Source organism: Sedimentibacter sp., assembly GCF_038562225.1.
Lineage (GTDB): Bacteria > Bacillota > Clostridia > Tissierellales > Sedimentibacteraceae > Sedimentibacter.
The window spans coordinates 172,223-229,893 of record NZ_JBCFAS010000005.1; the positions used below are offsets into that span (position 1 = coordinate 172,223).

General features: G+C 40.4%; 51 protein-coding genes, 1 pseudogene and 1 riboswitch (2 of these 53 running past the window's edge). Of the genes and pseudogenes, 5 read left to right on the plus strand and 47 right to left on the minus strand.

The genetic code is table 11. From position 1 onward, the window contains the following. On the plus strand, window positions 1-999 hold the final stretch of the coding sequence (locus AAGU76_RS17325) for a transglycosylase domain-containing protein (RefSeq protein ID WP_342486784.1). The gene continues 2,007 nt to the left of window position 1, outside the view; 999 of the gene's 3,006 nt are visible here — the last part of the coding sequence; its start codon lies beyond the left edge, outside the window; its stop codon occupies window positions 997-999. A gap of 115 nt (window positions 1,000-1,114) precedes the next feature. Here the strand turns inward: AAGU76_RS17325 and prxU are convergent. The 8 genes and pseudogenes from prxU to AAGU76_RS17365 all read right to left on the minus strand — a co-directional run. Then, window positions 1,115-1,714 (minus strand): annotated as a pseudogene (gene prxU / locus AAGU76_RS17330) (thioredoxin-dependent peroxiredoxin); the annotation flags it as partial. A gap of 221 nt (window positions 1,715-1,935) precedes the next feature. Continuing rightward, on the minus strand, window positions 1,936-3,000 hold the full coding sequence (locus tag AAGU76_RS17335) for a TRAP transporter substrate-binding protein (RefSeq protein ID WP_342486785.1): 1,065 nt from the start codon (window positions 2,998-3,000) through the stop codon (window positions 1,936-1,938). A gap of 89 nt (window positions 3,001-3,089) precedes the next feature. After that, a complete protein-coding gene (locus AAGU76_RS17340; protein ID WP_342486786.1) occupies window positions 3,090-4,379 on the minus strand; it encodes a TRAP transporter large permease in 1,290 nt (429 codons plus the stop codon). A gap of 21 nt (window positions 4,380-4,400) precedes the next feature. Next, complete coding sequence (locus AAGU76_RS17345; protein ID WP_342486787.1) at window positions 4,401-4,877, minus strand: TRAP transporter small permease; 477 nt, start codon at window positions 4,875-4,877, stop codon at window positions 4,401-4,403. Window positions 4,878-4,962: 85 nt separating this feature from the next. Continuing rightward, window positions 4,963-5,823 (minus strand): shikimate dehydrogenase, encoded by an 861-nt coding sequence (locus AAGU76_RS17350; protein WP_342486788.1) that lies wholly within the window; start codon window positions 5,821-5,823, stop codon window positions 4,963-4,965. A gap of 51 nt (window positions 5,824-5,874) precedes the next feature. Beyond that, window positions 5,875-7,677, minus strand: a complete 1,803-nt coding sequence (locus tag AAGU76_RS17355) for a thiamine pyrophosphate-binding protein (RefSeq protein WP_342486789.1) — start codon at window positions 7,675-7,677, stop codon at window positions 5,875-5,877. A 16-nt stretch (window positions 7,678-7,693) separates the two neighbouring features. Further along, entirely contained in the window at window positions 7,694-8,524 is an 831-nt protein-coding gene (locus AAGU76_RS17360) for a sugar phosphate isomerase/epimerase (RefSeq protein WP_342486790.1), read from the minus strand. A gap of 121 nt (window positions 8,525-8,645) precedes the next feature. Further along, complete coding sequence (locus AAGU76_RS17365; protein WP_342486791.1) at window positions 8,646-10,058, minus strand: aldehyde dehydrogenase family protein; 1,413 nt, start codon at window positions 10,056-10,058, stop codon at window positions 8,646-8,648. Window positions 10,059-10,246: 188 nt separating this feature from the next. Here AAGU76_RS17365 and AAGU76_RS17370 point away from each other — a divergent pair, with 188 nt between their 5' ends. Continuing rightward, the gene (locus AAGU76_RS17370) at window positions 10,247-11,140 is read left to right on the plus strand and encodes a LysR family transcriptional regulator (protein WP_342486792.1); all 894 of its coding nucleotides are present in this window, start codon (window positions 10,247-10,249) and stop codon (window positions 11,138-11,140) included. 132 nt (window positions 11,141-11,272) lie between these two features. After that, window positions 11,273-12,208, plus strand: coding sequence for a hydroxymethylglutaryl-CoA lyase (locus AAGU76_RS17375; protein WP_342486793.1), 936 nt, complete (start codon window positions 11,273-11,275; stop codon window positions 12,206-12,208). 166 nt (window positions 12,209-12,374) lie between these two features. Here AAGU76_RS17375 and AAGU76_RS17380 read toward each other — a convergent pair whose 3' ends face one another. From AAGU76_RS17380 to AAGU76_RS17400, 5 genes are all read right to left on the minus strand, one after another. Beyond that, window positions 12,375-13,418, minus strand: a complete 1,044-nt coding sequence (locus AAGU76_RS17380) for a Tad domain-containing protein (protein WP_342486794.1) — start codon at window positions 13,416-13,418, stop codon at window positions 12,375-12,377. Between the two features lie 128 nt (window positions 13,419-13,546). Next, window positions 13,547-14,161: a hypothetical protein gene (locus AAGU76_RS17385; RefSeq protein ID WP_342486795.1), complete on the minus strand. Its 615-nt coding sequence runs from the start codon at window positions 14,159-14,161 to the stop codon at window positions 13,547-13,549. A 334-nt stretch (window positions 14,162-14,495) separates the two neighbouring features. Beyond that, complete coding sequence (locus AAGU76_RS17390) at window positions 14,496-15,158, minus strand: CpsD/CapB family tyrosine-protein kinase (protein ID WP_342486796.1); 663 nt, start codon at window positions 15,156-15,158, stop codon at window positions 14,496-14,498. Next, window positions 15,112-15,840 carry a Wzz/FepE/Etk N-terminal domain-containing protein gene (locus AAGU76_RS17395; RefSeq protein WP_342486797.1) on the minus strand — a complete coding sequence of 243 codons (729 nt, stop codon included), beginning with the start codon at window positions 15,838-15,840 and terminating at the stop codon, window positions 15,112-15,114. Before AAGU76_RS17395 ends, AAGU76_RS17390 begins: the two co-directional genes overlap by 47 nt. A gap of 92 nt (window positions 15,841-15,932) precedes the next feature. Further along, a complete protein-coding gene (locus tag AAGU76_RS17400) occupies window positions 15,933-17,453 on the minus strand; it encodes an LCP family protein (protein WP_342486798.1) in 1,521 nt (506 codons plus the stop codon). A gap of 284 nt (window positions 17,454-17,737) precedes the next feature. Beyond that, a riboswitch (cyclic di-GMP riboswitch) is annotated at window positions 17,738-17,822 on the plus strand. A gap of 106 nt (window positions 17,823-17,928) precedes the next feature. On the opposite strand from AAGU76_RS17400, the gene AAGU76_RS17405 reads away from it, so the two are divergent. Beyond that, window positions 17,929-19,983, plus strand: coding sequence for an Ig-like domain-containing protein (locus tag AAGU76_RS17405; RefSeq protein WP_342486799.1), 2,055 nt, complete (start codon window positions 17,929-17,931; stop codon window positions 19,981-19,983). A gap of 102 nt (window positions 19,984-20,085) precedes the next feature. Here the strand turns inward: AAGU76_RS17405 and AAGU76_RS17410 are convergent, their stop codons facing one another. The 29 genes from AAGU76_RS17410 to AAGU76_RS17550 all read right to left on the minus strand — a co-directional run bounded on the left by AAGU76_RS17410 (window position 20,086) and on the right by AAGU76_RS17550 (window position 52,312). Further along, window positions 20,086-21,216: a DegT/DnrJ/EryC1/StrS family aminotransferase gene (locus AAGU76_RS17410; protein ID WP_342486800.1), complete on the minus strand. Its 1,131-nt coding sequence runs from the start codon at window positions 21,214-21,216 to the stop codon at window positions 20,086-20,088. A 5-nt stretch (window positions 21,217-21,221) separates the two neighbouring features. Further along, the gene (locus AAGU76_RS17415; protein ID WP_342486801.1) at window positions 21,222-21,803 is read right to left on the minus strand and encodes a DapH/DapD/GlmU-related protein; all 582 of its coding nucleotides are present in this window, start codon (window positions 21,801-21,803) and stop codon (window positions 21,222-21,224) included. Window positions 21,804-21,814: 11 nt separating this feature from the next. Further along, window positions 21,815-22,777, minus strand: coding sequence for a Gfo/Idh/MocA family oxidoreductase (locus tag AAGU76_RS17420; protein ID WP_342486802.1), 963 nt, complete (start codon window positions 22,775-22,777; stop codon window positions 21,815-21,817). A gap of 21 nt (window positions 22,778-22,798) precedes the next feature. Next, window positions 22,799-24,109: a nucleotide sugar dehydrogenase gene (locus tag AAGU76_RS17425; protein WP_342486803.1), complete on the minus strand. Its 1,311-nt coding sequence runs from the start codon at window positions 24,107-24,109 to the stop codon at window positions 22,799-22,801. 20 nt (window positions 24,110-24,129) lie between these two features. Continuing rightward, window positions 24,130-25,587, minus strand: coding sequence for a polysaccharide deacetylase family protein (locus tag AAGU76_RS17430; RefSeq protein WP_342486804.1), 1,458 nt, complete (start codon window positions 25,585-25,587; stop codon window positions 24,130-24,132). Between the two features lie 33 nt (window positions 25,588-25,620). Continuing rightward, complete coding sequence (locus tag AAGU76_RS17435) at window positions 25,621-27,072, minus strand: oligosaccharide flippase family protein (RefSeq protein WP_342486805.1); 1,452 nt, start codon at window positions 27,070-27,072, stop codon at window positions 25,621-25,623. Beyond that, window positions 27,062-28,255 (minus strand): glycosyltransferase family 4 protein, encoded by a 1,194-nt coding sequence (locus AAGU76_RS17440; RefSeq protein ID WP_342486806.1) that lies wholly within the window; start codon window positions 28,253-28,255, stop codon window positions 27,062-27,064. Before AAGU76_RS17440 ends, AAGU76_RS17435 begins: the two co-directional genes overlap by 11 nt. Window position 28,256: 1 nt before the next feature. Continuing rightward, window positions 28,257-29,522, minus strand: a complete 1,266-nt coding sequence (locus AAGU76_RS17445; protein ID WP_342486807.1) for a glycosyltransferase — start codon at window positions 29,520-29,522, stop codon at window positions 28,257-28,259. Further along, window positions 29,452-30,726, minus strand: a complete 1,275-nt coding sequence (locus AAGU76_RS17450) for an O-antigen ligase family protein (RefSeq protein WP_342486808.1) — start codon at window positions 30,724-30,726, stop codon at window positions 29,452-29,454. Before AAGU76_RS17450 ends, AAGU76_RS17445 begins: the two co-directional genes overlap by 71 nt. 15 nt (window positions 30,727-30,741) lie before the next feature. Next, on the minus strand, window positions 30,742-32,001 hold the full coding sequence (locus tag AAGU76_RS17455; RefSeq protein ID WP_342486809.1) for a hypothetical protein: 1,260 nt from the start codon (window positions 31,999-32,001) through the stop codon (window positions 30,742-30,744). Window position 32,002: 1 nt separating this feature from the next. Next, the gene (locus AAGU76_RS17460; protein ID WP_342486810.1) at window positions 32,003-33,121 is read right to left on the minus strand and encodes a hypothetical protein; all 1,119 of its coding nucleotides are present in this window, start codon (window positions 33,119-33,121) and stop codon (window positions 32,003-32,005) included. Continuing rightward, window positions 33,114-34,286 (minus strand): hypothetical protein, encoded by a 1,173-nt coding sequence (locus tag AAGU76_RS17465; RefSeq protein ID WP_342486811.1) that lies wholly within the window; start codon window positions 34,284-34,286, stop codon window positions 33,114-33,116. Before AAGU76_RS17465 ends, AAGU76_RS17460 begins: the two co-directional genes overlap by 8 nt. Next, window positions 34,276-34,917: a hypothetical protein gene (locus AAGU76_RS17470; protein ID WP_342486812.1), complete on the minus strand. Its 642-nt coding sequence runs from the start codon at window positions 34,915-34,917 to the stop codon at window positions 34,276-34,278. The genes AAGU76_RS17465 and AAGU76_RS17470 overlap by 11 nt, the downstream gene beginning before the upstream one ends. A 12-nt stretch (window positions 34,918-34,929) precedes the next feature. Next, window positions 34,930-35,889 carry a glycosyltransferase gene (locus AAGU76_RS17475; RefSeq protein ID WP_342486813.1) on the minus strand — a complete coding sequence of 320 codons (960 nt, stop codon included), beginning with the start codon at window positions 35,887-35,889 and terminating at the stop codon, window positions 34,930-34,932. Then, window positions 35,855-36,988, minus strand: coding sequence for a hypothetical protein (locus AAGU76_RS17480; RefSeq protein ID WP_342486814.1), 1,134 nt, complete (start codon window positions 36,986-36,988; stop codon window positions 35,855-35,857). The genes AAGU76_RS17475 and AAGU76_RS17480 overlap by 35 nt, the downstream gene beginning before the upstream one ends. Before the next feature lie 27 nt (window positions 36,989-37,015). After that, on the minus strand, window positions 37,016-38,227 hold the full coding sequence (locus AAGU76_RS17485) for a glycosyltransferase family 4 protein (RefSeq protein WP_342486815.1): 1,212 nt from the start codon (window positions 38,225-38,227) through the stop codon (window positions 37,016-37,018). Window positions 38,228-38,229: 2 nt separating this feature from the next. Next, window positions 38,230-39,273, minus strand: coding sequence for a GNAT family N-acetyltransferase (locus tag AAGU76_RS17490; RefSeq protein ID WP_342486816.1), 1,044 nt, complete (start codon window positions 39,271-39,273; stop codon window positions 38,230-38,232). 19 nt (window positions 39,274-39,292) lie between these two features. After that, window positions 39,293-40,276: a GNAT family N-acetyltransferase gene (locus tag AAGU76_RS17495; protein ID WP_342486817.1), complete on the minus strand. Its 984-nt coding sequence runs from the start codon at window positions 40,274-40,276 to the stop codon at window positions 39,293-39,295. Beyond that, entirely contained in the window at window positions 40,260-41,366 is a 1,107-nt protein-coding gene (locus tag AAGU76_RS17500; protein ID WP_342486845.1) for a DegT/DnrJ/EryC1/StrS family aminotransferase, read from the minus strand. Before AAGU76_RS17500 ends, AAGU76_RS17495 begins: the two co-directional genes overlap by 17 nt. Continuing rightward, window positions 41,359-42,069 (minus strand): sugar transferase, encoded by a 711-nt coding sequence (locus tag AAGU76_RS17505; protein WP_342486818.1) that lies wholly within the window; start codon window positions 42,067-42,069, stop codon window positions 41,359-41,361. Before AAGU76_RS17505 ends, AAGU76_RS17500 begins: the two co-directional genes overlap by 8 nt. A 38-nt stretch (window positions 42,070-42,107) precedes the next feature. Further along, on the minus strand, window positions 42,108-43,208 hold the full coding sequence (locus tag AAGU76_RS17510; RefSeq protein WP_342486819.1) for an aminotransferase class I/II-fold pyridoxal phosphate-dependent enzyme: 1,101 nt from the start codon (window positions 43,206-43,208) through the stop codon (window positions 42,108-42,110). A 32-nt stretch (window positions 43,209-43,240) separates the two neighbouring features. After that, window positions 43,241-45,202, minus strand: a complete 1,962-nt coding sequence (locus tag AAGU76_RS17515; RefSeq protein WP_342486820.1) for a nucleoside-diphosphate sugar epimerase/dehydratase — start codon at window positions 45,200-45,202, stop codon at window positions 43,241-43,243. Window positions 45,203-45,449: 247 nt separating this feature from the next. Further along, complete coding sequence (wecB, locus tag AAGU76_RS17520) at window positions 45,450-46,580, minus strand: UDP-N-acetylglucosamine 2-epimerase (non-hydrolyzing) (protein WP_342486821.1); 1,131 nt, start codon at window positions 46,578-46,580, stop codon at window positions 45,450-45,452. A gap of 1 nt (window position 46,581) precedes the next feature. Then, the gene (locus AAGU76_RS17525; RefSeq protein ID WP_342486822.1) at window positions 46,582-47,691 is read right to left on the minus strand and encodes a capsular polysaccharide biosynthesis protein CapF; all 1,110 of its coding nucleotides are present in this window, start codon (window positions 47,689-47,691) and stop codon (window positions 46,582-46,584) included. After that, window positions 47,688-48,713, minus strand: a complete 1,026-nt coding sequence (locus AAGU76_RS17530) for a polysaccharide biosynthesis protein (RefSeq protein ID WP_342486823.1) — start codon at window positions 48,711-48,713, stop codon at window positions 47,688-47,690. The genes AAGU76_RS17525 and AAGU76_RS17530 overlap by 4 nt, the downstream gene beginning before the upstream one ends. A 26-nt stretch (window positions 48,714-48,739) precedes the next feature. After that, a complete protein-coding gene (locus AAGU76_RS17535; RefSeq protein WP_342486824.1) occupies window positions 48,740-49,477 on the minus strand; it encodes a phosphocholine cytidylyltransferase family protein in 738 nt (245 codons plus the stop codon). Window positions 49,478-49,509: 32 nt separating this feature from the next. Beyond that, on the minus strand, window positions 49,510-50,043 hold the full coding sequence (locus tag AAGU76_RS17540) for a DUF2284 domain-containing protein (protein ID WP_342486825.1): 534 nt from the start codon (window positions 50,041-50,043) through the stop codon (window positions 49,510-49,512). Between the two features lie 28 nt (window positions 50,044-50,071). Further along, window positions 50,072-50,863: a LicD family protein gene (locus AAGU76_RS17545; RefSeq protein WP_342486826.1), complete on the minus strand. Its 792-nt coding sequence runs from the start codon at window positions 50,861-50,863 to the stop codon at window positions 50,072-50,074. A 399-nt stretch (window positions 50,864-51,262) separates the two neighbouring features. Next, window positions 51,263-52,312 carry an S-layer homology domain-containing protein gene (locus AAGU76_RS17550; RefSeq protein ID WP_342486827.1) on the minus strand — a complete coding sequence of 350 codons (1,050 nt, stop codon included), beginning with the start codon at window positions 52,310-52,312 and terminating at the stop codon, window positions 51,263-51,265. Between the two features lie 269 nt (window positions 52,313-52,581). On the opposite strand from AAGU76_RS17550, the gene AAGU76_RS17555 reads away from it, so the two are divergent. Further along, window positions 52,582-53,793 carry a M20 family metallo-hydrolase gene (locus AAGU76_RS17555; RefSeq protein ID WP_342486828.1) on the plus strand — a complete coding sequence of 404 codons (1,212 nt, stop codon included), beginning with the start codon at window positions 52,582-52,584 and terminating at the stop codon, window positions 53,791-53,793. 52 nt (window positions 53,794-53,845) lie between these two features. On the opposite strand, the gene AAGU76_RS17560 is transcribed toward AAGU76_RS17555, so the two are convergent. The 5 genes from AAGU76_RS17560 to AAGU76_RS17580 form a co-directional block, all read right to left on the minus strand. Then, window positions 53,846-55,345, minus strand: a complete 1,500-nt coding sequence (locus AAGU76_RS17560; RefSeq protein WP_342486829.1) for a 4Fe-4S dicluster domain-containing protein — start codon at window positions 55,343-55,345, stop codon at window positions 53,846-53,848. Window positions 55,346-55,375: 30 nt separating this feature from the next. Next, window positions 55,376-55,645 carry an NAD(P)H-dependent oxidoreductase subunit E gene (locus tag AAGU76_RS17565; RefSeq protein WP_342486830.1) on the minus strand — a complete coding sequence of 90 codons (270 nt, stop codon included), beginning with the start codon at window positions 55,643-55,645 and terminating at the stop codon, window positions 55,376-55,378. A gap of 126 nt (window positions 55,646-55,771) precedes the next feature. Next, on the minus strand, window positions 55,772-56,236 hold the full coding sequence (locus AAGU76_RS17570; protein ID WP_342486831.1) for a PPC domain-containing DNA-binding protein: 465 nt from the start codon (window positions 56,234-56,236) through the stop codon (window positions 55,772-55,774). 32 nt (window positions 56,237-56,268) lie between these two features. Beyond that, complete coding sequence (locus AAGU76_RS17575) at window positions 56,269-57,531, minus strand: dihydrolipoamide acetyltransferase family protein (protein ID WP_342486832.1); 1,263 nt, start codon at window positions 57,529-57,531, stop codon at window positions 56,269-56,271. 59 nt (window positions 57,532-57,590) lie between these two features. Then, window positions 57,591-57,671 carry the final stretch of an alpha-ketoacid dehydrogenase subunit beta gene (locus tag AAGU76_RS17580; RefSeq protein WP_342486833.1) on the minus strand. 888 nt of this gene lie beyond the right edge of the window, so only the last 81 of its 969 coding nucleotides appear in the window; its start codon lies beyond the right edge, outside the window; it ends in the stop codon at window positions 57,591-57,593.

The following is a 57,671-nucleotide window of genomic DNA, read 5'->3' on the forward strand; positions in this document are numbered from 1 at the left end:
ATTAACACCGAAAATCCGGCAGAAGACACATTCGTAACACCGCAGGAAAATCCGGTCTACAACGACGTTAACCTGGCATCCCTTGGACTTGGGGGGCTTACAAATGGCTTCTCACCTCTTGCCATGACTGCAGCCTACGGGGCTATAGCCAATGACGGCGTGTACGTGGAGCCCATCGTCTACACAAAAATTACAGACAGCAGGGGCGAAATCCTGATTGACAACATTCCGAAAACACAGTCTGTGTCCACTCCGGAGGCAGCCTCTCTCATGAAGGATATACTCAGAAGCACCGTGTACAACGGTCTGTCCTACAAGGCAAAGCTTCCGGATGAAATGGGAATAGAAGCTGCCGGCAAAACCGGAACGACCCAGGACTGCGGAGACTTCTGGTATGTTGGCTTCACACCGTACTACATAGGAGGCATCTGGGTAGGAAACGACAATGTACAGATGAAACTTTCCGGTGACAGCGGAAACAACGCGAGGCTGTGGAAAAACATAATGACTCACATCCATGAAGGGCTTGCTCCGGCAAAGTTTGAGCGAAGCAATAACCTTGTGCCCGTCCAGGTCTGCAAACAATCGGGGAAACTTCCCACTGACCTTTGTTCTCACGACCAACGGGGAAGCCAGGTAATAACAGAATACTTCATTCCGGGCACTGAGCCCAGGGAAAAATGCGACACCCATGTTTCTGTTGAAATATGCACAAACTCAGGACTTCTTAAATCTCAGTACTGCCCCGGAAACCTTCTGGAGCAGCGGGTGTTCGTAACCAGGAACAAAGACTACGATAAGAGTTACAGTATTCTGGACCAGGCGTACCAGGTTCCTTCCGCAGTATGCTCTAACCACACCCAGTGGCATTACGACCAGTGGATAAACGGCCAGAACGACAGCACGGAAGAAGGGGGAGACGAAGAACCTGCGGAGTCTGAAAACACAGAAGAGACTCAAGACAACAATGAAGGCGAAATTCTTGACTTGACAGACTAAGAAAATTCTAAACGATACTGTCATCCTGAGCGCCAGCGAAGGATCTCATAATTAAGAAACAGCAGCCCCAAATTATAGGGTACTGCTGTTTTTCGGCATCATGAAGATGCACCTTCTACAAATCATTTATGTTCCATTCCTGCCACACGTTTCCCACCAGTTCCGGACGAGGCTTTATTGTTTTTTTGCCAGGTTCCCAAACAGCAGGAGCAACTTCTTTCCCTTTTGAATTCCTCACCATCTGAATAGCTTTTATCTGTCTTAATCCTTCAAACACATTTCTGCCTATTGGCATGGACAGCACTTCCATGCTTTGAAGAATTCCATCCGTATCAATGATAAATGTTCCTCTTAAACTTACTCCGCTTTGTTCGTCATAAACTCCATACATCTTTCCTATTTCACCATTCTGGTCTGACATCATGGGAAATGGTGTGTTGCCGGACATCTTGGAAAGTTCCTGTTCGTTCCACATTTTATGAGTATATACAGAATCTACGCTGCAGGATAAAACCTGCACTCCGAGCTCTTCAAATTCCTTGACCTTAGCAGCAACTGCTGCCACTTCAGAAGCTCAGACAAATGTGAAATCTCCGCCATAAAAAAACAGGTAAACCCATTTACCCTTGTAATCCTCTAAACTCACCTTTGTAAATGATCCGTCATAAAATGCCTGCGCATTGAAGGACGGGGCCTTTTCACCAACCTTAATCACTATGACCTCCGAAAATTATAATTTAAAATCTGGCAGATATGCCTGTTATTATTATTGCCAATAACGCAGTTAATATTTAAAATCTCCTCTGCCACAGCAATAATGCTCATGAATACAAAGAATACGGCCTTATTTTTCTTTCATACAGCAAAAAAACAACCGCACTTGAACAGTGCGGTTGTTTTTTATACAATGTGAGGGATCGAAATTACAAAATAATCTTATTTTCCAAGATAAGCATTATACAGATCTTCTCCAACCTGTTGTTTTATGCTTTCATAAACAGGTTTAGCAGCTTCTTGCATTGCTTTGAAAGTTTCTTCGTTGATTTCTACTATTTGAGCTCCGTTTGACTCTATTATGCTTACTCTGTCTGCAACACGTGAATCTGCCTGCTCACGTGCATATACTTTTGCATTTGCTGCAGCCTGATCAAGGATAGCCTTTTCTGCGTCATTCAATCCATTGTAAACATCGTTGCTTGTGATTAAAGAAAGAAGATGCGGAATGTGGTTTGTCTTGATTACATATTTCTGCTGCTCATAGAATTTTGCAGATACTATAACTTCATATGGATTTTCCTGAGCGTCTATGGTTCCCTGCTGCAATCCTATATAAACTTCTGCAAATGCCATAGGTGTCGGATTTGCTCCCAGAGCTTTCCAGTATGCTATGTGGTTGGCATTTTCCATAGTTCTTATTTTTTGTCCCTTGAAGTCATTGATTGATTCAATTTTCTTGTTTGTTGACATAACTCTGAATCCCTGGTCTGCATAAGCCATCAGGTGATATCCAGCTTCTTCGTAAACACCGTTGATTGTTTTTAAGAAGCCTTCGTTGTCAACGGCTTTTCTTACTTCATCTATTGTTGCGTAAGCATTAGGAAGGTCAAATACTGCAAGTCTTGGCATGAAGTTAACCTGAGGTGCTGTTGTCTGAACAACAAACTGAATGTTTCCTCCCTTGATGCTTTCAAGCATTTCTCTGTCTCCGCCAAGAGTACCGTTTGAGTAAACTTGGATTTTCATTTTGCCTCCGCTCAAGGCACCAACTTCTTCGGCAAACTTAACTGCGTATTTGTGAGTTACAGTGTCTTCAGGGCTGTCAGTTCCAAGAGACCATGAATATTCTCCGATGTCGGATGATTGTTGTGCTGCAGGAGTTTCAGCGGCCGGTTTTTGCTCTGCAGGTTGCTGAGTTGCTGCTTGCTGCTGTCCGCAGGCTGCCAATGCGAATGTCATTACAAATACCATTAAAATACTGATAAATCTCTTAAAGTTTTTCATTTTCTTCTTCCCTTCGCCTTTCATTTTTTAATTTTATTTTTATGATTACAAATCATAAATTGCTACCAAATTACTTTGTGATGTATTGTTTAAACCAGAACCAGGCTTATGGCCGGTATAAAAGTTATAAACAGCAATGCAATCAAAAACATTACGATTAAAGGAATTGCTTTTCTGGCAATATTCATAACCGGTACACCTGTCAGAGAACTTGCAACAAACAGGTTGACTCCTACAGGAGGTGTTACGAATCCGATTGCCAGGTTAACCACCATTATCACACCAAAGTGGATCGGGTTTACGCCGATTGCCTGAATAATTGGCATGAATATAGGTGACAAGATAAGTATTGCAGGTGTTGTATCCATAACCATTCCCACAAACAGAAGGAATGCATTTATTATAAGCAATATTGCAACCTTGCCCGAGAATGTGGATGTAATAGCTGCCGCAACAGTCTGAGGAACCTGAAGCAGTGTAAGCACTCTTGAAAAAGCTATGGCTGCTGAAATTATAAACAACAGCGGTGTGTATGTCCTTACGGCTTCAACGAATATTTTCCACAAATCCTTCACTTCCAGAGATTTGTAAACAAACAAGCTGATTATCAAGGCATATATTACTGAAAACACGGCTGCCTCGGTTGGTGAAGCGATACCGCTGTAAATGCTCCCAAGTATGATTACCGGTGTAAGAAGTGCCCATGAACTGTCCTTCATTACTGCCCAAAATCCCTTATCTCTCAGCTCTTTTACGCTGGCGTTGATTTTTTCCTTGTCTTCGCCGTTCTTCTTGCAGTAATAGTAGGCATACAGCATCAACAGCGAGCCTATGAGCAAGCCTGGTACAACTCCGGCAATGAACAGTTCTCCAACAGATGTTCCGGTGCTCATGCCGTAGATGATAAACGGTATGCTCGGAGGTATAATAACTCCAAGACCTCCCGCAACGGCTACAAGTGCAGTAGTAAACACCTTGTCATAACCAAGGTTAATAAGAATGGGTATGGTCATACTTCCTACTGCGGCAACAGTTGCAGGTGCAGAACCTGAAATGGCTCCGTAGAACAGACAGGTGATAACTACCGCGCACGGCATTCCTGCAGTCTTGTCTCCAATGAAGTACGAAAATACATTAAATAACTTTTTTGAAACTCCTCCCCTTGCCATCAGTATTCCGGATAATATAAACATCGGAACAGCCAGCAACGGGAAACTGTCCATTCCTGCAAACATGGCCCTTATAACGTACTGACCGTTTGCCGGAAATGAGCTGTTTAACAGCGACGGAACTATTGACACAATTCCAAGAGTACTGGAAATTGGAATTGCAAAAGCCAATAGCACGAAAAATAAAACGAATAAAATTCCTGCCGACATAATTTCTCCTTTCCAGCAACATTAATTTGTTTTTTCAGTAAATTCTTTAACGATACCTTCCGCAATTCTTACGGTAGTCAGTGCAAATCCAACAAGCGGTGCAACCTGTATGAAGTACATGGGAAGCCTTACCGCAGGACTGAGCTGACCGCTTTGAACTGAAGCAATCAAGAACTTGTATGCGAACGGTATCATATATGCGAAAAATGCAAATGCTGCAAGCTTTTCAAGTATGCTGACAGCCTTCTTCAGCGAGCTCGGCAAGACGTTGACAAATTGTTCTATTTTTATAACGATACCTTTTTTGTAACTGTAGCTGATGCTCAAAAACCCGGACCATATAAACATGTAGCGCGTTATTTCTTCAGACCAAGTCAATGAATAGCTGAAAGCATATCTGGCAATTACCTGTATGCTCATCACTATGGTCATAAGTATAAGCAGAACTCCAAGAGCACACTCTTCAATATGATCATCCAACCATTTTACAAATGACATGAAATCACCTCTTTAATTTTTATTTACTTTGAACTGACCGATAATGCTTTATAATACAAGCATTACCGGTATAATGCAAGAAGTTTTAATGTCCGAAGATTTCTTTTTTAATCAAATCCACAGGCATGTCTTTCCCGGTCCATATTTTAAATGCGATGGCTCCCTGCCATATCATCATCATAAGTCCGTTCATGTATCTGCAGCCTGCCTGCTCAGCCATTTTTAACAGCTTTGTCTGAGCCGGGTCATAAACTATGTCGGCTACGAACAAATCCTTGGGCAATGCAGCTGGATCGGAAATTATTGCCTGGTCTATGGTGGCTTTCATTCCAAGAGATGTGCAGTTTACAAGAATAGCAGCATCCTGAATTTCCTTTTTCAACACTTCTTCATCCATTTCAAGAGCTCTTCCGTTGCATGTAGGAATGTTCCTGTTGATGTTGTCTATGATTTCTTCTGCAGAACTTAAAGTTCTGTTGAAAAGAACCAGTTCCCCGGCACCGTCGTAGGCCAGCTGAGTTGCAACAGCCCTTGCAGCTCCTCCCGCTCCGGCCAGAACGATTTTCTTACCCTTGAATTCAACCTGGTTTTCTTCCAGCGCCTTTACAAAACCTCTTCCGTCCGTATTGTAACCGGTCAGTTTGCCGTTGTCATTTTTAACCGTATTGCAAGAACCGATTATTCTGGCGTCTTCTGAAACTTCATCAAGAAATTCCAATACTTTTTTCTTGTGCGGCATAGTTACGTTGCATCCTTCGGCATTGAGGATTCTCATGGCATCAAGCCCTTCCTTGATGTGTCCTTCCTGAACCTCGAATGCCATGTATACATGATCCAGTCCCAATGCTTCAAAAGCTGTGTTATGCATGTGAGGAGATCTGCTGTGCTTCAGCGGATATCCCAGTAATCCCACCAGTGTGGTTGTCCCCTGTATTCTATTGGCCATTATTTGAACTCCTTTTATTCAATAAATTTGTTCCCAAACCCGCATATTATTTTAAATCAAAGACTTGTGGTATGATCTGATGGCTTCGCCTGACACAAGCCTTCCTTCAACAACATTTTCCTTTGGATTGTAAATATCGTTTATGTTCCACAGACCGTCTGTTGGAACAGGAATGTTCTCCATGGGCACATCCAGAAGATAAGGCTCATTCGACTCAATGGCTTCCCTGAATGCTTCCTTGAATTCATCGGCAGATGCTATCTTCCTTGATTTTACGCCGTATGCCTTTGCCACTTCTGCCCACTCGGGGTTGTATCTGTTGCCGTCCGGAGTGTAGAACACGGTTCCGAAGGAGTGATTGTATGCTCCTCCTTCAAGGCCTGCGATTGTACCAAACGCAAAGTTGTTCATAACAACCCATACCACAGGAATGTTTTGCTCCACAGCTGTTGCCATTACCGAAGGATTTGTTCCGAACCCTCCGTCACCTATTAGTGTGATCACCTTTTTGTCCGGAGCTGCCAATTTTGCTCCAAGTATTGCTGCCGAACCGAATCCCATTGTTGCAAGTCCGCCGGGATGGAATATGGTGTCAGGCTTTGTTATGTCAAACTGCTGACCAACGCCGTTTTTATTCCAGCCAACATCTGTAAAGATGAGACCGTCTTCAGGAAACACTTCTCTTACATCCTTCAGTATTCTCTGCGGCGTCATTGGGAATCTGCCGTCTTCGGCAATTGGTTTGTTGGATTGTTTAAACTCTTTCTTGTACTTGGCAATCTCTGCTCTTAATTCAGGTCTGTCTATACCTTCAGGCTTAAGTTCCGAAGCTGCTTCCAGAATTGCTTTCAAAGCCTGTTTCGGGTCAGCAACTGCTCCTATTTCAACAGGATAGTTTCTTCCTACTTCAACCGGGTCCATATCTATCTGTATGAACTTGGATTTATTGCTGAATGTTACTCCTTCATACCATGAGCTGCTGTCTGCTTCGGTCAATCTGGTGCCTACTGCAAGAATCAAATCTGCTCCTGAAGATTTACCGTTTACAAAGTATGTTCCCCAAAATCCCGTCATCCCAACCAGAAGAGGATGAGTGTCAGAAATTCCGCCCTGTCCCATGAGTGTCCTTGTAACAGGGATGTCTAAAAAATCAACCAGCTTTGTGAGTTCTTCTGATGCATTATGGTAAACAACCTGACCGCCTATGTGAATCACCGGATTCTTTGCCTCTATGAGCATACGAGCTATTTCAAATGCAGTTTCCTTCGGAAGAGCCGGTTTTACAGTAAAGCTGGAATCCTTGTATGTCCTTTCGAAACATCTTTCATCCACTTCTCTGGAGAACATGTCCATGGGCACCGATATGAGAACCGGGCCGGGTCTTCCGGATTCAGCCAGTCTGAATGCCTTGTCAAGAATTTCAGGCAGAAGCTCCGGTGTATCAAGCCTCCATGCTCTTTTAACAAACGGCTTGTAGATGTCGTACTGTGACCCGTCACAATGCATGTTGACTTCCTGATGAGGATGCTTTCCATAGTAGTAGCTTGGAACATCTCCTGCTATGACAACCATTGGAATTGAATCCAATGCTGCATTGGCAACGCCGGTTACAGCGTTGGTCAGACCTGGTCCTAAGTGTGTCATCACGACTGCTGCTTTTTTTGTGACTCTTGCATATCCGTCTGCGGCAGTTGAAGCTATCTGTTCATGCCTTACAGAAATGTACTTTAACTTTTTGCTTTGTTTTAATGCGTCCAGCATTGCAATGACCGTGTGGCCGCAAAGACCGAACACATATTTCACGTCTCTTCTTTCAAGATAATCCACCAATTGGTATGATAATAATTTTTTCAATGCTTGCCTCCTGTTTTTATATACAACTGTTTGCCAATGAATGCAGCTCCAGATAATTTTTCGCAGTCTGCAGGCAGCGCCTTGCATGTTCAGCATATCCGAATTCCTTCACTCTTTCTATGTTTGGCAATTCGATTGAGTAAACCATTTCCGGACATCTGTTTAAAATGGATGCAATGTCTATGGCACCTTCACCCACATAAAGACGTGCATCACGACCTGTGTGAATGAGACCTTCCTTGTCTGTAGGGATTTCGGCAGGTCCGTCACATATGTGTGCAAAATGGAACCATTCTCTCGGCAGTTCATCCAGTTCCTCCAACCTTACGCGTGAGCGGTGAAAATGGAGAGTATCAATCATTATTCCTGTGTTATCGCGGCTAACTGTCTTTAAAACGTCTACAGCCGACTTCAAATCGCTAACGTTTGCCCATGTAACGAATTCCAGATCAACCTTCAGACCGTAATTTTTTGCCAGGTCTGCTAATTTTGCAAATTGTTCCAAGTAAAATTCCCTGTTTGGTGTCCATATGCTGCTCAGAACACTTTTTGCTCCAAGTTCTGCAGAAACTTCAAATGCCGGTTCATATTGAGACACATCCACTCCGTCAACAACTCTTGCCAGTTCTATGTCATGGACTTTTATTCCGGTTATTTTCATAGCAGCCTTCGTTTGCTTAAGCATTTCTTTGTTGTGGGCCAAGTCATAATTAGGTTCATTCTTGAGTCCCATGTATATAGGTCTTATACTGATGTAATCATATCCTGCCATTGAAGCGATATAAGTCATTTCCGGCGGGGCGCAGCCTAGTACTGTCAAGTGAGCCAAAGAAAATTCTCTTTTCATTAAATTCACCATTCCTCTAATTAATTTCTTAGTATTAACAAAATCTATTTACAATTTTCGCACCGGGAAGAATCATATATAATTCTTCTCCGGCACAGATGTTATCGCAATCAGTTTGATGTTATTTTTCCATTTCAGGATCGTAGAAATCTCCAAACAGTTCTTCATCTGAAGGTCTGTCTTCCGGAATCGGTCTCGACACCCAGGTTGTGTTCATGTAATGTTTCAACGCAATGTTTTCAGAAACTATGTTTCCTCCCCACGTTCCGCATCCCATGGATGAAGTCATTGGCATTCCGTTGTTAAATGCTCCGGCGTTTGCCTTTGATTGAGGCTGTCTTACCATAATTCTGCTTACAGGTGCTGCCAGTCCCAATCTCATTATGTGATCGTCATTGAAGGAATATATTCCGCAGGAGTGTCCTTTTCCGCCTATATCGTAGATTCCTCTCATAGCGTCAAGAGCATTTTCAAATTCGCCTTCATATTTGAAAACAGCCAGTAATGTAGTAAGTTTTTCTCTGCAGAAGAAATATTCAGATCCGATTCCATCTCCTATTACCATGATGAATTTTCTGTCGGCCGGAATAGAGAATCCTGCAGCCTGAGCAAGCTGCTGAGGAGCAATTGCAACGGTATCAGCAAGTCTGTGGAACTCGTCATCCCACATTACCTTTTTGAGCGCTTCTCTTTCTTCATTGTTAGCCAGATATGCGCCTTCCTTCTGAAGCTGCTCAAGCATCTTTTCATAAATGCTTTCATGGATTACAAGGTTTCCGTCTGCCGAGCATCCTGAACCGTAGTCGGAAGTCTTGCTCAGCATTGTGTTGTGTGCTGCCTCTTCAACATTGGCAGTTTCATCAAATATCATTGTTGCATTTCCTGCACCTGATCCGTATGCCGGAGTTCCTGAACTGTATGCTGCCTTTACCATGGGGCGTCCGCCGGTTGCTATAACAAGGTCGGATCTTGACATCAGCTCCTGTGTCATGGCTACGCTTGGATTTGTTATACTCTGTAATATATCAGCAGGAGCGCCTTCCTTTTCAAGAGCTTCTCTCATGAGTCTCACGGTTTCAAATGTTGTATCCTTTGAACGCGGATGTGGAGAGAATATTACAACATCTCTTGCCTTTATTGCATATATTGCTTGTCCTGCAGGTGTTAAATCCGGATTTGTCGTAGGAACAAGCGATCCTATGATGCCCACCGGTTTTGCTATTTTCACTATGCCTTTTTCCGGTAATTCTTCAATAATTCCAACGCTTTTGGCTCTTAGGGCATCCCTGAGAACTCCTCTGATTTTAAAGCGTTTACCCTGTCTTGATATAGGGTCTCCAAGTCCGCTTTCTTCAATACCCATGTCTACAAGTCTCAAAAAAGTTTTTTTGTTGGCAACGGCCCATGCAACAGCCTGACACAGTCTGTCAACCTTTTCCTGATCATAAGTAGCAATTATATCTGCAGCCTTTCGTGCCTTTGCAAACAAATCATCCAATTCTTGAATTTGTTCTTGTGAAATTTCCTTTGCCATTACGAACATCTCCTTATTCTAATACATCTTTGTTTATTTAATGATCATTATAGCTAAATTATATAAACTAAATAAGAACAAGTCCAATACCAAAATTATATTAAAACCATAGAGACTTTTTATAGTTTTTATGTTATAATAAATTTAATTCATATATAAAAGCAGCAATACTTGTAAAGGAGGCTAATATGACATTACAGCAGTTGCAATATTTCCGTGTACTGGCAAAAGTACAGCATTTTACAAAAGCATCAGAAATGCTGTTAATATCGCAGCCTAGTTTAAGCTACTCTATTTCCCAACTTGAGAAAGAGCTGAATGTTCAGCTGTTTGAAAAAAACGGTAAAAAAATAACTCTGAACCATTACGGCGAGCATTTTCTATCTTACGTTGAAAAATCATTAGACTTGTTGGAAGAAGGCAAAAAATCTCTAGAGACTATTATAGACCCATCGGCAGTAAAAATCAACTTGGGATTTATTTACAGCATAAGCTCGAGCTTTATTCCGCAGATGATAAATGAATTTTATAAGGATCCTGCCAACAAACACATTAAGTTTAACTTCGTTCAGAACTTAAGCGACCACCTTATTAAGGACCTGAAAAGCGGCAAGCTTGATTTGTCACTGAGCGCCAAGCCTGACAAGGACATTGCATGCCTGCCCATATTCGATCAGAACCTGGTCCTCATCGCATCAAAGAATCACCCTTTTGCAAACAGAAGCAACATTGACATATCTGAATTAAACGGGGAACCCTTTGTTCTTCTAAACAAAAACAGCTCCCTGAGACAAATGTGTGATGAATTTTTTGAAGATCTGGATATAAAGCCCAATGTTGTATTTGAAGCAGAAGAATGCAATGCGGTAATATCATTTGTGTCCTTGAACTTCGGTATAGCCATAATACCTGAAAAGCTTGCCTACAGCAGTGACATAGCCGTGGTAAACATCAACAACTCCATATTTAAAAGGCCCATTTACCTGTGCTGGAACAAAGACAAGAAAATGGATTCCCGGTTGGAAAAGGTATATAATTTCATTAAAGACCATTATTCCATCAATGATGCTTCAATTTCTTAATTTCTGTCAACAAAACAAGTATATAGAATTCTTCTATGAGTCCGATACAATTATTGTATTGGACTTTATATTATTTAAAATATAATATATATTTAACGTCAAATGCTTAGATTTGATTAAGGAGGTTGACAAATGAATTTGCCAAAAAAAGTGGTTCTTTGCGAAGTCGGTCCCAGGGACGGCTTGCAAAACGAATCAAGGATACTCGGTGTCGAAGAAAAAGTTAAACTAATCAATTTAATAACAGAATCAGGCTTCAAGGTTATTGAAGTAGGTTCATTCATGCATCCAAAAGCTGTTCCTCAGATGGCCAGCACCGACGAAGTTTTCAAAAGGATTAACAAGAAGGACGGAGTTGAATACAGAGCACTCATTGCAAACATGAAAGGTCTGGAAAGAGCTGTTGACTGCGGCTGCAGAAAGGTAAAGCTCAACGTATCTGCCAGCAAGTCTCACAATCTGGCAAACCTTAACAGAACTCCCGAAGAATCCGTAGCCGGATTTAAAGATACGGTCCAGGCTGCAGTTTCCTCCAACATCGAAATATCAGGCTCAATTTCAATGCCCTTTGGTTCTCCATGGGAACATGAAATCCCCGTTGACGATGTTAAAAAGATTGTACAATCCTACATCGATGCGGGAATAACAGAAATATCACTTTCTGATGCTTCAGGAATGGCTGTTCCTAATCAGGTTTACAGCATGTGCACAGAAATGCAGCGAATATTCCCACAGGTTAAGTGGATATTGCACTTCCATAACACAAGAGGGCTGGGAGTGGCCAATATCGTAGCCGGCATGCAGGCAGGAATAACGTGGTTTGACACATCCTTTGCAGGTGTGGGCGGATGCCCCTTCGTGCCTGGAGCTGCAGGAAACGTGTCCACGGAGGATGTCATTCACATGCTCGATGAAATGAACATTGAAACCGGCATAGAACTGGACAAGACCATTGAAATATCCAAAATGCTTGTAAGCATGCTTGATCATTCCACAGATTCCTATATTTTAAGAGCTGGAAAATCCAAGGATCTGATTCTGGAGCTGCCCACAGGCCAGAAGAAATAAATATATAAAAAAGGGACCGTTGCATAGCATTTTCATGTCATCCTGAGCGTCAGCGAAGGATCTCATCCGTTGAAATTATGAGATTCTTCGGCTAAGACCCTCAAAATGAACAATAATCAATAATGCAGCAGTTCCTTTATATTAATATATTATTATATTATGAATTCTATTTAACCAGGGTTGCCAGGGCAGTACCTCCTGCATTGGCAAAGGGCCTGTTATAACTTGCATCAAAGAAATCAGCCTTAGATGAATCGTAGTAATACACCTTTTCCACCTTCAGTTCCAGCACCCTCTTTGAAGCTTTAAATTCCTTATTTTCAATGTTGACGTTCAAAATAACCAAATGTCTTAACGGAATTTCCATTGTGTTTTTTATTTCATTCAAATACTGATATTCCTTGCAGTCATCCGGTATTTCCAATTTGTCCTTTACAGCCTTAGCTGCTTCATCGGCTTTTTTTATTGCCTGATTTGACAAACTGAAAACGTAAGATTGCTGTTCGTCACTTCCTACAACAATATGACTCATGTACTCCTTCAATTTGAAATTGATGTCAGTACCCTTTTCTACAGTAATTCCTCCATCCTTGTAGTTTACATAGCAGGAGGTGTAATCCGGCGAATAAGGCGCATCACTTTCCAACAGTCTTTCATAGTCACCTCTTCCGGCAGAATTCCATGCATAGACGGTTTTATCTCCATCAAAATCAGGGTCATCCTCACCTGCCATATCAAACCTTGGATCCATAGGATCCGGATAATGGTCATCCAAATTGACGAAAGGCAGTGCACCTCCGCTCCAGATGCCTGCTTCTGCTTCTGCCTTCAAAGTAACGGAATCAGGAGTTATTATGCGTGATAAAAATTTTGGAGCCTTCTGCTCTATGTTTACATAAACAGTTCCGTTCTTCCAATTGGGTGTTACCTCATTTATAACAATGCTGGCTGATTTGTTGTAATTCGGATTTGCTTCTATGTAACTCTTTACTGCCTTTTCTATGTCTGTCACGCTGTTGGTTTTTGAAAGCGACAGCGCACCTGAAAGCGCAGCTGCATCTGCAGCCTTCTGAAGTGCACCCTTTTGAACCGTCATGTATCCCACATCAACTGCCAGAGCCGAAAATCCAATCAGGACTGCAAAGGCAAAGGCTAACAATACAAGTGCCTGCCCTGATTCATTCTTTAAATGCTCTAAAATTTTTTTCATAATGACCTCCCTTCTCCTAATGGCAATAAACCTAGTATACGGAAATGAAATATGATGTTTTTAATTACGGGAAGACCAGTCATGGCTCTTCCCGTAAAATTTACAAAAATAACATCGGTTTGGTTAAATTATTTAAGAGTGTCTAAATACTCTTCAATGCTCATTAACGGTCTCCACATAATCTCAGACCAGTTTGCACCATCATAAGGATCGCTGTTCCAGCAGTCTGACCATGCCGTTTCATTAAGTTCTCCATTGACTACCACCAAATGAACCGCAAAGCCTATTACATCGCGGCCATTGGCACATGAACTATAATATAGGAAACTATAGCCTCTGACCGGCTCCTCAAATTCCTTTTTAACCGAGAATTTTCCCGGAATCAGACCGCCGTTGCTGCTGATGAAGTCCAAATCACCGGGATATCCGTCGGCGTCATCGTTTATGGCTTCAACATTAAGCTCCTGAATTGACCAGTCCGGGAATTCCGGACGCAACAGTACAGTAATTCTGAAAATACTGCCTTCTTCATTCTCTTGCACAGTCTCTATGTAAATCTTTCCAATATCCTCATAATCATTCTGGCCGGCTCTGAGATATCCGACACATGTTGTTGCAGGAGCAACATCCTCCTCAAGCAGTTCATCGGGAACCCTAACGCTTTCGCCTTTAGCTCCAAAAGCGGGAACAGTTATCATCAGTAACGTCAAAAAAATAATCAAAACCTTCTTTGATTTTTTCATTTTACTACCTCCATTCAATGTTGGATCAAATGCAAACAATCTTTACGCACATGGCGATGCTTTCACCTCCTTTTCACCATGTTTGGTTCAGGCAAAAACTGAAATGATGCAAAACAAAAACCGACCAAATGGTCGGTTACGCTACCAGCTCCTACAAGGAATAAGCGTCCAAGTTTACCCTGTATTCACAGCTCCCAAGTATATTATTCTCATTGTTCGTAAAATATACCCAACTTTACATAATCTAAACAAAATAAATGCGATAAATATTCTAAGTACTTCGCCATCCGCGCATTCTGCCGCAGCTGTATCAGCTGCAATCCATTCTGTACTGCTAGTAGTAATGTCTTTTGAATTTCGCAACAGGCGTCTTTGTTAAAATTGTTCCAATTATATTTCCGTTTACCTGTCTCAGGCTTGCTACAGACTTTTTTGCCACTTCTATTTCAGTTTCGCCATATGCAATTGCTAAAATAATTGCGTCCGCGTATGTTGCAACTGTTATGGGATCGCTTACCATTGCTATTGGCGGAGTATCCAGAAAAATATAATCATAGTGCGATGTAAGATCATTCATCAAATCCTTTATTGCTTTCGAATTGATAATTTCTGCGGCATTGGAGGGTATCTTGCCGGCTGTTATCACGTCCAGTCTGGGATACACATTGTTGATGTATTTTTTGTAATCATCCTTGTTTATGAGCAAATCCGTCAGTCCAATTTTGTTTGACAGGTTATAAAACTTGTGTATTGAAGGTTTTCGCAAGTCTAGATCCAGCAGCAGTACATTTTTGTTAAATTCAGTCATGACAGCAGCAATATTGCATATTGTTGTGGTTTTTCCCTCTCCTGCTATGGAGCTTGTGAGCATAACAACCTTTATATTGTCATCAATATTTGCAAATTCAATATTTGTTGCTGCTTTTCTGTAAGATTCGGTTATGGATGAGTCAGGATGATCTTTCACCATATACTTTACCATATTCTGCATACTCATACTCTTGCCTACCCCCTTGGATAAAATTTGATATTGTACCTATTGATGATATCTTCAGGTGTTTTTCAATATCCTTTTCTGATTTTATGGTATTGTCGAAATACTCCATTAGAAATACTGTAAGTAAAGCCAGCATTCCGCCAAGCATACCTGAAATAACAGTATTCATAACCACATTGGGACTGATAGGATTTGACGGAAAAGAGGCATAATCCACAACAGCCACATTGTCTGCCTTTGTTATTCTTATCACTTCGAGCATAAATTCTACGACAATGGCATTAGCTATGTTCATAGCTGATTCGGGATCCTTGTTATGCACTTTCACCTCAAGTATCTGAGTGTCTTTTACAGGCAGCACCGAAATCGACTCGCGGCTTATGCTTTCCAGATTCAATGATTTTTTCGTATTGTTTAGCACTGTGTTTGATTTTGCCATCTCAGCATATGTATATATGAGGCTCTTGCTTAAATCTACATCAGTCTTGCTCATTTCTTCGCCATCAAGTATATTCTGCCTTACAATAATCGTTGTTGAAGATTCGTATACAGGGTCCAGCACATAAATGCTCACCAGTGCACCGATTAAGGAAAACACAATCGGCACTGCAAATAAAATTTTAATGTGCTTCTTTAAAATAACTATGATCTCTCTGAGATTAAGTTCATCACTATCTATCATCTTGTCTCTCCTTTTGTAAACATCGAACCTGACCTTGCATTTTACAACTACGCCTATACCATTGCATGAATCATATGCCAGCATTTAACTTTTCATTTATTGTCCATTACTTCCATAATCTTTTCCCTGGCTTCTATGACTGTCTCTTCATCCGGAATCATTACATAGAGCCTTTGATTTCCAGCTGAATAAGTAGTCCGGCTGTCTCCTGTCCCCTTCACATTGTACATCATGATATCCCACGAAGCACCATCGTTCATCTGCATTTTAATCATGTTATATATTTCGCCTGATGACATGTTAGTCTCAAAGTTCTTTGAAACAGTGTCAATTATTGCTCCTATTCCGGAAACAACCGAAGGCGAACTGGCCTTGTTCAATATAGCCTTTATCACAAGCATTTGATTTCTTCCTCGCTGGTTATCCCCGCCGGCAAATGCATATCTTTCTCTTGCGAAAGCCATTGCCGCTTTTCCGTTTAAGTGGTTAATGCCCTTTGTAAAGCTGTATTTTTCCACTGCATTGTATCCATATTCAGGAGTGATTATTATACCTGTTGATGCATCTATTGCATCAACAACCGTTTCAAAATCATACTCAGATTCAACATCAATGCCTCCCAGCGCATCCACCACATCGTTTAATGATGTGAGATTGATCCGCACATAGTAATCTATTTGAATATCATAAAATTGTTCCAATATTTCCATAGAAATATCAACACCGTAAATACCAGCATGCGTCAGCTTATCCATCTGTCCCCCGTCCACAGGAACGCTGACGTAATAATCCCTTGGTGTGTTAATGAGCAGTATCTTCTTTGCAGCAGTATTGACTGCCGCTATAATATTCAGGTCACTTCTGCCGGTTCGCGATACAGTTCCATATGTGTCGATACCGCTGATATATGCTATAAAGGAATCAACATTTATGATTGAACGGGCGGCATTATCAGTTTTATCGCTTGGCTTAATCTCAATTTTCGTTTCAATTTCCTGGTAACCGAGGACCTTTGTCCTATAATTGAAATCCGGCATCAGCTCATTTATTATATCCCTAAAGGCTTCATTCAGGAGTATTGCTTTTGCTTCTTTTTTGTACAAGGCTTCTATTTGTGAGTTAAAATCAATAAATGTCACTGTTTTCAACTCACAGCCAATCTTGTCACTTATGAGCTTCAATGTTTTATCCGTATTGTTTCTGTCTATATATTTCTGAATCCCAAATTCATATGTGGATGTATCCTCAATAACTTCGGCCGGATCTTCTACAAGGACAACCACCGACACCAGATCAATTTTTGCTCCCGGACCGGAGATTGCAAGAAACATATTGTGAATTTTAAATAATGATGCAGTAATAAATATAAATGCAAGAATCATAAATATTGAGATGAGTTTTCCAACATTTGTACCTTTCCCCGACACTTGGGTAAAAAAAACAAGCCCTGTCAGCAACAGTAAAATCATTATTACAGGCACAAGATATTTGCATGGCAAAATATCTATTGATATGAAAGATATCATTAAAATGACTGAAGTTACAATGTTTATTGAAAACAGTATTATCCCTGCAAAATAACCTGTATTTTTCTTTTTTTCATTTAACTTCATATAATGATCACCTGTCTCACCTTTTTTCAGACATGATTGGCAAACAATCTTTTGTATAAATATACCCAGCTAAATAAAGCAGTAAACATATATACTAAAATATAATACTATAAATCGGTTGCCGGGTTATTTATTGGATGCCTAAACATATCTATGCATCATTTTCAATCAATATGTCTCAAAAGTTTATTGACAATAAAATATTTATTAAGTATAATAAGTATAAGTAAATATTTTTTGGGCATAATGTAATAATTTGCATAATTTTGTGAAATGACGGAGCAACTGAAAAAGGGCAAACCTAATGAAAGTTAGGGACGCAAAGCCACGGGCCTTAAGGTTGAATGCCAAGGCAGCCGGGTTGCCAGATTGAGCAAATACATATGTAAGTATTGTGCACTGTTTGGCTTCCAAACAGTGTTTTTTATTTGTAACGAAATAATAATTGCATTATACCGAGAAACAGGAGGTAAAAATGAAAAAAACAAACAAATTGACAGCCATTGTTTTACTGATTGCAATAGCAACACTAAGCTTCCAATTTCAAACTTTTGCAGCACCCGCATCCAAGTATTTTGCAGTTAAGTCAATCACCTTGGACAAAACAGCAATGACACTTACAGTAAATGGACAAGCCGGCATTTTGACAGCTTCTGTAAGCCCTGCTAAAGCCACAGACCAGACTGTAACATGGGAATCAAGCGATTCAGGTGTAGCAACAGTATCAGACGGAACAGTGTACCCTGTTGCAGAAGGTACTGTACAGATAACTGCCATAGCCTCAAACGGTTTAAAATCTTCTCCCTGCACAGTTACCGTAAGTCCAGAAGCAGCGTCATCACAGGCACCTGAGACATCAGCAGATTCAGAAACTGCACCGACTCCGCCGACAGAAACTTCCCCATCCGCACCAATGCCGGCAAATTCAGCTTACATTTCGGAATTTGGAGCAAAAAGCGATGGAATGACGGACGACACTTTAGCATTGACCAATGCACTCAAATCAGGTTATGACGCAATCATAATCCCTCAGGGAATCACATACATCAAGGCCGGCAACATACTGATAGACAGCGGAAAAGCTAAGCTGCTCATAGGTGAAGACGGAGCAGTAATCAAATGCGATTTTGACACTCCAAAGTACCTTTTTAATTTCAAGATCAATGTTGAATGCAGGAATTTGACTATAGATTTTAACAATAAGTACATGACCACAGGCATATCCTACACTCAGGATGTAGGTACCGTTAAAATTTCCGACATTGTTATTCAGAATGTGCGCGATATGGATTCCACAAAAGGAAGCACAGGCATAAACGTGCTGTATTCAGCATTGAACGCCGAAAGGCTTACCTTCCGGAATCTCTATAAGAAGGGAAACGGTGTAATCGGTGAGGATGCAGGAAACCTGACGGGTTTATACTATAAGTCCAGTACAGGAATAAATGGATACATCAATGATGTCAAGTGTATTGAAATGCACAACATTGATTCAAGCGGCAATATTATCTTCGAAGATGTCAGCGGCGTTTATGTTTTGTGCCCTGTGAGATTAAAGGAACCGTTTAAAATAAACAACATAAGCGGGATAAATTTCGGAAAGAGACTAATTAAAACACAGGCATCGGACCTGGTCATAAACGGAGTGACCGGCTATGCAGATAAAGATGACACAATGGTTTGTGTTGGAATACAGGATTTGGCAAATCCCGGTGACACTGAAATCAGCATAAAGAACGTTTCCGTTTCCAACGTGCAGGTGACAGGAAAATTCCTGCTTGCATTTGCTTCAAGTATAGATGGTTTGACCCTGGACGGTTTAACTGCTGATATAACAAAGCCCAACATGGCCGGAAATCAGGGAGACAGCGCGGCCATTCAGTTCTCAGGCAAGAATGCTGTTTTTTCAAATATCACTTCAAAGAGCCGCAAGGGAATCATATTGGTTCAGCATGGCATTGCATCCTTGGGAGCTTTGCCTGTTGACAATGTTACGATTCAAAATTCTTACTTTGAAACTCTGAATGATTCCGGTGTAGCATTTCAGTTATCCGGTGACGCAACTGACTTATCAAACATAAATATTTTAAACTGTGAATTTTATTTAAACAACACTGGCAACCCATGTTTTGTACTTAGAAATACTGATAACAACATCATTGAAAACTTCACGATCAAAAATGTTAAGATAACTTCTCCCACCGGCATGAGAATAATGACGGCAAAAAATGCAAAAGGGATAACAATAGAGGGGCTAACAGCAATTTACAAAAGCACCTCTCCATACAATCCCATTATATGCTCTTACAGTTCAAAGCTGACTTTCAAGGATATATCAGTGCAGAACAGCAGCGGTTCAGTTCCGGTTGTATGTTCTACAGAAAACTGCACTGAAGTTGCATTCAATAATATTGCTGCAACTTACTGCACATCATTGGCAAGTGCATTAAATAACAACATTGTTTTATTCAGCAATATTGATTACAGCAAAGTTACATATAGCGGATCAACAAACGTGACATTTCAATAAGCACTTAATTTAATAGTCGGTTTAGTTAAAGGGACTTTTGCATTAGAGCAACAGTCCCTTTACAATTTAATGAATCATAAAAACATTGTCTGCATTGTTTTTTCAGATTCCGACATAATCCTTTAAAACACTGCATACTGAATCAACATCTGCTTCACTCATGTACGGATGGATCGGCAGCGATAAAACAACATCACACAGCTGGTCGGCAACTGCAAAATCCTTATTGCTGTTATTCAGATATGAGAATGCTGCCTGCTTATGCATGGGCTTTATGTAATAAATCATGCTTGGTATGTTGAAATCCGCAAGTCTTTTGTGAAGCCCATCCCTTTCTTCCCTGTTTCTAAGTTTTATTGTGTACTGTGCAAAACTTGACAAAAAACCCTTTGGAACAAACGGGATTTCGACGATTCCATTCAGCCTTTCATTGTACAAGACGTAAATTCTGTTTGCATCATCAAGCTCATGACTGATAAACGCAGTAAGCTTAACATTCAATACTGCTGCTTGTATTGTATCAAGCCTGGAGTTTATTCCAATTCTTATGTTGTCATATTTATTGTCTCCTTTTCCGTGGACCTTCAAGGATTTTAATAATTCTGCAAGCCTGTCATCATCTGTAAAAACAGCACCCCCATCTCCGTAGCAGCCTAAGGGCTTTGCAGGGAAGAACGATGTTGTGGCGGCATTTCCAAAGCTGCACGCTTTTTTCCCATTTATGCTTCCTCCGAATCCCTGAGCTGCATCTTCCAACACCAGGAGGCTGTACTTTCTTGCAATTTTTTCTATTTCCGGATAATTTGCAGGAAGCCCGAACAAATCAACAGGTATTATGGCTCTTGGTACCAGATTTCCGTCACTCAGTGTATTTTCAATTGCATGCTCCAGCTTCACAGGATCAATATTGAATGTTTCTCTTTCAACATCCACAAAGATCGGGGTTGCGCCTCTGGACGCTACTACTTCTGCAGTGGAGAAAAAAGTGAAGTCAGGCACAAACACCGCATCTCCATATTTTATATTCCAGGCCATCATTACTAAGGTCATGGCATCAGTTCCGTTGGCACATGTTATGCAGTGCTTTACCCCTGTGTAATCAGCAATTCTATCTTCCAGAGCCTTAACCTGGCTTCCTCCTATGAAGTCGGCTTTGAGCAGCACTTCCTGCACTGCACGATCAATTTCCTGTTTATATTTTGTGTATTGCGCCTTTAAATCCCTGAATTCCAATTCAATCACCCCCTAATATCATTTTCTGTTTCTGCTTTTATTTTTCCTTCAGTCATTTTGTATTTTCTTCCGCACTGACAGCTCAGTGACCCGTTCAGTTTCATACCGCATTCGCATACGCTCCCGACTCTCCTTGCCGGCACTCCGGCCATCAGGGCATAATCCGGCACATCTTTAGTTACCACAGCACCGGCGGCAATCATAGCCCATCTTCCAATGGTGTTTCCGCAAATAATAGTTGAATTTGCTCCCAGCGATGCCCCTTCCTTCACAAGTGTCTTCCTGTATCCGGCACTGCCCTTGGGATACTTGCTTCTGGGTGTCAGATCGTTCGTAAATACCATTGACGGTCCGCAGAAGACATAATCCTCAAGCTCCACTCCCTCATAAACAGAAACGTTGTTTTGTATTTTTACCCCGTTTCCTATCTTTACATTATTGGATATGTTCACGTTCTGTCCTATGGAACAGTTTTCACCTATTTTAGAATTTTTCTGAACATGGCAAAAGTGCCACACTTTTGTTCCTTCACCAATTTCTACATTATCGTCTATGTAGCTGCTTTCATGAACGAAATAACCTGCCATTATCTTCTCCTTTAAACTTTCTTGTTCATTAATATTTCCTGAACCCTTTCAAGGACCTTGACCACCTCATGCCCTGATTTACCATCCGATATTTCAATTTTACCGTTTAGATTTTCAATAAAATATTTCAATTCTTCCTCCAGAGGCATTGCTTTCTCATAAAATATTTTTTCGGCAGGCTTTTCAGTAATCACCGGCTGGTTGAATACCACATCAATGTGCTTATCATAGAAATAAATAATCTTTTCTTCAGATGAATCGTCAAATGACACCATGCCCCTGCTGCCTATTACCACCAGTCTCTGTTCCTTGAATGGATGAATCCAGGATACGAATATGTGGGCGTGGACATTTTCCGGGTATGTAATATGTGTCATCGTAAAATCACAAATTCCGGATTGAAGAAACTCAGATCCAACTGCTTCGATACTGACAGCCTGTTTTCCGATTAAATAATCAAGCACGGATATATCGTGAGGAGCAAATGACCAAAACACATTTTCTTCAGTTCTCACTGTTCCAAAATTCAATCTGTTTGAATAAATGTAGTGCAGTCTGCCTAATTTACCACTTTCAATCATCTCCTTGATTTTTTTTATGGCAGGATGAAACAGCAAAAGGTGGCCTGTCATAAGTTTTGCTCCGGTTTTCTCTGCAATGCTCATAAGTTCCCCCGAGTTAAGTGAGGAAAGAGCCATTGGTTTTTCTATAAGAACATTCAATCCCCTTTCAAGAAGGTTTTTCCCGATCGGATAATGGGTTTCAGCCGGAGTTGCAAGAATATATCCGTCAAATTGCCTGTCTATGGCTTCTTCAATGTTTAAAAAACCTTCCGTATGATATTGCGTCACAATGTCCTGCAGAGTTTTCCCGTCAGTTTCAACAACTCCGCACAGATTTCCCAGCTTATGAAGAGTTTTAATATGGTTTTTCCCCCATCGCCCCCCTCCGATCACACATATTCTTTTCCTCATATTTTTTCCCCCTTCCGCGGATTACAGAAGCTCAATATTTTCTCTGCTGCTGCAGTTTTTCATTGCATTTTTTGTGTCAAATACAAATGAGGCGTGCCGTTGCACCATATCGTAATCCACATCTGTGTGAGCAGTGGTGATCATAACGAGATCAGCGCCTTCAACCAATTTCATCGTCAGTTCTTTTTCTCCTTTGAATACATGTTTGTTATGCTGATATTCCTTAATGAATGGATCATAAAACATAACCTGTGCCCCGTCTTTGTTAAGTTCTTCAATGACTCTTAGTGCCGGGCTCTCCCTGCAGTCGTCGATATCCTGTTTGTAAGCTACGCCCAGCACCAGGATTTTTGAGCCGCCTATTGTTTTTCTGAATCGGTTTAATATTCTGCTTGCTCTTTCAACGCAGTACTCAGGCATACGGTCATTTACCATCATTGATGATTCAATCATGGATGTATGAAATCCGTACTCCCTGGCCTTCCATGACAAGTAGCACGGATCCAGAGGTATGCAGTGACCGCCAAGCCCTGGGCCGGGATAAAACGCCTGAAATCCGTATGGCTTGGACTTCGCTGCATCTATTACCTCCCAGATATTAATGCCCATCTTGTTGCACAGTATTGCCAGCTCGTTTATAAGGCCAATATTAACGTTCCTGTATGTGTTTTCCAGTATTTTTTCCATTTCAGCCACTGCAGGCGATGAAACGCGATGGATGGGAGCTTCCAGAATTTTTTCATACAATACTGCCGCTATTTCTGTGCACTCAGGAGTAATTCCGCCCACAACCTTAGGTGTATTCTTAGTCTTGTACAATATATTGCCTGGATCAACACGTTCCGGAGAAAAAGCAAGGTAGAAGTCCTGTCCGCATTTCAATCCCGAAGACTCAAAAATAGGCTTGAGCAATTCCTCGGTAGTACCGGGATAAGTGGTGGATTCCAACACTATGAGCATATCTTCATGCATGTATGGAACTATGCTTTCTGCAGAAGTCTTAACATAGCTTATATCAGGCTGCTGATGTGAATCCAGTGGCGTTGGTACACATATGCATATGCAGTCAGCTTCCGCAACCTTTGCAAAATCAGTTGTGGCTGAAAGGAACCCTGACGATACTATGGCTTCCAGATCCTCATTAACAACATCGCCTATATAATTCTTGCCTTCGTTAACCATGTCAACCTTTTTCTTTTGCATATCAAAACCGATAGTCCTGTATCCTGCTTTTGCTTTTTCAACGGCAAGAGGAAGCCCTACATATCCGAGACCAACTACACCCAGTGTTGCTGTTTTATCTTTTAGCTTTTGCATGAGACTATGTTTCAATTATTATACACCTCCCTTACTTATTCTGTTATCAGTTTTATTATTTCTCTGCCGCTTGTAGCGAGACAATCATTTTCATATAAACACCTCATCGTTTCTTCATAAGCCTCAGTCCATCCATCAAGAAGTTCATCCGTACAGTCAAAGGATGTGTTGTGGTAAAGAAGCACAAAGACACCATTGTGCTTTTTAACTGTACTTATTAATTTTTTAGAAACGTCCATTCCCTGCTCCGGCGTGTATGCTCTGTAGTCTTTGCCTTTAAGCGTTTGCTCCATAACGATGAGAGGTATTTCCCATATTTCCAGAAGTCTGTTTTCAACTATGTCATAGGGCTTGAATGGAAAGCATGTTCCGCATCTGAAGCCCTCAGCATCTGCAAAGCCTAAAGTGGTGTCATACAGAAATCCGGCCTTGCTTTGTATTCGCCATGTTGACGGAGCTGAAAATCTCAGGAAATGCTGTCTGCATCCGTATGGCATTTCTTTTATTATTGAGTCCAGCTCTTTCTTTTCCGTTACAAGGGCTTCTTCATGGCTGTAACTGTTGAAGCTGCCGTGATATCCGGCCTCGAACCCTTCATTTTCAATTTTTTGTATTAGTTTTACCACCTTTGCATCGTGTACATTGTAAAAGTTATCAAACTCTGAGCTTCCTCCGGTCATGAAATAAAAGGATGATTTAAAGTTATAAGACTTCTCCAGATCAATTATATAGTCGAAGGTGTAGTATGGATCCCGTCTGTATCCTCCTGAACGTCCTGCCAATATCTTTATTGCAGCAATCGGTTTTTTATGTTTTATAAATAACCCTGCAGATGACCTGAGCAAAACTCCAATAGTATTGTATTTCAAAACGTCATCCACGTCATGAGTCAAACATGCAGCAAATTTCTTGTCCCCCCACCATTTCTTTTTTTTATACCCCAGGTTAAACCTTTCGATAAAGCTCCACAAGAGGTCCGCATGCTCATTTACAACAGGCCTGTGCAGAAATCCGTTCTTAAAAGCAAATGATTCCGCTGCCGGAAATCGATTGAATCTTTCCTTCCGGCTCGCTTCAAAATTTATGACTTCCTCGTACCTGGTTAGCATAAAGAATATGTCCGAAACAATATCCATATTTGTTTCTATAATTCCGGCGGTATAATCTTCATTTATGTACAGTTCGCAGTCTTCGCTGAATATAGAGAGATGACCGTTATAATGTCTGACATTTTCAGGAATAGACAGGATATCCATATAGTTTTTTCCGAAAAGTCTGCCGCACTGCTTGATGAAAATCACATTACGGCAGCCTGACTGCTGAAAATCAGATACCCTATACCCGTAATCAATTATAATATCATCATGTTTCAACCTTTCATCTTCTATGTGGCTCAGCACCTTGAATTCCAGTCCAGCCATGAAAAAGATGTTCATAAATGCATATTCAATCTGATTTTTAAAGTCTGAATTCTGTATGTGCAGCCATAACATAATCCACCTCATATTTTTGACTTCCGACAATGATTAACTTAGAGAATCTTCTTTTACATTCATATCCTTTCTGAATTTATGGTACATAAATGCATAAAACGCCGCCATGTACACACTGCCCTCAATTATGGCAATACGAACCGTATAATCTTCAAAAATGTACTTCATGATATAATGAAATATAACCTGTGCCGACAACATCCCTGCCATCCATGCAATCAGTCTGTACCTGCTTTTTAGCAATCGTGCAACCATTATGATATCAGGTGTATCAGCTTTCACGTCCAGCACATACAGCAATAAGTATGCTATCAAGGTGGATACTGCAGCAACCTCATATCCCATAACAGGTACAAAAATAAAATTCAGAACAATATTTGTCATGCATGCAGCAGTTAAGTTAATTACTATTTTCTTCAGCCTATGCTTAAATCTCAGGCGGTCTTCATGCATATTTGATATGCCGTATATAAACGTCGTGATCATAATGTACGGCATCATCTTATATCCTACTCTGAACTTCTCACCTAGCAAAAGCTCTGCTACTTCCTTTGAAAACAGGCTGAAATAAACCGTGCACGGCAATATGCAGATCAGGTACAGCATCACGTACCTGTAAAACATGTTTTCATTCGTTATATCTTCTTCATAAAGCCTGAATAAGTGCGGGTTGACTATATTGAAAAATATATTTACAAATGCAAAGACGCTGATTTGAGACAATCCGTAAATCTGATTGTAAATACCTACCTTATCAGTTGAGTAGAATATTTTTATTACATACCTGTCGCCGGATACGAGCAGCAGCAGACTGATGTTGAATAAAATGGTTGCAAAGCTGTACGCCGTCAATTCCCTTATAAGTTTCCTGGATATGTTCTTCAGGTCAAACACATAATTTTTCCCGAATTCATGGATAATGTATATTGCAAAAACAGAATTTACAATGTTGCTGCAGTTAAGCATTGCATCGATTGAATTCTTAAATACAAATGTCAGAACAAGCAATATGACAAAGCTGATCACTGCCGTAATTGATACCAACAAATTGTATGCTGATGATTTCCCGTCAAGCCGTAGGGTTATGAGGTATATTGAAGTAATGGCATGTGTAACAAGGCTTAAATAATTTGCAGCTATTAATTTCTTTACCACTGCATCCTGTGCAAAAAAAATCCAGACTGCTGCCGCCAGTGTTGTAAACAGAAACCCTATGAAAAGCAGTGCGGCAATTGTAGTATAAAACGTGTCCAGATCTTTGTTGTTCTTTTCGTGAATGTAATATCTCCATATGCAGCTGAGCAGCCATGAAAAGGCAAATAAATTTATGTAGCTGAACGTTGTATTTACCAATGCAAGATTGCCATAGTCCGTGGGGCTGTAATACCTGGTGAATATGGGCGTTTTTATGAAGCCAAGAATCATCGGAACAGCTGCACCAATGGAATACCACAAAAAATCCTTTTTCAGTCTGCTAATGTTCATTATTCGCTTCTCCATTTGCATATTTTAATACACTCAATGATATACGCTCATAGGAAAAATAACCGGCTCCCTTTTCCTTTGCTGCCCTTTTCATCTCTTCATATTTTGAGCTGTCTGTTATTTGCTTCAGCTTCTCATATATTTCCTCTGATGAGCCGTCTTCCAGAAAATCAATATTGCCGCCAAGGTCAAGGTATTCAGCACCAAAATGCCTCTTTACCACCACTGCCAGCCCACAGGCTATAGCCTGCTGCCACAGTGCCGACTGCCCCCCGGGGAATACAGCTATATCGGAAGCCTTGTAAATTTTGTAGTATTCATCGGGTGTTAACATTCCGGCGTACTTGATAAAACCACCACAGTCACTGATTTCATTTTTCATGGGCTGCTGGATTTCATCGGAGAGAGAGCCGAAAATAATCAGTTTAATACTGCTGTTTTCCTTGTTCAGCGCTTTTATGGCACGGATCAGCTCCAAGCTCTTTTTCTTGACGTCAAGCTTACCTCCATGGCATACCACAATGTCATCATCCTTTAATCCGAATTTTTTCCTTGTTTCAGCCCTCACTGACTCTGTCTGCTGTCTTCCCACCTCTTGCACGCAGCCTAAAGGCAGCAGCTCAAGCTTATCATGGGGAACCATGTAGTACTCCTCAGCAAATTTTTTGCAGGACGGCGCTATGAAGAAAATCTTTTTATAGTACGGATACATTGTTCTGTTCAATTGTCTAAGGATGCTCATCAGCACCCTATCCTTTACTTTGCTGTTCACGGGAGAGTTGTAGTAATCCTGATGGATATCAGCCACTGCGGCACAGCTGCTGTTTTTTTTGATATATTTTTTCACCTGAAGAGCCGAAATGCTTCCCATGAGACCGTGAACCATAATAAAGTCAGGTCTTAAGGCGCAGAGCAAACCATATATGTCATAGGGTGAAAAAACATCCATAAGCTTGCTGCATAACATCTTTTGCTTTGCGACTCTTATGACCCTTACTCCATCATTGAGAAAATAGTCATCACATGCAGCTTCTTCAACTTCACCTGAATCTATATGCCTTTTATTCTGGGCGATGACGGTGACTGTGTGACCGAATTTTCTGTGGCAGCCCGGCATGATATTTTCCTGGTACCCCCAGCCATCTGTATAGGGACTGTTGAGGCAAACGTGAACGATATTCATATTATTTACCTGCTTCATGGTATATTTCCATAATTCTCATGATGTTCATGTCCCTGTTGTGAGTTAGTGAGGCATGTATCCTGGCATTTTGAGAAAATACAGCTGCCTTTTCCTTGTTTTTAAATATTTCGCACACATAATATGCCAGCATGTACGGAGCATCTGCCTGATAAACAAATCCTTCCTGGTTGTGCTTCAGCATGTCAGCAACCCCTCCCACATCCGCAGCAACGCACGGCACACCAAGAATCATTGCTTCACCAAGGGAGTTCGGACTGTTTTCAATGGACGACGGCAATACAAATACGTTGGATCTTAAATATCTGCGGCACATCTGTTTTTCGTCCAGTATTCCGGTGAATATCACATGATCTTTTAAACTGAATTTTTGAATCAGCTCCCTTAAGTATCCGGCGTAAGCAGTCAGTCTGGCTTTTTCAATCATGGTGTTGGATTTTGTTATATCGTATCCTGCAACATACAGCCTTGTTTCAGGAAAAACCTTCAATATGCGGGGCAATGCCTCAAGCATATGATGAGCACCCTTTATAGGATGTGATGCCTGGCTGATTGTAATAGAATATGGCTCGCATTGATCCAATGACCATTCATGCTTGTAAAACTCATCCCTGAGCGTTTCATTGCAAAAGTGATATGCTGCCTCCGGATTGATCTGTGACGTACATGCCCTGTCCCAGGAAGTTCGGCCTGTAATGTGCTTTACTTTCTTAAGTGCTTCAATCTCCAGATAACCTTTTTCGAGCATTTTTTTGCATGCCCTTTCCATGTTCTGTCTTCTGATGAAGTCCCTGAAAGAATATCCCCTGATGATTCTCATGGGCAGAGAGGCATAATAGTGAATGGGATATACGGACACGAGCCCTTGTATGCTTATTAACACCTTATGGACGACATCAAGTCTCTCACAAGTGTTCACCATAGCCAGCGTGTGCGGAAATTCTGTTCCGAAAATATGAATCACATCAGGATTGACCTTCTGAATTATGTATGCAAAGTACTCCTCGGTTTTTGCATAATGCTTATCAAGTTTTTTTTGTGGGAATCCGAAGTACTTCATGTTTTCAACTTCACCGCTAAGAAGCCCATCCTCAGACGAAACAGGGAAACATACCGATAGCTGAACATCACTTATTTTCAGCAGGTCGTTTGACAGTCCTGTCAGCCACCCTCCAAAACTATCTGCCTGTCTGTTTAAACTGTTTGAAACAATCGGTAGCATTATGTTGCACAACCACAATATTCTCACTTTCATCCTCCTTTGAATGATGAATCGAATTGACTCCCAAGCCCAGCAATATGTAAAACGCAGGCTCCATGTTCAGATAACTGCCTGATAAAAAAAGCTTTATGAACCCTGTGGACAAAAATATAGTAACCAGGTTGCGGATTTTTTTATTCCTGCTTTTAATACCGCTGAAAATGACTAAAAGCACTGTGCATATGATTATTGGTCCAAACACATAGCCGAATTGTGCCATAACCTCTATGAAAAGGTTATGGGCATAATGTCCGTCAGATATGAGTTTATCGCCGTACAGTCCGGCGCCGAACAATGAAAAAGACTTGATGATTGCAGTCCATATCATGCCTCTGCCGGAGTCATTAAAAATGCTGTTGTTCATTAAAAGCTGCAGTGTTCTGCTGTTCATTCCAAACTTATCTGAAATGAATATCAGCCATGATAATATGCTGTCGAAAAACAATGCTATAAATAGCAGTGAAGTTGCCAGCAGCATGAACACCCGCATTTTGTTAAGAAGTGGTGCTTTTCTCAAGAATAGGTACAAAAGCAGAGAAAATGCTATGCATACGAGCGGTCCTCTGGCTCCGGTCAGTATGATTGCAGTAAAGCACAGCAATCCTATCACAAGAAAAAGCGGCTTTTTTCTTTCAAAATACATGGCCAGAAGAAATGAGGTATGCAGTGTCATGTTGTATGAAAATGTCATGTATTCCAGATTCATTCCGCGAAAGAGCTGTATGAAGTATGTTGATATTGAGCATATTCCGACTGTAACCGAAGATACCGTCAAATAGTCATACAGAAGGTTATAGTCTGTAATGTACCGGATTAAAACATATCCTGATATTGAAAAAAAGAACAACACATATAAAGGGTTTCCAAGCAAATCACTTACCGAAGTAAACATGAGCTCCCTGTTGGCCGGGAAAAACAAGTATGTTGCCATATAGACAAAGGAAAAAAACAGAATCATGAAAATGACATCAAGCTTTAAGCTCCTGCCTACAATCAGAAAAGATTTTGCAAACATTGACAGCATGATCAGGTACATCATAAATGTATCCAGATTGAACCATTCACCGACGAAAAAACCAGAAATGCTTTTTATGAAAATCAGAATCGGCGTGAATGATATCAGGAAGCAAATTGTTGCAGCAAGTGTTTTTTGTTTACTTTGTACTTCATATGTCTTCAGAGACTTTTCCATGCTATCACCTGTGCCTTACTGTTCCATGGCTGAGTTCAGTATTTTTTTAATATATGTTGGGAAATGTTTGCTGTATATATGTTCGATTTCCTCAGCATCCGCATTTTTTCCCTTGCTCCTGAGACTGAAGTTTTCCATGAGCATAGAACCTTCTTCAACGCTTGAGGAATCTTCATCTATCTGGACTGCCAACGGATACAAATTAAGCGTTGTGTCCTGCAACTTGTTTTTGTATATGCCGATAATCGGCTTTCCGGAAGAAACATATTCAAACGTCTTGCTCGGTTTGAATTCAGGTGCTGAGTTTCCAACACTTACCAGCACATCAGCACTGTTAATTACCCTCATGATTTCATCCTGTGCAACCAGTTCGTGCCTTACGATTCTGCCAGAGGACATTCTGACACATTTGTCGATTAGTTCTTCGCAGTCGCTGGCAGCATACAGATGCAAAATCAGATCCTTATTTTTTGTACCCAAAAAGGCTTTAAGAAGGTATTCAGGATTTCGGATATCCTTGTAAAACCGTCCTGCATATACCAGATTTATCTTATTATGATTAAACAGCAGGCTGTCAGTCTGCATATCATTAGATGGCATCAGGTATGGCAGCGGAAAAGTCTTGGCCTTAAAGGATGCATAAAGTCCTTTTCCGTTTTCAAATATTTCCTCAGACAGCAAATTGATGTCTGCATGTGATAGAACTTCCTGCTCTGCGTGTAAAGATTTTCCCGCATTTTTACCAAAAAACTTCTTGCCGATTCGGCTGCTTAAATAATAAGGATCAACGGTATAGGTTACCCACCGCACTTCCGGAAAAGCATTTTTAAAGGCTTTGCCTGCCAGGTGTGCAGAAAACGGCGAGTTTACAGTTAGAACAACGTCAATTTTGTTTTCTGCATGGATTTTTAGAAGCTGAGCGTATGATTTCTTATAGTACCATCGAAGGTTGTCAGGGAAAAAAACCACACTCTGAATCCTGCCTGCAGCCTTCATGGCAACAACACCTGCATGATAAACACTTTTTAATATACTGTGGGATGTTTTCATCCTTCGCTTTGCAAACCAATTTTCTGTGAGAAGGCGCCAGTTGCATAAGCCGTACAATGTCTCACCGCGCACCTGCTTTCCGTACATTTTTTCTGATCCTGACTGAATGAATATCACATCCACACGATATTTGTCCTTCACCAACGACACATACCGGGAAGCACATCTGCCTGTAGGTGAGGGCTGAGGGTAATACATTCCTGCAATTAACACTAAGTGCTTCATATTATCCACCTTCCAGCAAGTTTCTTATATGTTTTATATAACCCCATAAAATGTTGCTGTCATTTTTGCAGTAAACTTCTCTCAGCCAGTTTCTGTTCGGCAGCAATATGTCCAAGATGCCGTAAAAAAAGCCTGTGTCGTTGGAATTTGCTTCAATGAGAAGCACCTTAAGGCCCCGGGGCTCATATAACAGAGAATTGCTTTCACTGTCATAAACAATTTTTAAAATCCTTGATATCTGTTTTTCATAATGTTTTCTATAATCAAGAATAGCATCTGGAATGTCAGCCTCTATAAGCTTTTTCGACAGAATGCATGCTGTCAAAAGCCTAACCATTGTTCCGTCCCGCTTTGCAAATCCACATATTTTTTCCCAGTTCACAGATAAGCTTGAAATATTCTTTATATCTATGTACAGCCTGATGTCAGGTGCCCGGCTGAAGCTGTGCAGGGAAATGTGCATTAGGCAGATGTACATGGCAGATTCTATGTCTGCCAGCTTTATTGCAGTGCTTCTGTAACTTAAAAGTTTGCCCCATTCAATGAATTCATCTGCAGTTACAAAACACGGCAGCTTGATTCTTGACAACGGATACCAGCATACTGAAAAATAAAATTCCTTCGGTAAACAAGCTTCATTGTGAAAACTTGAATTAATCAGTTTATTTTGGGTATACCTCTCCTTAATTTTGTATCCCAGTTCCCGGAATGATTCATAAATTTCTGATTTTTGAGATATGTCAGCATAAATGTCCACATCCCCTGAAGCAAAAAGCGATTTGTCGCTGTCTGAAAGCAAAAGTGCTCCGAAATTTTCAGAAACAAATATTTTGTTTACAAAGCGCTCTTCCATTTTTTTAAATACAGCATCCAGACATCTGATTATCTCTTCGTTGCGTTTTTTATATTCCAGTGTTATGTCATCCCAAAACCTGCTGTCAGTATCAAACTGTGACATGAGCGCTGCTGCAAAAGGAAGTATCTTTTTGTTCTTCGAAAATTCATATATGTTTTTCTGTCCTTCCTGCTCATATAACCGGATGATAGTTTTTTTTTCATACTCAGTCAGTTCCGTGTTTTTAAAAGCTGCCTTCACAAATTCCTCATACAGATCATTCATGGTATCTCCATCCCATCTTATCTATTTCTTCTGCCATGCTGTCGAAAATCTTTCCGCCGTAATCAAGAGGCAGCTCAAGCATATCTTCAAGGTAAAACATTATATCTTCCAGCGTTATGACGGCTATAACTGCCAGCATGTTGTAATCCTTCCTTGTGTCATTAAACAGGATTGACTCTCTCACATAGTCTTTTTCCCTGTCGTCCATCATCTTTTTAAGCATGTCTGCCCTCCTTGTTGACAGGAAAATTGTGGCGCAGTCGTACCATATGCTTCTCTTCTGATGTGTTTCCCAATCGATTATGTACGTCCTTTCACTTTCATTTTCCACCCACACATTTCCCGACTGAAGGTCCCCGTGGGTTTCCACGGCCGGGATCATGGCATTTAAGAGAATGCATTTCATTACTGCCTTTTCTGCAATCTCAAGAACTGTTTCGCAGCTGCTGATATTCTTAATGGACTTTGCAGCTTTTATTTTAGCTTTTATGTCATCATAGAGTTTTTTGGCATATTCTGAAGCATCTATGTATTCCAAAGAGCCGACTGCTATTATTTTCATGTATCCTGCCGCTTCTCTTACACACTTTTGATACAGTCTTTCATCTGTTATCCTGGCAAGAGACTGTCCCGATAATATTTTCTCGCGATACCAGTCTTCGCCGTAATCCAGTATTTTCGGTATAAAAGCATAACTGTTTTTTAAACGGTATGACAGTTCATTGTCAAAATACTTGCGGGTAAAACCATTTTTTATTACAGCATCCACATATCCTTCATCAAAATAATAAATTCTGATTTTCCTGTTTGCCGGAATAATAGCAGCGGAATCACCGATTATGCTCTTGGGGCACACCTCTAGACCTTTTTCGGATAAGAGCCCTGCGGAAAAACAGCAGCACAGCACATACAGTTTTGCCAGTGTCCTCTTGATCATCTTATTCCTTATATTGTACTGCTTCAGAAGAAAGCGCAGTATTTTAATGCTCGGTGTTCTTGTCATAATAATACCAACGCGCGGATAAATCACAAGGTGACTTTTAAAATTGTACCCGCTGGTTTTAATGTCTGCGGCTTCTCCGTACACAGTTTTAAAATATCTATTCAAAGTGTTCTCATTGATACTGTAAAAATCCTCTCTGAGCACCATTTCATCAATTCTCAATGCTAAGGGCCTCCAATATGCTTTTGTGTATTTCGTCTATCGGCTTTAATCCATCCATCACGTGTGTCCATTTCCCTTCTTCCATCAAATCCATGTACAGACTGATTTTAGCCTTTTTAATATTCAGGCTGTCAGGTGCTGCTTCATTTTTCTCTTTGTCCCTTTTCAGCGACTCCTCAGCCGTTATGGTGAAAACAAATGATGTTTCAGGTTTTGGCGATACTGACACCGCAAATTTCCATAACGGCCATCTGTCGATTTCTATGCCTGAAAATTCTGTTTTCAGTTCCACATATGTATCCCAAATATACCTGTCGCAGATTAATACTGTGTTGAAAAAATCAAGAAACCTGTAATATATGCCGAAATACCAGCACAGATCCAAAATCGATGCAATAAGCAGAAGTTTTTTCTTAACCGTGCTTTTGTATATTTGATCTCTGTATGACATCTTTTGTTCAAAATTCATCTTCCTGTCGCGACGTACAATGCTTTTGACCAGCAGAATACCGGGAGTTCCTCTTGCCTTCCCCCATATTTTTTTGACCCTTATTCCTTTTTTTAAGCAATAATCATAAAGCATGTTTATTTGTGTTGTTTTGCCGGAACTGTCGATACCGCTGAAACTCACCATAACCCACCTCTAAAATGCTTTCATTATCCCGTAACACAGTCGTTTGCTCACAAGAAATAACTTCATGAGCACGGGAACAACAATTCCTTTGGGTGCACCTGCACTATTGAACAGCTCCAAAGCATCCATCCCTGCTGCCAGATCACTGAAGCTTTTATAGTCCATCACCTTTGAAGCAGCATGCAATAACCCGAACACATGTCTAGCCAGAAATGAACCTGCATACAGGGCTGCAGAAAATGAAGGATTAATATACTTTTCCTTTACGGATTTTGCAGCAGCGTAGCTTGTAAGGAATTTTTCGGTTCCTGATGTTGTCATTGTAGATCCTTCATGCCTCACATAACGGTAAAGCGGACTCATTACATGTGCAGCATAATCACTGCAGGCAAGAACCTTCCACACATACAGGTCATCCTCCGCAAACATGCAGCCTTCGTCGTAATATATGTTGTTTTTTTCTATAAAACTTTTATTGACCATCAGCGCCGGAGAAATGAATTTGACTTTTCTGGTATAGAAAAGCTCAACCGCTTCGCTGCCGCTGTAGATCCTGCAGATGGACTTGACAGGTGATGTATTCATTTCTTCATCCTCTCTCACTACCTGAAAATCACAAAAGACGCATTCAGCTTCCGGATGCTTGTCAATGCACTGCATCATTTCAGAAATCATATTCCTGTGGGCAATGTCGTCTGAATCAACTGCAATTATCCACTCTCCCGTTGCTTCTGCTATGCCGGCATTGCGGGCAGCCGCAGCCCCACGGTTGTTCTGGCTTATAATGCTGTATGGCATGGTGCCTGATTCAAGCATTTCCTCCGCCAGTTCAATTGATCCGTCCGGAGAGCCGTCGTCTACAGCGATGATTTCCAGATTGCCGTAACTCTGGCTTATAATTGAAGAAAGACATTTCTTAATGTATTTCTCGGACTTATATACAGGAACTATGATGCTGACCTTCTTCATTTGCTGCCTCCGTCATGTAAATTTGCTTCAGTATGATAGTCTTTCCGTCGTAGTTTTTTACGCCTACCGGATTCATTACAACATCCTCATCCAGTGAGCAGCCTGAGAACTGAACATTTCCGAATTGGAAAAGGAGCATGGGATAAACATCCTTTTTGAATCTGGCCAGCTCCTTGAATCCTGCGCTGCAATTTCCCGCAATTACATGAGTATATCTGTCCTTTACTCCCTTGCCCAGCCTGTAAGTAATCATGTATCTGGTGCCCGTTATGCTGCTGTCAGGTTCAACAGATGTCGAAAATATGTATGTGTCTTTATATTTTGCAGCATATATGCATGGTCCGGGCATGGGGTACTGCACTTTCTCTTCCCAGCCGTTTAATTCTCTTACCGCCAATGCTATAAAATTGTCTTTCAGCGGTGAATCCGTGGCATACAGAATCCCATCCCTTATAGGAAATGCACAGCAAGCCCTGTAATTCTGGTTTCCGATGAGCAGAGGTTCCACGGCTTTGAAGTTGTCCCTTGCCATCCATATGCCCGATTCATGGTCGCTGTCTCCTGTAAGTATGATAACTCCGCCTCTGAATGGATCAGCAGCTATTGAGTGTATATGTAAAACACTCCCTTTTGGAAAAGCAAAGACTTTGCTCCATCGATTATTTTTCCTGGAATATATGCACACCTCTTCACGATCATTGTTTCCCCAGTATTCTCCATACACTGTGCAATCATCAAAACCATCGATCCCCTCTATTTTGCAGAAATTCATTGTGTTGTTCATTCCTTTGCGGTATCGGTGTTCCCTGGTTATTTCTCCTGTATTGATATTTACTCTTGCTATGAAGCCACACACAGAAATTATATATTGATTGCTGCCAATCTCTACAGCCGTTCTCGGTTCAAGGCGAAGCAGCCTTTCTGCCAATCTGAATTTACATAAAAACCTCTGTTTCATTGTCAATGGCAGCTGTCCCAGCAGTACCGGTTTTTCTCTTATGGTACGGCTTATATAAAGACTCCCTCTCCTGTACCATAAAACATAGTTGCTGTTAATGTGCAGTGCCCTGAAATTATTGACTATCTCTATATTATTCATGGCTGATTCCTTTTTGTACTCAGATAATTAATTAAAATGATTCATGATTATGTCATAGGTTTTTTCTGAAGTGTAATTGTTCTCCAGGTAATGCCTTGCATTATCCCCCATGACCTTGCGCAGTTCAATATCACACAATCTATTAACATGCTTGCTGAACCTGCACACATCGTCACTGCAGCACCAGAGTCCGAAATTTCCATTCTCGATGACCTTTCCCAAATCAGTGTTTAAGTCAGTTGCAGCCAATACAGGCATTGAAGCCTGCATATAAGAAAGAAGTCTTGAAGGAAAATTAGGTATTGTAAACCTCCTGTCCAGAAATATAAGCCCTACGTCACAGGAATTCGCCAAAGCATCATAGTCGTCTTTCGGAAGAAAGCTAAACAGTCTTGCATTTACAGGGTTTTCAATATCAAAATATCTTTTCAGCCTGCAATATTCCGTACCTGAGCCTGCTATGACAAAATAGGCACATGCATTGTCTGCATTTGCTCTTAAGCAATCTATGAGGAAGTCTATTCCCTGAGGTTTTCCCAAATTGCCTCCGTACAGAAAAACGGTTTTGTTAAGTGGTATTCCGAATTTATTTCTTATTTCTCTAATCCTTGTTTCATCCTTTTCTATTGACCTAAGGGCAATGCTGTTAGGGCATACCTCAACTGCCGATGTCTGCAGTTCAGGATTATTCCTCAGCAAATAGTCTACATTTGCTAAAGACATGCATCCAATATAATCCGACTGCCTGTACAAATTTTTCTCCTTTTTTCTGAACATTTTGTACAGCAATCCTTTCATACCCTTCTTGCTGAACATGCCAAGGTCCACAGCATTCTGCGGAAAAATATCTTTAAGCATGAGATATGCTTTTGCATTGTCACGTTTCTTCAAATATTCAATCACCCTGGCCAGTGTTATGGGAGGCGTGGAATAAAGAATCAAATCAAACTGCACGCTGCAGAAGAATTTCATTATGGCTTTCTTGTACTGGTTTTCAAGAAGAACCGTTGAAATTCCCTTTTCAGCAATATTGGTCTGCTGAATGTTTCCCGTCCTGACTTCCAATATGGTACAGTTGCCTTCATGGATTACGTGCGTGTCTCTTTTATTTCTTCGCTCGGCTGATGTAACCACATACACCCTGTGCTTGTTTTTTACAAACTCAGCCAGCAAATCCGTGTATATGTTGCTGTCATTTAATGATTTAATGTTCGTAAGGGTAAGGAATATAATATTCATAATCATCCTCTGTACTGCGGAAAATAATTTGTGTTCATATCTCTTCCAAATTGGCTTTTTCTGATATTCATCAGCTTTTCGTATCTGCATGCATCAAATATCTTCTTGCCTACATAAAAATCACAGATTCCATTGGGTGCAAAACTTTTTTTGTAATTATAAATGCCGTCGTCGCTGCCGTAACCACCGCCAAGGACATATTTCTTAAATCCTTTTTCCCTTGCCCACATCATGATTTCAAACTTCAGGTAATCATTCGGGCGCAGGTAAAAATATTCCTGATCTGTTCCCCCCATAAATGAATAGCAGTTTTCGGTTCCGAATATAACCAACTCAGCCGATATGGCTTTTCCTTTATACAGGGCATAGACATAAGCACAACAGTCTTCCATGGTGCTTAACGTTTCGAAAAAGTCCCTTTTGAAAAAATAATTTCTTTCTGCTTCCCTGCGTTCCATTGTTCTGTAGTAAATTCCAAGAAAATCTTCCAGCCTTCTGCATTTTTCATCTATAATTATTTCTATTTCATTCTGACGGGCCCTTTTTATGTTTTTACGAACCTTATGTTCAAAATCCATGAGCATTTCTTCAGCGGAAATATCCAGTGTTCTCACTATGTTGTGCGTTCGGGGCTCGCATATGCCGTTATAGTGTTTATGGTAGCTGCTCAGAAGATGGAACCTGACAAACTCGCAGATATAACCTTGTTCCCTGCAGTATTCATCATAGGCACTGTTAATGGCATCATAATTTTCTCCTTCTGTCCAAAAGCCTCCGTATCCGTAGGGTGTAGACAAATCGAACCAGCAGTCTTTTTCCAATGCAGCGCCGAACATACCGAAATCATGAACATCCCGCTTCATGACCACGTTAATCCCGCGGGTATCGCCATCGTCATAATAAAACAGCAGCGGTTCGCCATCGCCGTTAAGCTGAAAAGATCTTGCATATCCGTTAAGATAGAACACATCAAAGTTACTGAAGCTTTTGACTACAGCATCCCACATCTCTGTTTGATAAACCTCAATGACTTTTAATGGATTCATATATGCCTCCATGCAATTGTTATTGATTATTTCTGTACTCAGGAAAATATCCGCTGCTGTTCCTGCCTAGCAAATCAATTAGTGAATTGTAAGAGCATCTGTCTCTTATTCGTTTTCCCACATAAAAGTCCAGGAATCCGGTTCTAGTGAAATTCTTTTTAAAGCGCAGCAAGCTTTCACTGAACGCTCCACCCAGATGGAATTCACTCATTCCATGCTCCTGTCCCCATTTTGCTGCTTCATGGCACAAAAGGCTGTTTGCTCCCAATGTGATATACTCATAATCATTTCCCATCAAATGATAATGCAGATATTTATCGTGATGCAGACACATGGCAGAGGATATTATAATCCCTTCAAAGACAGCATAAATAATGAAAATATTTCCCTTCATTTTGTCCATGGTATTTTTAAAATACATTTCATCGAATGAATAATAAGAGCTGACACTGTTTTTTACTGCCATCTTATCGTACAGTTTTATAAACTCCTTCAGAGTATCACCTTCATAATCAAATTTTACTGTAATGCTGTTTTTGGCTGCCTTTCTGATGTTGTTCCTGCAGCTGTGGGAATACTCTTCCGTAAAAAAATCCTTTTTTAAGTCAATGAACAAAGTTTGATTGTTATGCTTCAAAGAATAATATTTTTCAAAATCTTCATGGTTCTTCAGCCACGGAGAAAACCTGACATATTCAGCAACAATGTGTTTATCAGCACAGTAACTGTTAAAATTTTTTTCAAATTCCTCCAGTAACTTTTCCTTATCATCAGCAGCGATAACAACAGGACCGTTAAAACCGTATGGCGTCACCGTATCATAAAATGTCTGGTTATTCACTTTTGTTGATATTTTTCTCTTTATGTACGGATAGTATATTTGTCCGTAATCACATTGGAATTCATAGTGTTCGGCTGTTCCTCCATCAAGGACCGAATTCAGTTCAGACCATTGAGGAAAATAGTATATGTCCGGATACAGCATGTCAACATCTCCCTTCAATCATTTCATCCGAATTGTACTTTTCAATGTTGTCCAGTATGTACTGCATTTCCTCATCTCCATATCGCTGATCACATGGAATGGCTAGTATGTGTTCATATATCCATAGGACCTTCGGACTTACCTTGTTCTCGCATTGCTTCGGCAATGGCCATACAACCGGCGCGTATATATTTTTTGAAGCAAGAAATTTTTGAATTCTATCCCTTCCCCACTGCGCATAAACAGGAAAATACAAAGGTGTAACATCATCCGGAAGGAAGTTGAATACCGGTGAAATCACTTTGATTTTACTCAAGCCCTTGAAAAGAGTATGGTAATTTTTTCTTCTTGTTTCCTTTAGGCTCTCAATATCCAGGTTTGACTGATACAGTCTTGAAGCAGGGCTCATGGCAAACAATGATTTTTCGTCTGTGAGCATTTGTTCTGCTTCATTGTACAATTTAAGAAAATCATCCTTGTTTCCAACATTCTCCTCCATGTACCTGAACTTGGCGCAAAATGATTTTTGTTTTGCCTCAACCAGGCTATGGTGAACTGTATACGGCTTTGAGTGAAATTTTTTTTCGGTGCTTATGGCACAGCCGCCGTCCGGCAGCGCTGTCCATTTTCTGAAACTGAGCATGTAATAATCTGCTTCCATGTGCTTATATCCTGAATAAACAGAGTGAGTAATGTCCTCAATCAAGATGGTCCCTGACTTTCTGAATTCAGCCAATGTGTCCCTTACATGTTCCAATGTATTGAATCCATAATATCCGTGAACCAGGACTACTGAAGGATTGTACCTTCCGGCACATTCCAGCAGTGATTTTTCGTCAATCTTCAAATTATCATCAATGTTGTAATGATACACCCTATAACCTGCATCAATAAATGGTTCTATTACCGTGTGGCATGTGAAGGGCGGCAAAACCGCTACCTTTTCCTGTTTATCAATCTGATTCAGAATAAAGGTTATTGCACTCCTTCCTCTCGACAGGAAAGCAGCATCAATTGTATGCATGTTAAGAAATTCCAGATTGATTTCCTTTTGTTTCAATTGTTCTTCACAATTAAGCCAGAAGTTGCTTCCAATTTCCCTATACATTTTTTTCACTTCTTTCTTCGTTCAGGCTGCGGAATTTTCTGCCTTTATAAACGTAATATTCACCTATTTCATCGGTTCTGACTTCATCACTCACAACTCCGCTGCGCTTTACAACGTGAAGGATTGTAAGATAGATAATCATGCAATCAAGCCTGAAGCTGCAGTTTTCAACATAGAAGTTATCCAGTTCAAACCTTTCCTCCCAACTCAGCAGATTTCTTCCCTTAATTTGTGCAAGGCCGGTCAATCCCGGTCTCATATTGTGACGATGCCTTTCTTCTTCGGTGTAGTAAGGAAGATATTCTTCTGCCAGCGGCCTCGGTCCTACAATGCTCATATGGCCGACTATTATGTTAAATAATTCCGGCAATTCATCCAAAGATGTAGATTTCAACATTTTACCAAATTCAGTAAGCCTTGAATTGTCCGATAACAATTCACCTTTGGAATCCCTGGCGTTTGTCATGGTTCTGAATTTGTACAGTGTAAATAGCTTTTCATTTAATCCGGGTCTCTTCTGTTTGAATATAACCGGACTTCCAAGCTTAAGTTTCACCAACAATGCTACAATCAGCATGAATGGAAAAAACAATACTATTGCCGGTATAGACAATGCAATGTCCATTGGCCTCTTGATATACCTTTTGTATATCCTTCTGCCGTTACCGCCGGTTACTATACTGGTGCTGGTCGCTTTATTCATGGCAGTTCAACTCCTTGTCCTTTATTGCCTGAGACTGTTTATATGCCCTTAATAACATTACATACCCTTCTCAAATCATCATCTGACATTTTTGTGTCGCTTGGCAGGCATACGCCGTTTTCAAACAGTTCTTCGGATACATTTCCTCCTACATAATCATAGCCGGAAAATATCGGCTGCATATGCATAGGCTTCCAAACATGCCTTGATTCAATGTTGTTCTTTTCCAATTCCAGAATTATATCCAGCGGTCTGGTTCTGCCTTTCAATAACATGCAGCTCAGCCAGCAGTTTGGTTCGTTCCAATCATTTATAGGCATCAGCTCAATATTGTCCAGATGATTTAACTCATTTTTGTAAAATTCAAATATATACCTCTTCTTTTCAATTCTTTGATTCAGCACTTGAAGCTGTCCCCTGCCGATCCCAGCCAGCACATTGCTCATCCTGTAGTTGTAGCCGATTTCAAGATGCTGATAATATCTTTCATTTTCTCTGCTTTGAGTTGACCAGAATCTGATTTTTGCTGTCATATCCCTGTTTTTTGAAACAATCATGCCTCCGCCGGATGTTGTTATAATTTTGTTTCCGTTAAAGGAAAATACTCCGTAATCTCCAAATGTTCCTGTATATTTTCCCTTGTACTTCGTCCCCAGACTTTCTGCTGCATCCTCTATGAGTGCAACATTGTGTTTCCTGCATATCTCGCATATCCTGTTCAAGTCTGCCGATAATCCATAGAGGTGAACCACTATCACTGCCTTTGGATCATATTTTTCAAAGGCCTTCTCCAACGCATCAGGGTTCATGTTCCACGATTTATAATCGCTGTCAATAAATACCGGAACGGCGTTTAAATATAAAATAGGGTTGACTGTAGCCGAAAAAGTGAGACTTTGACAAAACACGGTATCACCATGTTTCACTCCGGCTGCCTTTAGCGCCAAATGGATTGCCGAGGTTCCCGAATTCAATGCCACGGCTGAATCAACGCCTATTCTTGCAGCAACTTCATTTTCAAATTCATCTACATTCTTGCCAAGCGGAGCAATCCAGTTAGTTTTAAAAGCTTCTTCAACATATTTCATTTCAAAACCTTCTTCACTCATATGCGGCGAGGCCAGACAAATTTTATCCATTGATTCAACCTCCTTTTTTATACACTTGCTTCTCATTCAACACAGCCATGAACATTGCTTTTAATGTCTGTCACTGGTTCTTTGTCATTCACTTCTTCTTTAGATGCAGGGCTTATGGAATTATTGACGGTCCTTTTATAAGTGGGCACCAACTTTTCAATAAGATTAAGCTCTGTTTCCAGATCCAGTTTTTCGGCTGCTTCCACTAACAGTCTTATGTTCTTCAACAATTCATACTCATTAATCATCTGTGGCTTTTCGATGAATATTTTGTCTATTTCTGTTTTTGACTGGTATGCTTTTTCAGTCACTAACAGCTCCTCATATAGTTTTTCTCCCGGCCTTAGGCCTATATACTCTATTTTAATGTCTACGTCAGGAGTCAGTCCGGCCAGCAGTATCAGATTATATGCCAGATCCTTGATCTTCATGGGCTGCCCCATATCCAGAACAAATATTTCTCCTCCATTTGCAATTGACGCAGCTTTCAAAACCAGCTTCACTGCTTCCGGTATAGTCATGAAATATCGGGTTATTTCTGCGTGGGTAACAGTTACAGGACCGCCGTGCTTAATTTGATTTATGAACAGCGGAATTACTGAACCGTTGCTTCCCAAGACGTTGCCAAATCTTACTGCTACAAAATCCGTACTGCTTTTTGAATCGAAATACTGTATGATCATTTCACAAACCCTTTTTGTAGCTCCCATGACATTAGTCGGATTAACGGCTTTGTCAGTTGAAATCAGGACAAATTTTTCGACATTATATTTATCCGCCATATATACCGCATTATATGTGCCAAATATGTTATTTTTAATAGCTTCTTCCGGATTTTTTTCCATCAGTGGCACATGTTTGTGTGCTGCAGCGTGAAAAACAATTTTAATGCCTTTAGTTGAAAATATTTTATCCAGTTTTGATGCATCTCTAACAGTTGCAATTTCAACTTCTATATTTATTTTATCTCCGTACATGCCTGCCAATTCCTGCTGTATCTCATAAGCGTTATTTTCATATTCATCAAGTATGATAATTTTATAAGGATTATATGCGGAAATTTGCCTGCAAAGTTCCGCACCGATCGTTCCTCCCCCTCCCGTGATAAGTACAGTCTTTCCATTGATGTAATCTCTGGTTAATCCACAATCAAGCAGTATGGGATCCCTGCCAAGCAAATCCTCGGGTCTGATACTTCTGAGTTTATCGGATAATTCTATTTTGCTGTTATCATAGATTATACGATATACCTCTGGCAAAATTTTTATACGGCACTTTGTTTGTGCCGCAACAGTCAGGATGTTCGTTCTGCCTTCATTCAAAAATGATTGCTCAGAAATGATGATTTCCTCTATTTCATACTTTTCTGCCATTTCCTTTATGCGGCTTGTATCGCCCGTTATCGGCACCCTTTTAATATCTCTGCCTATCTTCGTTTTATCATCATCCAGTATGCATCTTACGCAATAGCTGTTACAACTGCTTGATTTAATCTCATTGAGCAGAGCGGCAGTCGCCTGTCCGGCACCTATAATCATAGTGTTGACGCGGGCCTTGCATTTGTCCTTTTTTCTGCTTCTATTGATAACCAGCGCCCTGTATACGATTCTTAGAGCCAGTTCTAAAAGACTGGATATAAACAGGGCATCAATATATATGTCCATAGGAATATCTATTTGAAAAAGCAACATCACTGCCATAAATAAGCCATTGGCTGCAGCACAGGCGGCCAGACATCTGCAGCTGTCCTCAATACCGGAAAACCTAAGCATATTCTTATAAACTTTCATAATAGAGAATGTTGAAATATAGACTGTAGTGTATATCCACACAGTAAAGGTGAAAATCACCAGCTTAAATGGTTCCAAGCCATTTATCGAAAACGCAACGAAGTATGATGCCGCAACTATGCAGGCATCAATGAGCATCAAAACGTATTTCCTTTGATTTCTTAACATATCATGTACTTTAATGCACATCGTTTTCGCGGTCATTTCAGTATTCCTCCATGATATAAACAGTTCATGCCATTCTGAAGCCACCCACATTGCCAAAATATCAACATATTGTGAAGTTTAATAATTATTCATTAAACAGCCCGGCACTTAAAAATTCGTTCTTAGCGGTAAGTATGATCTGTTAGTACTAAGAATGATCAATTTCAATTCACATAACCATAATATGACTAGGAAGTATATAGATATGACAACGAATAAAAATTTCACAACAACTTACTGGTGCTTAAGGGCACTTTCCCCAAACTACCCTGTTCACGTAATCGGTATATGAGATTATAATTCTCAATACCTTCTCTGAAACATTTGGAGCACTGTAATCAGCCACTTGTCTTAGGGTGCTTTGCTCTTGTATCTCCAGAATGTCCAGCCCCTGCATTATTCTTTCCCTGCTAAGCCCCACCATCATGACAGAAGCTTCCTCCATTGCTTCCGGCCGTTCATGGGCCTGTCTTATATTTAGTGCCTTGAACCCAAGGATTGAAGATTCTTCGCTGATTGTACCGCTGTCACTCAATACTGCTTTCGAATTAATCTGCAGATTGACATAATCGCTGAAACCAAGCGGCTTTATCAGGTTTATAAACGGACAAAACTCAACTTCTTCGGCCTCAATCATATTTCTGGTTCTCGGATGGGTGCTTACGATTATAGGCATGCTGTATTTTTCTGCAATCGCATTTAAACTGTCAATCAGGTCATAGAAATTCCTGTTCGAATTTATATTCTCTTCCCTATGGGATGAAACGACGAAATATTTACCTTTTTCCAAACCCAGTTGATTCATAATATCTGACTTTTCTATATCGTCAATTCTGGAATTCAACACCTCAAACATGGGACTTCCTGTTTTAATGATCCTGTCGGCCGGAAAGCCTTCCCTGATAAGGTATTCTCTTGATATGTCGCTGTATGTAAGATTAATATCCGCTATATGATCAACAATTTTTCTGTTGGTTTCCTCCGGTACCCTTTGGTCAAAGCACCTGTTGCCGGCTTCCATGTGAAATATGGGAATATGCCTTCTCTTGGCTGCAATGGCTGCAAGACAGCTGTTGGTATCCCCAAGCACCAGAAAAGCCTCCGGCTTTGCTTCAGCCAGAACAGGGTCTATTTTCAAAAGGATGCTGCCTATTGTTTCTGCTGCTGAAACCCTGGCAGCATTGAGAAAATAGTCAGGCTTCTTTAATTTAAAGTCTTTGAAAAATATTTCATTCAACTCATAGTCATAGTTTTGTCCTGTGTGAACCAGTATGTGTTCAATGGAATCTGACTCCTCCAGCTTATGTATTACAGCTGATAATCTGATGATTTCCGGTCTTGTGCCGACTACAGTCATCACTTTTAACTTCTTCATATTACACCTCCAGGAAATATGTATCCGGCTTATCTGCATTGAAAGCTTCATTTGCCCACATCAAGGTAATCAGATCCGTTTCTCCGACGTTAGTTATGCTGTGCGTGTATCCAGTGGGAATATCCACTGCTTCCAGCTTGTCACCGCTTACGCTGTACTCAATTATTTCTGACGTGTACAGCTTTCTGAATCTTATCAGTCCCTTGCCGCTGACAACAATAAATTTCTCGGTTTTCGAGTTGTGCCAATGGTTGCCTTTAGCTATGCCTGGCTTTACTATATTAACAGAAAATTGCCCTCGTTCTATAGTTCTGAATATTTCAGTAAAAGAGCCCCTTTTGTCTTCATTCATATGTAATGGATAACTGAACCTGTCTGAAGGTAGGTAGCTAAGATACGTGCTGTATAGTTTTTTTTCAAACCCGTCTGCCATATCAGGAATGCTGAGGGTTCTTCTGCTTTCTTTGAATGAGTTTATCAGCTCTGCTATTTTGCCCAATGCAACAGTATGTTTTACAGGAATCTCACAGAATTCTCCATTCCTGTTTTCCTTGCCGTTCATTGCATTTATGAGTTCCTCAACGACATCATCAATATAAACCAGAGTCATCACAACGTTTGGATCATTTATGGTAACAGGAAGTTCATGTGCTGTGTTGTGGCAGAAGGTAGCAACCACGCTGTTATAGTTTGGTCTGCACCACTTTCCGAATACATTCGGAAAGCGGTAGATCAATACCTTTGCTCCTGTTTTTCTGCTGTGTAAAAATGCCGAATCTTCGCAGATTTTTTTGCTTATTCCGTATGGATTGTCCAGGATTGCCTGGGTAGAAGACGAAATCATGACTGGTGATCTATTGTTGTTTTTCTCTAACAATTCCATCAAGTCATTAGTATATCCGTAATTTCCTGTCTTGAACTCTTCCTGATTATCGGGTCTGTTGACACCAGCCAGATGAAATACAAACTCACATTCTTTTGTATATTTGTCAAGAAGTGAAGGTATTGTATCTCTGTCTGCAGTTAAAATATCACTATAGTTCCTGTTTCTGAGTTCGGCAATTAAATTTTTCCCAATAAAACCGTTAGCTCCGGTTACTAATATCTTCACTGGTTGTTCCTCCATTTTTCCAGTTCATCCCTTATATATTGCAGCGACATAAGTTTTTCCTTCGTTTGTTCCACAGAAAGAAGTTGTGTGTTATTGGAGTTGAATTCAACAAACTTATGATGTTCCCTCATGCCTTCAATAAAATATTTATCATAATTCAGATCTCGTTTATCTGAAGGCACACGATAAAAATCCCCCATATCTATGGCATGAGAACATTCCTCTTTCGTCAGAAGCGTCTCGTACATTTTTTCTCCGTGGCGCATTCCGATTATTCTGATCCCGTTCTGTGCATTGAATAATTCTATGACAGCCCTTGCCAACACATCGATTGTTGTTGCCGGCGCCTTCTGCACCATTATGTCTCCGCTTTTTGCATTTTCATAGGCAAACATCACAAGTTCAACCGCCTCATCCAAACTCATAATAAAACGAGTCATTGAAGGTTCCGTAACAGTTAAAGGCTGACCTGACTTTATCTGTTCTATAAACAGCGGCACCACAGATCCTCTGGAACAAAGCACATTTCCATACCTTGTACCGCAAATCAGCGTTTTGTTTGGATCCACAGTTCTTGATTTGGCTACAAAAACCTTCTCCATCATGGCCTTTGATGTTCCCATGGCATTTACCGGATACGCCGCCTTGTCTGTTGACAGGCAGATCACTTTTCTTACTTCTGCCTCAATACATGCTGTCAGAACGTTGTCAGTGCCGATAATATTGGTTTTAACGGCTTCCATAGGAAAAAACTCACATGATGGCACTTGTTTCAGAGCTGCAGCATTGAATACATAATCAACGCCATACATGGCATTCCTTATGCTTGCAATGTCTCGGACATCTCCTATGTAATATTTGATTTTATCATTGTTATACGTATGCCTCATGTCATCCTGTTTCTTTTCATCACGTGAGAACACGCGTATTTCCTTAATTTCTGTTTCTATAAAGCGGGTCAATACGGCATTTCCGAAGGAACCTGTACCGCCTGTTATAAGTAAAGTCTTACCCTTAAACATAGTGTCACCCACCTTTGATTGCAGCACTAATCTTTATTTTTAATTTTCTTCAATATCTTCAGTTTGGTTATTATCTCTTTTGCTTTTATTAAATCGTTGATGTTATCGATTTCAGTCCACTCATGGTTGGCTACATCAACTGCTTCGAGTAAAAATTCTTTTTCAAAAATCATTTCAACCAGCGCCGTTTCATACCATTCGCAGTACAACTCATCATCTATCATGCTTTCAACCTTATTCTTCAATTGAAGAGCTGATTCCTTATTCAACTTAGTAACGCCCACATATTCACCGGAAAAATCCTTGAGTTCGTCACTCATTACGATTACCTTTCCATTTTGCTCTGCAACTTTATAATCAGCTTCCATTCCGATTGAGGAATCATAGAATACTGCGGCTTTAGTCTTTGTTTCAAGTATAACCTTAAGCAATTTATCGCTTATGATAACATCGGCATTAAAAATTATTACATCGTCACTTAAATGGTCTTTTGCAAACCATAAAGAAGCTATACTGTTTGTAACCCGATAGAAAGGATTGTTTACCAACGTACAATTGCTGTACTTTAACAGCACATCATTAAGTTTATGCCTTTTATATCCTGTTACAACTACAATCTCACACTGGCAGCAGCTGTTTATCATATCAATGGTTCTTTCAATGACTGATTTATTGTCTAAAATATGCAGCAGGCTTTTGGGACAATTATCAGTCAAAGGTTTTAATCTGCTTCCCAACCCTGCTGCCAATAATATTATCTTCATATCAAACCTCCGTTAATTCTATTCAAATGAAATTACCACAATAAAAGCCCGACCCGATATAAATAATCTGCTGGCGGGAACACTAAATCTATATTCATAGTCTCTTTTATAAGACGTATAACATTTACACCTGTACCTTCCAAAGGAATTCTTGCCAGATCAGGCTGCTGACATTTTTCCTTATTACAGCCATCTTTACACAACTTGCATGACCCTCCTATAAATGATACAGCCATTGGTTTGTTGTTCTTATACAGTATTTCTTCCAATTCAAGCAACGCATGGTGCAGCAGATTTGTTGATTCAACTCTTATAATATTAAATTCTTCTGCTGTTTCGAATGGAATCCTACAATAGACTATCGCTGCATTTTCATATTCCATGAACAGCTTCATATAATCTAAATTCGGTATCATCGGAGGGCAAGTCCACTTATTATGGTAATTTTTACAATGAAAACACTGCAGTCTTGCTCTTGTTTCTAGTTTGATATCTGAGATATCAATTTTATTGAAAGACAGGTATTGTGATCTTTCCTTAACCACTTTTTTAAAATATTCTTCCATTATGATTCTCCTTAAACAATACACCTGACTACATCTTATAATTTTCGCGTTTTGGCACCATGTAGCTGTCTCCGTAGTATAACTTCAAAATGCTGTCCCATTCTTTCGGAACCAGCAGTTCTGTGTCCTCGAAAGGAACTCTTAACGTTTCATTCAGAAGATTTTTATCCAGTTTCACAGTCATTTTTTGCATAGCTTCATTGCTGAAAAAAACCCAGCTACAATCCTTATCACTGAAATACTGACTTGCCTTGGTATAGAAATTTTGTTTGGTTTCACGATCAAACAATCTGCCCAGGAGCCTTAGGCACCACATCCCAAAATACTTTGTTTTCATTGCTACGGTTGTATTGTCAGTTGGTATGTTTGAACTTAAACTCAACATGCCTCTCAAAAGAATCAGGATAAAGTATTTAAAATACTGCTTTATTAAATTTTCAGGCACCCGATCAATCAAAAATATTTCTGCAAATATTTCAGGATTCTGCTTGAACTTAAGTCGTGGAACTATTCCATAAACATCGTCGTCACGTCCCGGAAAAAACAACAAATCATCCGGGTATTTTTTGCAATAAGCTATAAAAACATTGTAGTCTTTTCTGTGCATCATAATATCAACATCTTCGATGTCCCATGGTATGAAACCCTTTTCCCTGATGGCACCAAGCAACGTTCCCTGTGTCAGCATGTATGCAATGTTTTCTTTTTTGCATATATTATCAACCGATTTCAATATGCCAAGCAACTTTGAATGAATCTCTGCATTATCCAGGACAACCAGCCTCCTTTGCTGTACACCAAATACATCAGACTTATCCACTTAAATCATATGCTAAACATTCTAAAAATAATTCACATATTATTCTTAAGTGCGTTATACCCCTGAAATTTGTATTTAAACAATTGGGTGATATTTTATTACTGTTTGACAATTTACGACAAACGTAATTAAGCCGCAAGATTTTACCTGGTCACATTAATTTGCAATGCGTTTTTCTTCCTCAAAAATCCAGAATCTCAGCCAATCATCCAGCACTATGTCCGGCAGCGAAATTATAAACCAGGTACACATATGCTTAACTTTTTACCACCCCACTGTCTATTGTTATGCTGTCTGTCTCCACAATATAACCACACGTAATGGTTCTTCTTAAGATGATTGTACAAAAACCGTCAAAAATAAAAGAGCCTTCGCAGTTTTGCGAAAGCTCCTATAATATTATAATTCTGATGCTTCTTCGGTTATTTCTGCTGTTATATCTTCAGCTTCTTCTGTAACATCTTCCGATGCAGCATCTTCTTCGTTAACGTCTTCTGTTAATTGGTCTTCATTAACTTCTTCGGCAGCTTCATTCTTAATTGTGATTGTATAAATTCCGTCCTCTAAACCTTCCTGAGATGCTGTTATGGTTATAACTGTATCTTCAGAATCAGATAATGCTGCTTTAGCTGTATAGATTACTCCACCTTCTATCGCTGAAGCAGTAGTTACCTGGATTTCCGAATCAGCCAGGTCAGAAGTGAAGCTTATTTCAGTATCCGCGCTTACATACACTGAAATAGTGACTTCTGTTGCACCATCTGCAGCTATTGCGCTGTATGTGGTTGTTCCAGGTGCAAATGATTGTTCTAATTCTGCACCTTCAATAGAAAGTTCACTGATAAAAGCATACTCAACCCAGTATGTTATTGATCTGTCTAATGTTACCAAAGCCTCTGCTCGTGTAATAGCATTACCAGGGTTGAAATATCCTTTATCGTCCCCAATCATATATTCAGCTTCGGCAACTGCTCCCACATATCCCACAGCCCACTCTGATATTTCGCCTTTATCATCGAACATGGTAACATCATCATTTTGTTCAAGCTCATTTAATCTTGTAATGACAACAGCAACTTCCTGTCTTGTTATTTCATCTGCAGGTCTTACAGTATCATCATTGTCACCAACGATGTATCCTGCTTCTACAGCTTTTTGAATTTCAACATAATACCAGTCTTCAGCCGCAGCGTCTGAAAAATTAATTTCAGCCAAATCTTCAAACCCATAGACACTGTTTACCATTGTCATGAATTCTGCTCTTGTAACAGAGTTGTCAGGCTTAAATGAACCATCTTCGTATCCTTTGATTATTTCGCTGTCAAACCATTCCTGTATGGTTTCTTCGGCCCAATGTCCGGTGTAATCAACACCAAATGCCAAATTTGGTATAGACAGCGCAGCTATCATAACTGTTGCCAACATTAACGATAATTTTCTTTTAATCATTATAGTCCTCCTTTGATGTCTCATAAATGTATGCATTATACACATCAATTAATTTTCACATATTTCATTTCTAAAGTCAAAGTACTATATATGACAGTTATCAAAGATATTACCATTTGACACTTGGTGACATAGGGGATGGTTCTTTCCGGTAAAAAACAATTGACTTCTTAATTCAGTAATTTTAAAATACTTGTAATAGTCATGAATTATTCAAGAGACTTTGCAAAATTACTTTTATTAAGGGGGCTACTGCTATAAAAACAAATTTGGAAAGAATAAAAAACGATATTTTACAGTTGTCAAAATTTAATTCTACACCGGAAAAGGGTCTTACCAGACTTTCTTTTACAAAGGAAGACAGAGGTGCCAGAGAATATATCAAAGAGCAGATGAAAGAAGCCGGTCTTTTGGTTTATGAGGATAGTGCGGCCACAATTTTGGGAAAACTTCAGGGAGAAATTGAGGGCGGACCGGCTGTCATGATCGGTTCTCACTATGATTCCGTCAGAAACGGAGGTATATTCGACGGAAATGCAGGAGTAGTTACCGCTCTTGAAATTGCAAGAGTCTTCAAAGAAAACAACATTAAACCTAAGTATCCCGTAGAGTTCATTGCCATGATAGAGGAAGAAGGAAGCAGATTCAGAGGAGGTTTATTTGCCAGCAGAGCCATGACCGGCAAGGTTACGAGACAAACACTGGACAAATATGTTGACAATGACGGAATAACAATTGCAGAAGCAATGAAAGATTTCGGGTTTGACCCTGATAAAATAGAACAGGCAACAAGGAAAAAAGAAACTGTGAAGGCTTTTCTTGAGCTTCACATTGAACAGGGTCCCATACTCGAAAACACAAAAGCGGATGTGGGAATCGTGGAGTACATAGTTGGTATAGAAGAAATCGAGGTTACGGTAATCGGAAGACCTGACCATGCCGGCACCACTCCAATGACCATGAGGAAAAACGCTCTTGATGCTGCTGCGCCTGTTATTGCAAATGTGAGCAAATTTGCCCTTGAAGCAGGCGAAGGCACTGTTGCAACAATAGGAATACTCGAGCTTGAACCAGGCGCTGCAAATATTGTGCCGTCAAAGGTCACGTTCACTGTAGACATTCGCTCCAGGAACGTTGAATGCATCAATGAGGTGAAGGATAAAATTATAAACCTGTTAAACAAAGAAACATCTTGCGAAATTCAGACAGTACAAAAACTATTCGCTCCGCCTGTCAAGATGGATGAGCAGATTGTGGGCGACCTGTCAAAGTATTGTGATGAACTGGGGTTTAAAAAGCAGATGATGCTCAGCGGCGCAGGCCACGATGCAATGGTGATGGCTGATATTACCAGGGTTGGAATGATTTTTGTGCCCAGCAGAGGCGGAAGAAGCCACTGTCCTGAAGAGTGGACGGAATTTGAAGACCTTCAAAAAGGAATAGAGCTGGCATATTGCGAGACTGTGAATTTAAGTAAGTAAAGATAACACTGCATTAAGAATTGCGGGCGGCCCAGCCGCCCACTTAATTTATTTATTTTAATTTTTCATCAATAATGTCATTTTCAAAGGGAGTTTTATATGCTGATTGATTTTTAAACTCTGTCACTGCCTTTTTGACTCTGTTCAGTGAAGCAATAGTACCGGGTCCGCCGATACATCCGCCCAAACATGCCATTCCTTCAAGCAGGTACCCATTCTTTTTTCCTGCCTTTGCCAGCCTCATAAGCTTTACGCACTCATGGAGGGTAGAGGCACCTTCTACATTTATTTCCCTTGAAGGGTCTATTTTTAAAGCGGTATTTTTTACTGCCTCAGCTACTCCTCCTGCTATGGCATAGCCGCGTCCCAGTGTGGAAGCATCCTGAATTTCCTTGGATACCTCTATTTCCGACAATTCTATTCCTTTAGCAACAAACATACCCATCAGTTCCTCGTATGTTATTACGAAATGCACATAATCCTTTACATCTTCTCTTAATGCTTCCAATTTCTTAGAAATACAAGGTCCAATAAATGTTATTTTTGCCTCCGGATCCTTACTCTTTATATACTTTGCAGTCTCAACCATTGGGGAAGCGGAATCAGAAATATACTGGTACTGGTCCGGAAACAGCTTTTCAACCATTATCGTCCAGGAATTGCAGCAGCTTGTACCCATGTAAGGATTTTCTTCAGGTACCCTTTCAAGAAATTCTTTTGCTTCGCGCAAGGTTGTTATGTCAGCTCCCAGACTTACCTCCACCACATCTTCGAATCCAAGCTGTTTTATACCCTCAAATACCTGTACGGGAGACGCCAGTGGTCCGAACTGCCCTAAAAATGACGGAGCTATTATAGCATACATATGGTTGTTGCTTTTAAGCGATTTGACCAGCTGATATATTTGAGACTTATCAGAAATTGCTCCGTAAGGGCACTGAATAATGCAATTCCCGCAAGATACGCATCTGTCTGCATTGATTTGCGCTCTTCCTAAATAATCACTTTCTATTGCATTAACACCGCAGGCTTCTGCACATGGTCTTTCATACTTCACAATTGCGCTGTATGGACATGTTTCCTTGCACCTGCCGCACTTAATACACTTATCCTTATTTATTATTGCTCTGTCTTTTCCGATAGAAACTGCATTCACGGGACAAACGTTAGTGCAGGGATGGGATAGGCACTTCCTGCAGTTGTCCGTCACATAAAATGCTTTAGTGGGACATGCTTCACACGCAAAGGTGATGATATTTACCAGTGGCTCAACCAATTGAGTTCCATCAACATCTGCTTCAGAAATTCCGTCCGTTACACGGTGGTATTCAGTTGGTTTTCTTACATCCAAACCCATTGTCAGTCTTAAGCGCTCGTCTACTATTGCTCTCTCTCTGAATATACTGTCTCTATATATAGCTACCTCTCCAGGCAAAATCTCGAAAGATGATTTCTCCAATTCACGTAAATCAGTACCATCATATGCCATCTTTGCAATCTTTGCAAAAACCTGCCTTCTGATATTGATTAGATTAACATAGCTTTCTTTCATATAATTCCTCCTATACAGAATTATGTTCTGTCACTTTCTCATCTTGTTTACAATTTTCTCCATTACAGCCTGGCTCGTTGCATTATATATAATTTCATCGTCTATAACTACTACAGGTGCTACTTTTTCAGCTGTTTCTTTACAATATCCCAAGCACTTGATTGCTTCTACTTCCAACTCTTCATCGTTATAACTGTCTGCATCTTCGCTAATAATGTCCTTCAAGTCATCTATCTGATCTAAAATTCCCATTGAACCCAACAATGTACAGCTTGAACCTACACAGACTTTCACCTTCATAATATTCCTCCAAATTTTCTTAAGTTTTCACTCTTTTTTATATTATATAATATTAAAGTACATTTTTCCACAAAGAAATTAATAAATTAACAAGGACGGTTTGTTTAATTCAAACCGTCCCCAAAATTATATTTGTATTGGTGAAAACAGCATCATGCCGCTTTTCTTATCAAGTTTTCTGGCCATGTAAATATCTTCAAATTCTCCGATGACTATCTCCACTGTTATAAGAACGTGATTTCTGTCGGTCAGGTGTCCGGCGTATGCTTTGCCTTCACCGTCGGCAAATGTTCCATGTATATGAAGAGAGACGTTTTTTTCATCATTTTCGCAGATAACACCGGACAGGCTGATCAATTCGATACCGCCTTCCATCACTATTGGATTGCCGTATCCATATCCATGGGGCTTATCAGGAAACGGGGTGGGATCAAAAAATGAAGCTCTGCTGAGACTTCCGATTCCGGAAACAATGACTCCGTGCTTTATGCCATACTGGTCGCAGACCTTTGTGATGCCTTCAATAACATCTTCGCCTGCTTCAAGCCTTACAGCATACACGTTTTTAATTTTTCCCTTTGCACTTTTCATAAAAACCTCCAAATTCCGTAATGATACTATGTTTACACCGTAATCAACTCAGGGTTTTCAATGTATTCCTTCATGTCATACAGAATCCTGCCTACCTCAAGGCCGTCAAACACCCTGTGGTCAAACGTAATAAATATATTCATCATAGTTCTTATGCAGGGCGCATCATCAACCACAACCATCTTTTTTACGCTTCGTCCGAATCCCATGATGGCAACCTGCGGCGGATTTATTATTGGAGTTGCAATATCGATTGGAAATATGCCGACATTTGATATTGTAAATGTTCCGCCTGACTGCTCGCCGTTTACCAATTTTCCGTCTTTGGCTCTTTCCACAAGATCCTTAAGATTGTTGCTCAGCTGCGACAGCGTCATTCTGTCGGCATTTTTTAATACCGGCACCAGAAGGCCGCTTTCTGCACCTACAGCCACAGAAAGATTCACATAGGGATACGTGGTGATATCTTTGCCGTCAAAGGTGGCGTTGGCAATCGGATGTTTTTTTAATATCTTAACTGTAGCCATGGCAAGAATGTCGTTCATGGTAACCTTGCATCCGATAAACTCCTTCTTTTCCAAAAGTACTTGTCTCAATTCATTCAGCTTTGTCACATCAACCTCAACTGCTGCTGATGACTGTGCCATGTTCTGAAGGCTTTCATACATATTTTTTGCTATGGAACGCCTTACCCCTGTCAATGGTATGACTTGAGGCTCCCCGCACTGCTCATACTGCGCAGCACCGGCTGTTTCCGCAGTCCTGCCGTAATCAGCATCGTCAGGTTTTGCAGCTGCCATGCTGTTAACGTAATCATCAATGTCCTTGGCAACAATTCGTCCGTTAGGTCCTGTTCCTTTTACATTTTTTATATCAATTCCGGCTGAAGCAGCAAGCTTCTTGGCAAGCCCTGTTGCCTTCACGTGTCCGCTGCTTGTTACAGACGGTGAATGAACTTCCGTTTCTGCTTTACGGTTTTGGCCTGCCGCCGGCACGATGCTTGCCTCACCTGCAGCAAAACCATTTCCTGGAATCTTTGCAAGGCTGTTGTATTCTTCCAATGTTTCAGCAACAACAGCTGTCACGTTGCCTACTGCAACCACTTCGCCGGGTTTGGCTACAATGTGCAAATAGCCGTCTGCAGTACACTCAAAATCCATAGTTGTCTTCTCATTTTCTATTTCAAGAATTGAGTCACCCTTTTTAACCAAGGCGCCCTCTTCAGCTTTCCACTGCACTATGGTGCCTTCAACCATAGTTAAACCTGCTCTGGGCATTAGTAATTCTACACTCATATTTTTTGTTGTTAACGATTGAAGCGTTAACTTTCCTCCTTTTTTGGATTCATCTTCATCTAAAACAAACTTTCCACAGCAGATACTATTTTTTGAGCATCAGGAATACAATATTTTTCCAGACCGATATTGTACGGCAG

What these genes read in the sequence shown, in the direction of transcription:
- AAGU76_RS17335 (WP_342486785.1), bottom strand. Translation starts at nt 3,000, where the DNA reads ATGAAAAACTTTAAGAGATTTATCAGTATTTTAATGGTATTTGTAATG.
- AAGU76_RS17340 (WP_342486786.1), bottom strand. Translation starts at nt 4,379, where the DNA reads ATGTCGGCAGGAATTTTATTCGTTTTATTTTTCGTGCTATTGGCTTTT.
- AAGU76_RS17345 (WP_342486787.1), bottom strand. Translation starts at nt 4,877, where the DNA reads ATGTCATTTGTAAAATGGTTGGATGATCATATTGAAGAGTGTGCTCTT.
- AAGU76_RS17350 (WP_342486788.1), bottom strand. Translation starts at nt 5,823, where the DNA reads ATGGCCAATAGAATACAGGGGACAACCACACTGGTGGGATTACTGGGA.
- AAGU76_RS17360 (WP_342486790.1), bottom strand. Translation starts at nt 8,524, where the DNA reads ATGAAAAGAGAATTTTCTTTGGCTCACTTGACAGTACTAGGCTGCGCC.
- AAGU76_RS17365 (WP_342486791.1), bottom strand. Translation starts at nt 10,058, where the DNA reads ATGGCAAAGGAAATTTCACAAGAACAAATTCAAGAATTGGATGATTTG.
- AAGU76_RS17370 (WP_342486792.1), top strand. Translation starts at nt 10,247, where the DNA reads ATGACATTACAGCAGTTGCAATATTTCCGTGTACTGGCAAAAGTACAG.
- AAGU76_RS17375 (WP_342486793.1), top strand. Translation starts at nt 11,273, where the DNA reads ATGAATTTGCCAAAAAAAGTGGTTCTTTGCGAAGTCGGTCCCAGGGAC.
- AAGU76_RS17380 (WP_342486794.1), bottom strand. Translation starts at nt 13,418, where the DNA reads ATGAAAAAAATTTTAGAGCATTTAAAGAATGAATCAGGGCAGGCACTT.
- AAGU76_RS17385 (WP_342486795.1), bottom strand. Translation starts at nt 14,161, where the DNA reads ATGAAAAAATCAAAGAAGGTTTTGATTATTTTTTTGACGTTACTGATG.
- AAGU76_RS17390 (WP_342486796.1), bottom strand. Translation starts at nt 15,158, where the DNA reads ATGAGTATGCAGAATATGGTAAAGTATATGGTGAAAGATCATCCTGAC.
- AAGU76_RS17395 (WP_342486797.1), bottom strand. Translation starts at nt 15,840, where the DNA reads ATGATAGATAGTGATGAACTTAATCTCAGAGAGATCATAGTTATTTTA.
- AAGU76_RS17400 (WP_342486798.1), bottom strand. Translation starts at nt 17,453, where the DNA reads ATGAAGTTAAATGAAAAAAAGAAAAATACAGGTTATTTTGCAGGGATA.
- AAGU76_RS17405 (WP_342486799.1), top strand. Translation starts at nt 17,929, where the DNA reads ATGAAAAAAACAAACAAATTGACAGCCATTGTTTTACTGATTGCAATA.
- AAGU76_RS17415 (WP_342486801.1), bottom strand. Translation starts at nt 21,803, where the DNA reads ATGGCAGGTTATTTCGTTCATGAAAGCAGCTACATAGACGATAATGTA.
- AAGU76_RS17420 (WP_342486802.1), bottom strand. Translation starts at nt 22,777, where the DNA reads ATGAGGAAAAGAATATGTGTGATCGGAGGGGGGCGATGGGGGAAAAAC.
- AAGU76_RS17430 (WP_342486804.1), bottom strand. Translation starts at nt 25,587, where the DNA reads ATGTTATGGCTGCACATACAGAATTCAGACTTTAAAAATCAGATTGAA.
- AAGU76_RS17435 (WP_342486805.1), bottom strand. Translation starts at nt 27,072, where the DNA reads ATGAACATTAGCAGACTGAAAAAGGATTTTTTGTGGTATTCCATTGGT.
- AAGU76_RS17440 (WP_342486806.1), bottom strand. Translation starts at nt 28,255, where the DNA reads ATGAATATCGTTCACGTTTGCCTCAACAGTCCCTATACAGATGGCTGG.
- AAGU76_RS17450 (WP_342486808.1), bottom strand. Translation starts at nt 30,726, where the DNA reads ATGGAAAAGTCTCTGAAGACATATGAAGTACAAAGTAAACAAAAAACA.
- AAGU76_RS17455 (WP_342486809.1), bottom strand. Translation starts at nt 32,001, where the DNA reads ATGAAGCACTTAGTGTTAATTGCAGGAATGTATTACCCTCAGCCCTCA.
- AAGU76_RS17460 (WP_342486810.1), bottom strand. Translation starts at nt 33,121, where the DNA reads ATGAATGATCTGTATGAGGAATTTGTGAAGGCAGCTTTTAAAAACACG.
- AAGU76_RS17475 (WP_342486813.1), bottom strand. Translation starts at nt 35,889, where the DNA reads ATGAAGAAGGTCAGCATCATAGTTCCTGTATATAAGTCCGAGAAATAC.
- AAGU76_RS17480 (WP_342486814.1), bottom strand. Translation starts at nt 36,988, where the DNA reads ATGAATAATATAGAGATAGTCAATAATTTCAGGGCACTGCACATTAAC.
- AAGU76_RS17485 (WP_342486815.1), bottom strand. Translation starts at nt 38,227, where the DNA reads ATGAATATTATATTCCTTACCCTTACGAACATTAAATCATTAAATGAC.
- AAGU76_RS17490 (WP_342486816.1), bottom strand. Translation starts at nt 39,273, where the DNA reads ATGAATCCATTAAAAGTCATTGAGGTTTATCAAACAGAGATGTGGGAT.
- AAGU76_RS17500 (WP_342486845.1), bottom strand. Translation starts at nt 41,366, where the DNA reads ATGTATAGGGAAATTGGAAGCAACTTCTGGCTTAATTGTGAAGAACAA.
- AAGU76_RS17505 (WP_342486818.1), bottom strand. Translation starts at nt 42,069, where the DNA reads ATGAATAAAGCGACCAGCACCAGTATAGTAACCGGCGGTAACGGCAGA.
- AAGU76_RS17510 (WP_342486819.1), bottom strand. Translation starts at nt 43,208, where the DNA reads ATGGATAAAATTTGTCTGGCCTCGCCGCATATGAGTGAAGAAGGTTTT.
- AAGU76_RS17515 (WP_342486820.1), bottom strand. Translation starts at nt 45,202, where the DNA reads ATGACCGCGAAAACGATGTGCATTAAAGTACATGATATGTTAAGAAAT.
- wecB (WP_342486821.1), bottom strand. Translation starts at nt 46,580, where the DNA reads ATGAAGAAGTTAAAAGTGATGACTGTAGTCGGCACAAGACCGGAAATC.
- AAGU76_RS17530 (WP_342486823.1), bottom strand. Translation starts at nt 48,713, where the DNA reads ATGTTTAAGGGTAAGACTTTACTTATAACAGGCGGTACAGGTTCCTTC.
- AAGU76_RS17535 (WP_342486824.1), bottom strand. Translation starts at nt 49,477, where the DNA reads ATGAAGATAATATTATTGGCAGCAGGGTTGGGAAGCAGATTAAAACCT.
- AAGU76_RS17540 (WP_342486825.1), bottom strand. Translation starts at nt 50,043, where the DNA reads ATGGAAGAATATTTTAAAAAAGTGGTTAAGGAAAGATCACAATACCTG.
- AAGU76_RS17550 (WP_342486827.1), bottom strand. Translation starts at nt 52,312, where the DNA reads ATGATTAAAAGAAAATTATCGTTAATGTTGGCAACAGTTATGATAGCT.
- AAGU76_RS17560 (WP_342486829.1), bottom strand. Translation starts at nt 55,345, where the DNA reads ATGAAAGAAAGCTATGTTAATCTAATCAATATCAGAAGGCAGGTTTTT.
- AAGU76_RS17565 (WP_342486830.1), bottom strand. Translation starts at nt 55,645, where the DNA reads ATGAAGGTGAAAGTCTGTGTAGGTTCAAGCTGTACATTGTTGGGTTCA.
- AAGU76_RS17570 (WP_342486831.1), bottom strand. Translation starts at nt 56,236, where the DNA reads ATGAAAAGTGCAAAGGGAAAAATTAAAAACGTGTATGCTGTAAGGCTT.
- AAGU76_RS17575 (WP_342486832.1), bottom strand. Translation starts at nt 57,531, where the DNA reads ATGAGTGTAGAATTACTAATGCCCAGAGCAGGTTTAACTATGGTTGAA.